This is a genomic window from Ruegeria sp. CDSA241 (assembly GCF_059611265.1).
The window spans coordinates 1-56,742 of record NZ_JBXWPF010000014.1 but is presented as its reverse complement, the minus strand read 5'-3'; the positions used below and the strand labels follow the sequence as shown (position 1 = coordinate 56,742).

Annotated in this window: 56 protein-coding genes (1 of these 56 only partly in view); 28 read left to right on the top strand and 28 right to left on the bottom strand. The window is 57.0% G+C overall.

Going from position 1 to position 56,742, the window contains the following annotated elements; translation table 11 throughout:
- Nucleotides 1-265, bottom strand: partial view of a crotonase/enoyl-CoA hydratase family protein gene (locus tag AC2FJV_RS13650; RefSeq protein WP_496713937.1) — the start only. Its footprint begins 518 nt before the window's first position; 265 of the gene's 783 nt are visible here — the first part of the coding sequence; it begins with the start codon at nt 263-265; its stop codon lies beyond the left edge, outside the window.
- Nucleotides 266-331: 66 nt separating this feature from the next.
- Nucleotides 332-1,402, bottom strand: coding sequence for an SMP-30/gluconolactonase/LRE family protein (locus AC2FJV_RS13645; RefSeq protein WP_496713936.1), 1,071 nt, complete (start codon nt 1,400-1,402; stop codon nt 332-334).
- Nucleotides 1,403-1,495: 93 nt separating this feature from the next.
- On the opposite strand from AC2FJV_RS13645, the gene AC2FJV_RS13640 reads away from it, so the two are divergent.
- Entirely contained in the window at nt 1,496-2,611 is a 1,116-nt protein-coding gene (locus AC2FJV_RS13640) for a pyridoxal phosphate-dependent aminotransferase (RefSeq protein ID WP_496713935.1), read from the top strand.
- A gap of 126 nt (nt 2,612-2,737) precedes the next feature.
- Here AC2FJV_RS13640 and AC2FJV_RS13635 read toward each other — a convergent pair whose 3' ends face one another.
- The 6 genes from AC2FJV_RS13635 to AC2FJV_RS13610 all read right to left on the bottom strand — a co-directional run bounded on the left by AC2FJV_RS13635 (nt 2,738) and on the right by AC2FJV_RS13610 (nt 11,537).
- Complete coding sequence (locus AC2FJV_RS13635) at nt 2,738-3,928, bottom strand: pyridoxal-phosphate-dependent aminotransferase family protein (RefSeq protein WP_496690159.1); 1,191 nt, start codon at nt 3,926-3,928, stop codon at nt 2,738-2,740.
- Between the two features lie 50 nt (nt 3,929-3,978).
- The gene (locus AC2FJV_RS13630; protein WP_142638043.1) at nt 3,979-4,611 is read right to left on the bottom strand and encodes a bifunctional 4-hydroxy-2-oxoglutarate aldolase/2-dehydro-3-deoxy-phosphogluconate aldolase; all 633 of its coding nucleotides are present in this window, start codon (nt 4,609-4,611) and stop codon (nt 3,979-3,981) included.
- A gap of 5 nt (nt 4,612-4,616) precedes the next feature.
- Nucleotides 4,617-6,422 carry a phosphogluconate dehydratase gene (gene edd, locus AC2FJV_RS13625; RefSeq protein ID WP_496713934.1) on the bottom strand — a complete coding sequence of 602 codons (1,806 nt, stop codon included), beginning with the start codon at nt 6,420-6,422 and terminating at the stop codon, nt 4,617-4,619.
- Nucleotides 6,423-6,424: 2 nt separating this feature from the next.
- A complete protein-coding gene (zwf, locus tag AC2FJV_RS13620; protein WP_142638040.1) occupies nt 6,425-7,870 on the bottom strand; it encodes a glucose-6-phosphate dehydrogenase in 1,446 nt (481 codons plus the stop codon).
- A 138-nt stretch (nt 7,871-8,008) separates the two neighbouring features.
- Nucleotides 8,009-10,252 carry a phosphoenolpyruvate--protein phosphotransferase gene (gene ptsP, locus AC2FJV_RS13615; protein WP_142638037.1) on the bottom strand — a complete coding sequence of 748 codons (2,244 nt, stop codon included), beginning with the start codon at nt 10,250-10,252 and terminating at the stop codon, nt 8,009-8,011.
- Between the two features lie 46 nt (nt 10,253-10,298).
- Nucleotides 10,299-11,537: an aspartate kinase gene (locus AC2FJV_RS13610; RefSeq protein ID WP_142638035.1), complete on the bottom strand. Its 1,239-nt coding sequence runs from the start codon at nt 11,535-11,537 to the stop codon at nt 10,299-10,301.
- Nucleotides 11,538-11,701: 164 nt separating this feature from the next.
- Here AC2FJV_RS13610 and AC2FJV_RS13605 point away from each other — a divergent pair, with 164 nt between their 5' ends.
- Entirely contained in the window at nt 11,702-12,058 is a 357-nt protein-coding gene (locus tag AC2FJV_RS13605) for a hypothetical protein (protein ID WP_271950471.1), read from the top strand.
- On the opposite strand, the gene AC2FJV_RS13600 is transcribed toward AC2FJV_RS13605, so the two are convergent.
- The 5 genes from AC2FJV_RS13600 to AC2FJV_RS13580 form a co-directional block, all read right to left on the bottom strand.
- Complete coding sequence (locus AC2FJV_RS13600) at nt 12,052-12,690, bottom strand: SDR family NAD(P)-dependent oxidoreductase (RefSeq protein WP_281973265.1); 639 nt, start codon at nt 12,688-12,690, stop codon at nt 12,052-12,054. The genes AC2FJV_RS13605 and AC2FJV_RS13600 overlap by 7 nt on opposite strands.
- Before the next feature lie 3 nt (nt 12,691-12,693).
- Nucleotides 12,694-13,149 carry a DUF1178 family protein gene (locus tag AC2FJV_RS13595; protein ID WP_271950473.1) on the bottom strand — a complete coding sequence of 152 codons (456 nt, stop codon included), beginning with the start codon at nt 13,147-13,149 and terminating at the stop codon, nt 12,694-12,696.
- A gap of 70 nt (nt 13,150-13,219) precedes the next feature.
- Entirely contained in the window at nt 13,220-13,678 is a 459-nt protein-coding gene (locus AC2FJV_RS13590) for an NUDIX hydrolase (protein WP_496713933.1), read from the bottom strand.
- 96 nt (nt 13,679-13,774) lie between these two features.
- Complete coding sequence (locus AC2FJV_RS13585) at nt 13,775-14,533, bottom strand: EcsC family protein (RefSeq protein WP_496713932.1); 759 nt, start codon at nt 14,531-14,533, stop codon at nt 13,775-13,777.
- Nucleotides 14,534-14,586: 53 nt separating this feature from the next.
- On the bottom strand, nt 14,587-15,081 hold the full coding sequence (locus AC2FJV_RS13580; protein ID WP_142638024.1) for a GNAT family N-acetyltransferase: 495 nt from the start codon (nt 15,079-15,081) through the stop codon (nt 14,587-14,589).
- Nucleotides 15,082-15,152: 71 nt separating this feature from the next.
- Here AC2FJV_RS13580 and AC2FJV_RS13575 point away from each other — a divergent pair, with 71 nt between their 5' ends.
- Together AC2FJV_RS13575 and AC2FJV_RS13570 are read left to right on the top strand one after the other, a co-directional pair.
- Nucleotides 15,153-15,758, top strand: a complete 606-nt coding sequence (locus tag AC2FJV_RS13575) for a flavin reductase family protein (RefSeq protein ID WP_496694266.1) — start codon at nt 15,153-15,155, stop codon at nt 15,756-15,758.
- The gene (locus AC2FJV_RS13570) at nt 15,758-16,396 is read left to right on the top strand and encodes a CatB-related O-acetyltransferase (protein WP_496713931.1); all 639 of its coding nucleotides are present in this window, start codon (nt 15,758-15,760) and stop codon (nt 16,394-16,396) included. The genes AC2FJV_RS13575 and AC2FJV_RS13570 overlap by 1 nt, the downstream gene beginning before the upstream one ends.
- A 30-nt stretch (nt 16,397-16,426) precedes the next feature.
- On the opposite strand, the gene AC2FJV_RS13565 is transcribed toward AC2FJV_RS13570, so the two are convergent.
- Nucleotides 16,427-18,061 carry a SulP family inorganic anion transporter gene (locus AC2FJV_RS13565; RefSeq protein WP_142638018.1) on the bottom strand — a complete coding sequence of 545 codons (1,635 nt, stop codon included), beginning with the start codon at nt 18,059-18,061 and terminating at the stop codon, nt 16,427-16,429.
- Between the two features lie 301 nt (nt 18,062-18,362).
- Here AC2FJV_RS13565 and AC2FJV_RS13560 point away from each other — a divergent pair, with 301 nt between their 5' ends.
- The 3 genes from AC2FJV_RS13560 to AC2FJV_RS13550 all read left to right on the top strand — a co-directional run bounded on the left by AC2FJV_RS13560 (nt 18,363) and on the right by AC2FJV_RS13550 (nt 21,033).
- Complete coding sequence (locus tag AC2FJV_RS13560) at nt 18,363-19,235, top strand: S-methyl-5'-thioadenosine phosphorylase (protein WP_496713930.1); 873 nt, start codon at nt 18,363-18,365, stop codon at nt 19,233-19,235.
- Nucleotides 19,236-19,335: 100 nt separating this feature from the next.
- Complete coding sequence (locus AC2FJV_RS13555; RefSeq protein WP_496713929.1) at nt 19,336-20,352, top strand: DUF418 domain-containing protein; 1,017 nt, start codon at nt 19,336-19,338, stop codon at nt 20,350-20,352.
- 51 nt (nt 20,353-20,403) lie between these two features.
- Entirely contained in the window at nt 20,404-21,033 is a 630-nt protein-coding gene (locus AC2FJV_RS13550) for a LysE family translocator (RefSeq protein ID WP_496690167.1), read from the top strand.
- Nucleotides 21,034-21,037: 4 nt separating this feature from the next.
- Here AC2FJV_RS13550 and AC2FJV_RS13545 read toward each other — a convergent pair whose 3' ends face one another.
- Nucleotides 21,038-21,211: a hypothetical protein gene (locus AC2FJV_RS13545; RefSeq protein ID WP_185956707.1), complete on the bottom strand. Its 174-nt coding sequence runs from the start codon at nt 21,209-21,211 to the stop codon at nt 21,038-21,040.
- A gap of 312 nt (nt 21,212-21,523) precedes the next feature.
- On the opposite strand from AC2FJV_RS13545, the gene AC2FJV_RS13540 reads away from it, so the two are divergent.
- Nucleotides 21,524-22,063 carry an adenine phosphoribosyltransferase gene (locus AC2FJV_RS13540; RefSeq protein ID WP_142638010.1) on the top strand — a complete coding sequence of 180 codons (540 nt, stop codon included), beginning with the start codon at nt 21,524-21,526 and terminating at the stop codon, nt 22,061-22,063.
- Nucleotides 22,064-22,075: 12 nt separating this feature from the next.
- Here AC2FJV_RS13540 and AC2FJV_RS13535 read toward each other — a convergent pair whose 3' ends face one another.
- The 11 genes from AC2FJV_RS13535 to coxB all read right to left on the bottom strand — a co-directional run bounded on the left by AC2FJV_RS13535 (nt 22,076) and on the right by coxB (nt 32,040).
- Nucleotides 22,076-23,491 (bottom strand): FAD-binding oxidoreductase, encoded by a 1,416-nt coding sequence (locus AC2FJV_RS13535; protein WP_496694271.1) that lies wholly within the window; start codon nt 23,489-23,491, stop codon nt 22,076-22,078.
- A gap of 38 nt (nt 23,492-23,529) precedes the next feature.
- Complete coding sequence (locus AC2FJV_RS13530) at nt 23,530-24,348, bottom strand: MBL fold metallo-hydrolase (protein WP_496694272.1); 819 nt, start codon at nt 24,346-24,348, stop codon at nt 23,530-23,532.
- Nucleotides 24,349-24,452: 104 nt separating this feature from the next.
- Entirely contained in the window at nt 24,453-25,037 is a 585-nt protein-coding gene (locus tag AC2FJV_RS13525; protein ID WP_271950493.1) for a GNAT family N-acetyltransferase, read from the bottom strand.
- A complete protein-coding gene (locus tag AC2FJV_RS13520; protein WP_142638002.1) occupies nt 25,037-26,299 on the bottom strand; it encodes a M16 family metallopeptidase in 1,263 nt (420 codons plus the stop codon). Before AC2FJV_RS13520 ends, AC2FJV_RS13525 begins: the two co-directional genes overlap by 1 nt.
- Entirely contained in the window at nt 26,296-27,684 is a 1,389-nt protein-coding gene (gene thrC / locus AC2FJV_RS13515) for a threonine synthase (RefSeq protein WP_496713928.1), read from the bottom strand. Before thrC ends, AC2FJV_RS13520 begins: the two co-directional genes overlap by 4 nt.
- Nucleotides 27,681-28,358 carry an SURF1 family protein gene (locus tag AC2FJV_RS13510; protein ID WP_496694275.1) on the bottom strand — a complete coding sequence of 226 codons (678 nt, stop codon included), beginning with the start codon at nt 28,356-28,358 and terminating at the stop codon, nt 27,681-27,683. Before AC2FJV_RS13510 ends, thrC begins: the two co-directional genes overlap by 4 nt.
- 155 nt (nt 28,359-28,513) lie before the next feature.
- A complete protein-coding gene (locus tag AC2FJV_RS13505) occupies nt 28,514-29,329 on the bottom strand; it encodes a cytochrome c oxidase subunit 3 (protein WP_142637996.1) in 816 nt (271 codons plus the stop codon).
- A 22-nt stretch (nt 29,330-29,351) separates the two neighbouring features.
- A complete protein-coding gene (locus AC2FJV_RS13500; protein WP_142637994.1) occupies nt 29,352-29,927 on the bottom strand; it encodes a cytochrome c oxidase assembly protein in 576 nt (191 codons plus the stop codon).
- Entirely contained in the window at nt 29,927-30,088 is a 162-nt protein-coding gene (locus AC2FJV_RS13495) for a cytochrome c oxidase system small membrane protein (protein WP_185956706.1), read from the bottom strand. Before AC2FJV_RS13495 ends, AC2FJV_RS13500 begins: the two co-directional genes overlap by 1 nt.
- A complete protein-coding gene (gene cyoE, locus AC2FJV_RS13490) occupies nt 30,085-31,041 on the bottom strand; it encodes a heme o synthase (RefSeq protein ID WP_281995763.1) in 957 nt (318 codons plus the stop codon). Before cyoE ends, AC2FJV_RS13495 begins: the two co-directional genes overlap by 4 nt.
- Nucleotides 31,042-31,128: 87 nt before the next feature.
- On the bottom strand, nt 31,129-32,040 hold the full coding sequence (gene coxB / locus AC2FJV_RS13485; RefSeq protein WP_142637990.1) for a cytochrome c oxidase subunit II: 912 nt from the start codon (nt 32,038-32,040) through the stop codon (nt 31,129-31,131).
- A gap of 176 nt (nt 32,041-32,216) precedes the next feature.
- Between coxB and tldD the strand changes: the two genes are divergently transcribed.
- The 5 genes from tldD (at nt 32,217) to AC2FJV_RS13460 (ending at nt 39,213) form a co-directional block, all read left to right on the top strand.
- Complete coding sequence (gene tldD, locus AC2FJV_RS13480) at nt 32,217-33,638, top strand: metalloprotease TldD (RefSeq protein WP_142637988.1); 1,422 nt, start codon at nt 32,217-32,219, stop codon at nt 33,636-33,638.
- 238 nt (nt 33,639-33,876) lie between these two features.
- Nucleotides 33,877-35,007: a DNA-processing protein DprA gene (gene dprA, locus AC2FJV_RS13475; RefSeq protein ID WP_281995760.1), complete on the top strand. Its 1,131-nt coding sequence runs from the start codon at nt 33,877-33,879 to the stop codon at nt 35,005-35,007.
- Nucleotides 35,008-35,157: 150 nt separating this feature from the next.
- Nucleotides 35,158-37,791, top strand: coding sequence for a type I DNA topoisomerase (gene topA / locus AC2FJV_RS13470; RefSeq protein ID WP_496713927.1), 2,634 nt, complete (start codon nt 35,158-35,160; stop codon nt 37,789-37,791).
- Between the two features lie 91 nt (nt 37,792-37,882).
- Nucleotides 37,883-38,587 carry a CoA transferase subunit A gene (locus tag AC2FJV_RS13465; RefSeq protein ID WP_281973275.1) on the top strand — a complete coding sequence of 235 codons (705 nt, stop codon included), beginning with the start codon at nt 37,883-37,885 and terminating at the stop codon, nt 38,585-38,587.
- A complete protein-coding gene (locus AC2FJV_RS13460; protein WP_142637980.1) occupies nt 38,587-39,213 on the top strand; it encodes a 3-oxoacid CoA-transferase subunit B in 627 nt (208 codons plus the stop codon). The genes AC2FJV_RS13465 and AC2FJV_RS13460 overlap by 1 nt, the downstream gene beginning before the upstream one ends.
- A 43-nt stretch (nt 39,214-39,256) precedes the next feature.
- Here the strand turns inward: AC2FJV_RS13460 and AC2FJV_RS13455 are convergent, their stop codons facing one another.
- The gene (locus tag AC2FJV_RS13455; protein WP_271950510.1) at nt 39,257-40,123 is read right to left on the bottom strand and encodes a lytic transglycosylase domain-containing protein; all 867 of its coding nucleotides are present in this window, start codon (nt 40,121-40,123) and stop codon (nt 39,257-39,259) included.
- A gap of 352 nt (nt 40,124-40,475) precedes the next feature.
- On the opposite strand from AC2FJV_RS13455, the gene AC2FJV_RS13450 reads away from it, so the two are divergent.
- The 15 genes from AC2FJV_RS13450 (at nt 40,476) to pdeM (ending at nt 55,703) form a co-directional block, all read left to right on the top strand.
- Nucleotides 40,476-40,682 carry a hypothetical protein gene (locus AC2FJV_RS13450; protein ID WP_142637976.1) on the top strand — a complete coding sequence of 69 codons (207 nt, stop codon included), beginning with the start codon at nt 40,476-40,478 and terminating at the stop codon, nt 40,680-40,682.
- Between the two features lie 81 nt (nt 40,683-40,763).
- Nucleotides 40,764-40,973: a hypothetical protein gene (locus tag AC2FJV_RS13445; RefSeq protein ID WP_496713926.1), complete on the top strand. Its 210-nt coding sequence runs from the start codon at nt 40,764-40,766 to the stop codon at nt 40,971-40,973.
- Nucleotides 40,974-41,116: 143 nt separating this feature from the next.
- On the top strand, nt 41,117-41,998 hold the full coding sequence (cpaB, locus tag AC2FJV_RS13440) for a Flp pilus assembly protein CpaB (RefSeq protein WP_271950513.1): 882 nt from the start codon (nt 41,117-41,119) through the stop codon (nt 41,996-41,998).
- Nucleotides 41,999-42,192: 194 nt separating this feature from the next.
- Entirely contained in the window at nt 42,193-43,599 is a 1,407-nt protein-coding gene (locus tag AC2FJV_RS13435; protein WP_142637970.1) for a type II and III secretion system protein family protein, read from the top strand.
- A gap of 17 nt (nt 43,600-43,616) precedes the next feature.
- Nucleotides 43,617-44,246, top strand: coding sequence for an OmpA family protein (locus tag AC2FJV_RS13430; RefSeq protein WP_142637968.1), 630 nt, complete (start codon nt 43,617-43,619; stop codon nt 44,244-44,246).
- Between the two features lie 194 nt (nt 44,247-44,440).
- On the top strand, nt 44,441-45,676 hold the full coding sequence (locus AC2FJV_RS13425; protein ID WP_281973278.1) for a CpaE/TadZ family protein: 1,236 nt from the start codon (nt 44,441-44,443) through the stop codon (nt 45,674-45,676).
- A gap of 24 nt (nt 45,677-45,700) precedes the next feature.
- Nucleotides 45,701-47,143: a TadA family conjugal transfer-associated ATPase gene (locus AC2FJV_RS13420; protein ID WP_142637964.1), complete on the top strand. Its 1,443-nt coding sequence runs from the start codon at nt 45,701-45,703 to the stop codon at nt 47,141-47,143.
- A gap of 11 nt (nt 47,144-47,154) precedes the next feature.
- Nucleotides 47,155-48,123, top strand: coding sequence for a type II secretion system F family protein (locus AC2FJV_RS13415; RefSeq protein WP_142637962.1), 969 nt, complete (start codon nt 47,155-47,157; stop codon nt 48,121-48,123).
- Between the two features lie 10 nt (nt 48,124-48,133).
- Entirely contained in the window at nt 48,134-49,111 is a 978-nt protein-coding gene (locus AC2FJV_RS13410) for a type II secretion system F family protein (RefSeq protein ID WP_142637960.1), read from the top strand.
- A gap of 6 nt (nt 49,112-49,117) precedes the next feature.
- Nucleotides 49,118-49,699, top strand: coding sequence for a tetratricopeptide repeat protein (locus AC2FJV_RS13405; protein ID WP_185956705.1), 582 nt, complete (start codon nt 49,118-49,120; stop codon nt 49,697-49,699).
- Between the two features lie 29 nt (nt 49,700-49,728).
- Nucleotides 49,729-50,580 (top strand): tetratricopeptide repeat protein, encoded by an 852-nt coding sequence (locus tag AC2FJV_RS13400; protein WP_142637958.1) that lies wholly within the window; start codon nt 49,729-49,731, stop codon nt 50,578-50,580.
- Nucleotides 50,581-50,583: 3 nt separating this feature from the next.
- Nucleotides 50,584-51,120, top strand: coding sequence for a prepilin peptidase (locus tag AC2FJV_RS13395; RefSeq protein WP_496694279.1), 537 nt, complete (start codon nt 50,584-50,586; stop codon nt 51,118-51,120).
- 118 nt (nt 51,121-51,238) lie between these two features.
- Entirely contained in the window at nt 51,239-52,546 is a 1,308-nt protein-coding gene (locus AC2FJV_RS13390) for a DUF8689 domain-containing protein (RefSeq protein WP_142637954.1), read from the top strand.
- Between the two features lie 40 nt (nt 52,547-52,586).
- Nucleotides 52,587-54,998, top strand: coding sequence for a ligase-associated DNA damage response DEXH box helicase (locus AC2FJV_RS13385; protein WP_496694280.1), 2,412 nt, complete (start codon nt 52,587-52,589; stop codon nt 54,996-54,998).
- A 42-nt stretch (nt 54,999-55,040) separates the two neighbouring features.
- Complete coding sequence (gene pdeM / locus AC2FJV_RS13380; RefSeq protein WP_142638200.1) at nt 55,041-55,703, top strand: ligase-associated DNA damage response endonuclease PdeM; 663 nt, start codon at nt 55,041-55,043, stop codon at nt 55,701-55,703.
- A gap of 6 nt (nt 55,704-55,709) precedes the next feature.
- Here the strand turns inward: pdeM and AC2FJV_RS13375 are convergent, their stop codons facing one another.
- The gene (locus AC2FJV_RS13375) at nt 55,710-56,453 is read right to left on the bottom strand and encodes a LytTR family DNA-binding domain-containing protein (RefSeq protein ID WP_271950522.1); all 744 of its coding nucleotides are present in this window, start codon (nt 56,451-56,453) and stop codon (nt 55,710-55,712) included.
- Between the last annotated feature and the right edge of the window lie 289 nt (nt 56,454-56,742).

Here is a 56,742-nt window from a genome sequence, read left to right as displayed (position 1 = left end):
CGTTGGCGTCGTCATAGCTGCGGTTCATCAGCCATTCGGTTGGGTCCTTGTGGGCCATGCTGGCGAAACTGGCCATGTCGAGACCGGCGCAGAAGCTTTTACCCTCACCCGACAGCACCACGGCGCGGGCGTCGGAAACCGCCACCTCTTGCCCGGCAGACAGGATCGCCTTGATCATGGCTTCGTCCAGCGCGTTCATCTTGTCGCCACGGGTTAGCGTGACATGGGCGATATGGTCTTTGTATTCGATGGAAACGCGAGACATTGGTCCCTCCGGAAATCAGTGTTGCGTCAACCATGCCAGCAAGACGAGGACAGTGCCACCACGACGTCAGGGCAAATCAGCGACGGGCATCCGGCCATACCACGGCGAATCCAGCGTCATGACATAGAACAGGTCACCAACGACCTGACCCGCCGTGGTGATGCCCAGCCGCCCGCCGGGGTCCTGCAAGGTTTGCAGGATTGTGCCATCCCCGTCGAATTGGACGATCATGCCGCGATGAATCGGCGCCGGTCGCACCAAAGGACCCAGCCGCCAGATCACCTTGCGCAAAAAGGGATAGGGCATCAAAGCTTCACTCGGCACCCGCGGGCTGGCGAAGGCCATCCAATAAGTGCCGTCGCCCAGCGCCGTGAGGTTATCGGGGTATCCCGGCAGGTTTTCCATCAACACCTCGCGCCGCCCAGCACTCGGCCCAGTTAGCCAGAGCTTGTGCACCCGCGCACGGCCAGTTTCGGCGATCAGCAGAAAATCCGTCTGCGGGGAAAGCGCTACACCATTGGTATAGACAAAGCCCTCGGCCACCTTTTTTGTTGTGCCATCAGGGGAATAGCGGGCCACGTATCCCGTATCCGACTGCTCCCAGATGGTCAGGACCGAGGTGGCTTTGGTGCCGCCCATGGTTTCGGGATCAAACCGATCAGACGAGTTCGAGAAATAGACCGTACCGTCCGGAGCCACGTCCAACTGATTGGCATAGACCACCGGAGACCCGCCAATCTCGGACACAAGGGATACCAGCGTGCCAGGCCCGGTCCAGCGCATCAGCCCCCGGTAGCTATCTGCGATATATAGCGCGCCGTCCGGCCCAGCTTGCAGACCCAAAGGGCGCCCACCCAGGTCGTCGATCTTGACCGGGCTGTCGCCGTCGATCCGATAAAGCGCGCCGGACATGGATGTCGTGTAGATCGTGCCATCCGGCATGATCGCGATGTCTTCCGGGCCTTCCTCGCCATCCGGCAAAGAGACTAGTTCGAGGCTGTCCAAAGCGTTGTTCTCGGCAAACACGCCGGTAAAGCCCGGAGCTTCGGGCGGCTCCCAGGCCACTGGGTCCACGTCAACAGGCCAAAATATCAAATAGGCAAGCCCCACTAAAGCCAAACCAATCGCGATGCGCATGGACACTCCTTTGTTTTTGTTGGTGCCAGACTGTGGGCACTGTGCAGGCAAAGCAAGGTTGCCTGTCGGATGACCTTGCGTTTATCTGGTTGCATGACCAATCCACGCTATACCCCGCTTGCCCAATCTCTTCCTGCTTCTGTGCCTTTTGTCGGCCCTGAAACACAGGAACGACAGCGCGGTGCACCATTTGTGGCCCGGCTGGGTGCGAATGAGAATGTCTTTGGCCCTTCGCCACGCGCTATCGAGGCCATGCGGGGGGCAACTGGCGATATCTGGATGTATGGCGATCCGGAAAACCACAACCTGCGCCACGCCCTGGCTGAGTACCACTCCGTCTCACCCGAAAATATCGTGGTTGGCGAAGGCATTGATGGGTTGCTGGGCTATCTGGTGCGCTTGCTGGTTGGGCAAGGAGATACGGTTGTGACCTCGGACGGGGCCTACCCGACCTTCAACTATCACGTCGCCGGGTTTGGCGGGGTGATACACACGGTTCCCTATCGCGACGACCACGAAGACCCTCAAGCACTCTTTACCAAGGCCGCTGAGGTCGAGGCTAAGCTGGTCTATCTGGCCAATCCTGACAACCCTATGGGCAGCTGGCATTCGGGCACTGATATCGTGGCTGTATTGGATGCGCTGCCCGATGGCTGTCTGCTGGTTCTGGACGAGGCATATGTGGAATGCGCCCCCGACGGGACTGCAGCGCCAGTTGCCGCAGATGACCCGCGTGTGATCCGGATGCGCACGTTTTCCAAAGTATACGGAATGGCCGGCGCGCGTGTCGGCTATGCCATTGGGGCGTCAGACCTGATCTCGGCGTTCAACAAGGTGCGCAACCATTTCGGTATGAACAAGGCTGCACAAGTAGGCGCGTTGGCTGCGCTGCAGGATGAGGTTTGGCTGTTACAAATCCGTGCCCGCATCTCAGATGCGCGCGAGAGGATCAACGCGATAGCGTTGGAGAACGGGCTGCACCCTTTACCCTCAGCCACCAATTTCGTGGCCATTGATTGCGGTCAGGATGGGGTGTTTGCCAAGGCTGTTCTGGAGTCGCTGGTGGCGCAGGGGGTTTTCGTTCGGATGCCCTTTGCCGCGCCTCAGAACAGGTGCATTCGAGTGAGCTGCGGCGATGCCTCCAATCTAGGGGCTTTTGCCGCCTCTTTGCCAAAAGCGCTTGCTGACGCCCGGGCGCTGAACGTCTGAAGCTCTCGCTTATGGCCATCGGGACGGGGGGGCTGTCTGCCCCCATCGCGCCGTTTGCGCGATTCCCCCCGAAAGTATTTTGAGTCAGATGAAGATACAGATTAGCACTGAGATCGGGGGCTGGTCTCAGGTCACAAGCGCGGTGGCGGCGGCTTCTAACGCACCCGTGCCGCGCGGAATATCAAGGGCGGCCATGGCAGTTTCCACGCCGCCAAGCATCGCCATGACCATCTGTGCATTGATGTGTCCCATATGGCCCAGGCGAAAACAGCCGTCCCAATCTTCCATCCCGAGGCCTATTCCCAAAGTCAGGCCCAGCGATTGTTCGGTATAGGACCGCAATGGGGTTCCGAGCCCTCCACTCAGGCACAGCGCGGTGACCGCATGACTTCGGTCTGCGCGGTCAGCTACATTCAACGACAGCGCACCGCCCTGTGCCCAGATTTCGCAGGCGGTCCAGATTGCCTGAGCGAGGCGTTGATGGCGCGCCCAGACATTTTCGATCCCTTCCGCGTGGATCAGGTCGAGCGCGGCCCGCAGCCCATAGAGATGATGGGTCGGCGCGGTACCATCGAAGTATTGGTAGAATAGCTCGGGATTGGCTCGTGGCTGCCAGTCCCAATACCGGGAAACACGCGGCATTGCGGCCCGTTTTGCCTGCGCCTTGTCGTTGAAGAATACAAACCCCACGCCCGGTGGGGTCATCAGCCCTTTTTGACAGGCGGTAACAGTCACGTCGACACCCCAGGCATCCATCTCGAATTGCTCACATCCCAGCGAGGCGATGCAGTCCGCCATCACCAGCGCCGGGTGACCCAGATCATCCAGCAACGCGCGCAGCGCCGGGAGGTTGTTGCGAATTGAGCTCGAGGTATCCACGTGAACTGCAAGTATAGCCTTGATATCATACGATGAATCAGCGCGTAGCACCTCGGCAATGCGATCGAAACCCCAGACCGAGCTGGTTCCGAAATCAATCACATCCACTTTGGCGCCGATCCCTTCGGCCATTTCGGCCCATCCATGGGTAAACCGCCCCGATGCGGGGGCAAGCACTGTCTCACCGGGCGCGATGGTGTTCGACAGTGCCGCCTCCCACGTGCCATGGCCGTTGGCAATGTAGATGGCCACGTTATGGACCGTGCGGGCAACGCGACGCAGATCGCGGATCAGATCGGGCATCATCTCGATCAATTCGCCATCGTAGATATTAGGTGACGGTCGGTGCATCGCCTGCAGCACAGCGTCAGGCATGACCGAGGGGCCTGGAATGGCCAGATACTCGCGCCCACGCGCGAGGGAGATTGGATGTGTCATGGGATCAACCTGTTTGAATTGGCCCTACCCTAACGTGGCCAATTTCGGCGTCAATCCATCAGCTTGGCGGCATCCCGGGCAAGCGTTTCGATCCCGGACCAGTTGCCTTCTGCGACCATCTGTTTGGGTGCTACCCAGCTGCCGCCCGCACAGATCACGTTGGACAAAGACAGGTAATCTCGGGCATTTGAAGGCGATACACCGCCCGTTGGGCAGAAGGTGATTTGCGGCAAGGGCGCGCCGATAGCCTTGAGCGCAGGCGCCCCGCCCGAGGCCTCGGCCGGGAAGAATTTCAGCATGTCATAGCCTTTTTCCAGCAGGGCCATCGCCTCGGTGGCGGTTGCGGCGCCGGGCAGCAGGGGCAGGTCTTGGGCTTCACATGCGGCGATCAGGGCGTCGGTGGCACCGGGCGAGACGCCAAACTGCGCGCCAGCCTCTTTCGCGGCGCGCACGTCATCCGGCGTGATCAATGTACCCGCCCCGACGACGCCACCGGGAACCTGCGCCATCGCCCGGATCGCATCGAGCGCAGCCGGGGTGCGCAAGGTCACTTCGAGCGCAGGAAGACCGCCCGCGACCAGAGCTTCGGCCAGAGGTCGTGCGCTGGCGGCGTCGTCAATTACAAGAACCGGGACAATCGGGGCAAGGGCACAGATTTCACGGGTGCGTTGTGTCTTGGACATAGGTCTTACACTCCGAAGATGCTGGCGCCGGTATCCGCGGTGCCTACAGCGTTGCGAAACGCGCCGAACAGATCGCGCCCGACACCATGTTGGTTGGCAGAAAGGTCAGCCGTGGCCGGAGTGCGGTCAAGCACACCTGGGGTGAGGATTTCGAGCGCGCCGTTTACGGCATCCACGCGCAGAATGTCGCCGTCCTGCAAATAGGCGATCGCGCCGCCATCCAGAGCCTCGGGGCAGATATGAATGGCAGCGGGAACCTTGCCGGAGGCGCCGGACATACGGCCATCGGTCACCAGCGCCACCTTTTGCCCCCGGCCCTGAAGGATCGACAGCATCGGCGTCAATGAATGCAATTCGGGCATGCCATTCGCTTTGGGTCCCTGAAAGCGCACAACGACGATGACGTCATCCGTGAACTCTCCGGCTTTGAACGCCGCCTTGACCGCATCCTGAGTTTGGAACACCCGTACCGGGGCCTCGACCACCTGATGCTCGGGGGCAACCGCCGAAACCTTCATCACTCCGGTACCCAGATTGCCGCTGAGCCGCGAGAGACCTCCTGTAGGTTGGAACGGGTCATTAGCGGGGCGCAATATCTTGTCATTCAGGCTGTGGCCTGCGCCGTCCTCCCAGGTCAGATCGCCGTCTTTCAGCTTGGGTTCTTTGGTATAATTGTGCAGCCCCTGCCCCGCGACGGTCAGCGTGTCGGGGTGCAGCAACCCGTCTTCGAGCAGCGTGCCAATGCAATAGCCCAGCCCGCCCGCGGCGTGGAAATGGTTCACATCAGCCAGTCCGTTGGGGTAGACCCGCGCAACCAAAGGCACCACGGCGGAGATTTCGGAAAAATCCTGCCAATCCAGCACGATGCCGCCCGCGCGCGCCATCGCGATCAGGTGGATCAGCAGGTTTGTCGACCCGCCCGTGGCCATCAGACCGACGATGCCGTTCACAAAGGCACGTTCGTCAAGTATCTGGCAGACCGGCGCATAGTTGTTGCCCAGCGCACTGAGCGACAGAGCACGGCGCGCACCTTCTTCAGTCAGCGCATCGCGCAGCGGTGTGTTTGGATTAACAAAGCTGGATCCCGGAAGGTGCAGGCCCATGAACTCCATCAGCATCTGGTTGGTATTGGCGGTGCCATAAAAGGTGCAGGTGCCGGGGCCATGATAGGCGGCCATCTCGGCGGCCATGAGTTCGGCGCGGTTGATCTCTCCGGCGGCGAATTTCTGGCGGATCTTGGCCTTTTCGTCATTTGGCAAACCGCTGATCATCGGGCCTGCGGGCAGGAATACAGCAGGCAGATGGCCGAACGCCTGCGCGCCGATCACAAGGCCGGGCACGATCTTGTCGCAGACCCCCAGAAACACGGCAGCGTCATAAGTGTTGTGGCTCAGCGCCACCCCTGTGGCCAGCGCGATCACATCACGCGAGAACAGCGACAATTCCATTCCCGCCTCGCCCTGCGTGACGCCGTCACACATTGCCGGTACGCCACCTGCCACCTGTGCGGTTCCACCTGCGGCGCGGATCGCATCGCGGATCAGGCCGGGATAGCGCTCGAACGGCTGATGGGCCGACAGCATGTCGTTATAGGCAGTAACAATGCCCAAATTGCCCGCCGTACCAGTGGCCATCGATTGTTGGTCATCGCCTGCGCCGGCATAGGCGTGGGCCTGACCGCTGCAGGACAGATGCGCCCGCGCCGGGCCTTTGGCCCGGGCCTGTTCCATCCGCTCAAGATGCGGGCCACGCAAATCGGCGCTGCGCGCTATAATCCGTTGCGTGACGTCGGTGATAACTGAATTAACCATGTCTAACCTCCGATCTGACGCCAGCGGCGCCCGTCGCGATGCATCAGCATCAGAGCTTCTTCAGGCCCGGAACTGCCTTGATCATATTTCGATGGCCGGTCACCCCGGTTTTCCCAACCCTGAATAATAGGGTCAACCCAAGCCCAGGCGGCTTCGGCCTCGTCGCCACGCATGAACAGGGTCTGGTCACCGCGGATCACATCCATCACCAGCCGTTCATAAGCGTCCTGAGCCCGCGCATCTGCGCCCAGCGCCTCGGCAAAACTCATATCCAGCGACACATCCGACAGGCGGAACCCGCCCGGACCGGGATCTTTGATGGTGGTGCGCAGGGTGATCCCTTCGTCCGGTTGCAGACGGATCACCAGCACATTTCCATGCAATGGTCCTACATTGGGGAAGATAGTGTGTGGAGGATCCTTGAAGTAGACGGCGATTTCCGACTCGCGCGCACGCAAACGTTTTCCGGTGCGCAGATAAAAAGGCACCCCAGCCCAACGCCAGTTACCCAAATGAACCTTTAGCGCAATATAGCTTTCTGTCCGGCTTGCAGGGTTGCCGACATGGTCCAGATACCCGTCACCGCCCTCGCCCGTGCGGTATTGACCGCGGGCGATATCCGCAGGCATCACCGGCTCAAGCGCCTCGATCACTTTGACCTTTTCATCGCGAACCGCGTTGGGAGAGAACTTGGACGGCGGCTCCATCGCTGTCAGGCACAGCAGCTGTACCAAGTGGTTCTGGATCATATCCCGCATTGCACCCGACTGATCGTAATAGGCCCCGCGCCCCTCGACGCCGACGGTTTCAGCCACTGTGATCTGGACGTGGTCGACATGTGTTGCGTTCCACAACGGCTCGAACAGGGAATTGGCAAAGCGCAGGGCCATCAGGTTCTGCACGGTCTCTTTGCCCAAATAGTGATCGATCCTATAGATCTGATGTTCTTCGAAACAGGCGCGCAGCCCTTCGTTCAGCGCCTTGGCCGAGGCCAGATCATGACCAAACGGCTTTTCCACAACGATACGACTGTCAGGCGTTGCAAGATCGTGATCGTTCAGCCGTTTCGCAATGCCCGAGAACAAGCTTGGGCCGACAGAAAGGTAAAACGCTCGCACAACGTCTGGGCGCAATGACTTGGCCAGATTGTCCCAGCCTGCATCACCCAAGGCATCAACCTGTACATATTCCACGCGTGACAGAAAGCGGTCCAGAACGTCTTTTTTGAATTCCGGCGCGAACTCTTTCATCGAGGCGCGTATCTGATCCCGAAACGCGTCGCTATCAATGGCGGATCGGGCAGACCCGATAATCCGGGCTTCGTCTGGCATCTGGCCGACTTCGAAACGATGACACAAACCCGGCAGGATTTTTCGCTGCGCCAGATCACCGGTCGCGCCAAACAGCACCAGATCGAACGGGTTAACGGGAATTACGCGTGAAACCATCGTCGGGCTCCTTCAATCCTCTGCTGAACCACAATAGCACTTAAAGCTAACAGCGCCGGTGAATAGAAAATGTTATCGCTAACATTCACCATTTCCTTAGGCAAAGCGAGAAAAGAAAGCAAGGGTGGATTTGACGCACTACCCCTGGCTGCGTAACCATTCCATCACAGCCGGCCGCACGGATTGCTCTCCGCGATGACGAGCGTCCGATATGATCTTGCGCACTGCTTGCAGATCTGCCCGCAACAATACGCTTTTGACCGGCCCAATCGACGCCGGGCGCATCGACAACGTCCGGATTCCCATCGCGGCCAGACACAGTGCCTCGACCGGGCGTCCTGCGTCTTCACCGCAGAAGCTGAGTGGCGTATCCGAGATGTTGCAGCGTTCTACGATCCGTTCGATAAAAGTCAGGAAACTGACATTCAGCGAGTCATAGCGGCGGCGGACCAACTCGTTTTCACGGTCGGCAGCAAAGAAGAACTGTTTCAGATCATTGCCACCAATCGAAATGAAATCGACTTCGTCAAAAAACTTCTGCGGTGCAAAAGCGAGTGAGGGTGTTTCCAACATCGCTCCGACTTCAATACTTTCAGGCAGGGCATGGCCCAGACGTTTCTCGCGGTCGATGGTCTTATTCACTTCCCATCGCGCTTCATAATACTCTTCCGCTTGTGCCACGAATGGGAACATGACCGTCAACGGACGACCATTGGCGGCCCGGATCAGAGCCTGCAGCTGCATCCTCATCACGCCGCGTTTATCCAGGCCAACCCGAATTGCGCGCCAGCCTAAGGCCGGGTTCGGCTCCTCGATGTGTTTCATGTAGGGCAGAACTTTGTCGGACCCGATATCCAGCGTGCGAAATACCACACGCTTTTTATCGGCCGCATCCAGAACCCGCTGATATTGCGTCACAAGCTCGGAACGCTTGGGCATCTTATTGCGGATCAGGAACTGCAGCTCGGTACGAAACAGGCCCACTCCTTCGGCACCGGAATTGTTCAGCGAAGGCAGGTCCGCCATCAGACCCGCGTTCATCACCAGATTGATCCGCTCTCCATCCCGCGTCACCGTTGGCGTTTCGCGGATTGAGGCATAGCGTTCCTGCGCCTTGGCCTGCATCGCGACCTTATCGCGGAACGCGCTGACCACGGTATCTTCTGGTCTGAGCTGCACAGTGCCCTGATCGCCATCAACCAGGATATGGTCTCCGTTCAGGGCCTCGGTCGTAATGCGCCCAACATGGACCACCAGTGGTATGGCCAAAGCACGGGCAACAATGGTGGCATGGCTTCCGACCGAGCCCTCTTCGAGCACGATGCCTTTCAAGGACCGGCCATATTCCAGCAGGTCACCTGGACCGATATTCCGGGCAACCAGGATTGGGTCCGGTGGCAGGTCGGCACTGTTTGTCTGTCCTTGCCCGGTCAAAATGCGCAGCAGACGGTTGCTGAGATCGTCCAAATCCGCCAATCGCTCGCGCAGATAGGGGTCGGAGACTTGGCTCATGCGCGCGCGCGCCTGGGATTGTTCCTTTTCCACCGCAGCTTCGGCGCTAAGCCCAAGTGCAATGTCCTCTTCCATCCGGCGCATCCAACCTTTGGAGTTGGCGAACATGCGATAGGCTTCCAGAACCTGCAGCTGTTCCTTGTCGCCGTTCTTGGATATCTCGAGCATCTTGTCGACACCGACGCGCAATTCTTCAACCGCCTCGGTCAGACGTTCTTGTTCGCGATGCGGGTCATCGGCAATCGGGTTGGTAACAACAACGCGCGGTTCGTGCAGCCAGACATGGCCTTCGGCGGAGCCCTCTTGTGCAGGGCCGCCTGTAAACTGAACCGGTTGCTGGTGGCGTGGCGACAGGGCCGCGCCCTCGCCAACGAATGCTCCCAGTTCAGCCATTTCGGCCAGAACCATTGCAACCACTTCCAGCGCATAAACTTCATCCGCAGAATATTCGCGCGCGTTTCGGGACTGAACAACCAGAACGCCAAGCTTTTCACCCAGCCGCTGAATCGGCACACCCAGAAAAGACGAGAAACGCTCCTCGCCCGTTTCCGGCATATAGCGAAAGCCCTTGGCTGACGGCGCATCGGGCGTATTCACGATTTTGCCGGATTTCGCGACGCGCCCCACCAGTCCTTCGCCCATGCGCATACGGGTCTTATGAACAGCCTCGGGCGACAGGCCTTCGGTCGCACAAAGTTCCAGGGTTTCTTCGTCGCGGAACAGATAGATCGAGCAGACTTCGGCCCGGATACTGTCTGCGATCAGGTGAGTGATCCGGTCAAGACGTTCCTGACCGGCAGCTTCGCTCGCCATCTCTTCACGCAGCCGCCCCAGCAGCTTACGGGATTCTGTTTCAGTGCCGTCTGCCATAGCCCAACCAGTCTAAGGTTTCAGGCGTGACCCTTGGCTGAATTGCTCAGGCCGCCTTGTCCAATTCAAAGGCATCATGCAGTGCCTGAACCGCAAGTTCCATGTATTTCCTGTCTACCAAGACGGAAATTTTTATCTCAGAGGTTGTAATGACCTTGATGTTGATACCCTCATCCGAGAGTATCTTGAACATTTTGGCCGCAACACCCGATTGCGAACGCATTCCAATCCCGACCACAGAAACCTTGCAGACATCATTATCTGCGACCAGGTCGGCATAGTTCAGCTCTCCCCGGTCTTTCACAGCCAACAGCGCCTTTTCGGCGCGCGTCACCTGATCCGTGGGGCAGGAAAAGGTCATATCCGTGCGCCCTTCGTCCGAGATGTTCTGAACGATCATATCCACATTCACGCCCGCGTCGCTAAGCGCCGTAAAGATGATCGAGGCGATACCGGGGCGGTCCGCCACGGAAACGACGGTCATCTTGGCCTCGTCACGAGAATAGGCCACACCGGCCACAACATTGGATTCCATGATATCCTCCTCGTCGCAGACCAGCGTACCAGCCTCGTCGGATTGTTCTTCAAAACTTGAGAGAACGCGCAATTTCACTTTATATCGCATCGCCAGCTCAACCGAGCGGGTTTGCAGCACCTTAGCCCCAAGCGAGGCCAGTTCCAGCATTTCTTCGAATGAGATCCGATCCAGCTTACGCGCTTTTTGGCAGATGCGCGGGTCGGTCGTGTAAACGCCGTCTACATCGGTATAGATGTCGCAGCGCTCGGCCCCGAATGCGGCAGCAAAGGCCACCGCAGTGGTATCCGACCCGCCACGGCCCAGTGTCGTGATACGGCCTTCAGGGCTGAGACCCTGGAAACCCGCGACAACGGCCACTTTCATGCCCTCGCCGAATTTCTGGTTCAGGTTGTCGGTCGGGATATCCTCGATCCGGGCCTGGCTGTGGGCGCTGGTGGTCAGCAACGGCACCTGCCAGCCCTGCCAACTGCGGGCTGGTACGTCCATCTCTTGCAATGTCAGCGCCATAAGGCCGGCGGTGACGTTTTCCCCCGAAGACACCACGGCGTCATATTCGCGCGCATCAAACAGTGGCGAGGTTTCGTTGACCCAGCCCACCAGCTCGTTGGTCTTGCCCGACATGGCCGAGACGATGACGATCACGTCATAACCCTTGGCCACCTCAACGCCGATGCGCTTTGCAGCACGGCGGATACGGTCCAGATTTGCGACGGATGTGCCGCCGAATTTCATCACGAGTACGGGCATGGGGGCTGATGTCTCCGCGCCTTGGAATTCAGATCCCGTGCGTCTTATGCGAGGGGGGCCGCAAGAGCAAGAGTGCAATACCGCATCAGTCGGGGCCTAGCATCGCTTTACAACCGCGTATGACGGTGTAAGCCTGACGCATCAAATTCACTACGAGGTATTCAATGCACCGTCTTGCCCTTGTCCTTGCCCTATTTTCCACACCTGCGGCGGCGCAAGTCGCCTCGCTGACCGGCACCGACGGTCAAAACGCCTTGGGGAAAGTGCCCTGTGCGACCAGCCCAGGCGAGGCGATGCGCACTTGCAACGCCGAAATGCGGCGCCGTGACGACGGCAGCTCTACGCTTGCGGTTGCGATGGGAAATGGCGAAGTCCGCAACATCTATTTCTCCGATGGTATCCCGGATTCAACAAATTCGGCAGCTAAGATCACCTATGAAAACCGAGGCGATATTATGGTGATTTTCGTTGATCCCGGTGAGGTATATGAGATCCCTAAAGTCGCTCTTGCCCGTCAGTAAGGGTGCGACTGGCCTTCATAGGTTTCAAAGCACCCAGTACTTTCAAGTGACAGAGTATCGAAACGGTTGATTAGGCCCTGAACAGCCTTATCAACCGTGATATCAGCCCCGGTCCCACCCATATCCGTCTGAACCCAGCCGGGATGGTAAATGCCTACTGAAATGCCGTCGCCGCGCAGGTCCACAGCAAGATTGCGCCCCAGGTTCAGAACCGCCGCCTTGGACGAGCGGTAGATATAGCTGCCACCAGGCGCCCGCGTGTGCGAGGCCATCTGCGAGGATAAAATCGCAATCTTTCCCTGTGCCGCGCGCAGATTGGGCAACAAGGCCTGAACTGTCAGAAAGACCCCCGTCACATTGGCAGCGAAACTCTGCGCCCACATTTCGGCGGGGTAGCCATCGATGGTTTGGGATTTATCCAGATATACACCGGCATTGCAGACCAGCAGATCAACAGGGCGCATTGCCAGTTTTTCCGCCATCGCTTTATGTTGTTTTGGGTCTGTTACATCCAGCGCCACCTCCGCGCTGCCATCCCGAGCCGTGCCCGTTACATCGCATCCTTGCGCCCGATACCTGTCCGCCAGAACCTTTCCGATCCCCCGCCCAGCACCGGTGATAACAACATGCATGGGCTAGTTCGTCTTGCGCGAAGGTACGAAAGGCAGCGGCGCAACAGGAACGCCGTCATCGATCAATGCCCTGGCTTCTTCTGGCTTGGCCTCGCCATAGATCGCACGTTCCGGCGCGTCGCCCAAATGTATCTTACGGGCCTCTTTGGCAAAATCTTTGCCAACATAATCCGAGTTGTCCTCGACTTTGCGCCGCAGCTCAGAAAGGGCTTTCTCGACATCAACGCTTGGCGTTGCCATGTTGACGACCTCATCCCGAGATGCCGGAACCGTGGTACGAGATTCGACCGTACGTCCGGGGCGGACACGCGGGGTCATGATTGCTTTTTCAACTTGCGGATCACCGCACACAGCGCATGTCACCATGCCCGCGGCGGCAAGTTTGTCGTAAGCGGCGGCTGATTGAAACCAACTGTCAAAGCTGTGACCGCTATTACATTTCAACGCATATTGAATCATGTTCTGTCCAGATGTCGGATGCCAAATAGATACCAACCACTATTGCAATGGCAAGCCCCTGAGGGGGACATCAGTGATACAAATGCTCTACATTGCGTAACAATGATGCAAGATCGGGCGAATTAACCCGAGAGGCGGCATGTCCCAGCGAAAACCACCTGCGCTTGCGCTCTTGCCATTCAGGGTATCGCGCGGCCAGGGATTTGACCACCAGCGGATAGACATCGACCAGATAAACCGCTGATCCTTTCTTGTACCTCCGCTTGTAATGCAGGAACTGCCCAAAGGCATTTGGAGTGCAAGTACCGATCACACCCGCCTCTTCCCAGGCTTCTTGACTGGCTGTCCCGGAGGGTGAGAGGCCTTCGATCAAATTCCCCTTGGGTATTATCCAACGACCGGAACCACGCGTTGTAATGAGCAACACTTGAGGCGTGCCGCGTTGGACACGATAGCACAGAGCTGCCGATTGCCGTACGACTCGTACAGTGCCCGCTTGATGCAGGTTGAGTTGCCTTTGCTCGATCACGTCCTGCTGCCTCTCCAGGGAACGTTTTATCCGCCTGCCCGGTGCGCTTTTGCGCTTATTTATCGGACCTGCGCCTGAAGAATGCCATGTGAAGCGTTATTTTTCAATCCCTTGCATCCGCGCCTCAAGTTTGCGGATCAGAACCTCATGCGGAATATCGGCATCTACTGACAGCCGCCTCAGGCCAAAATGGACGCGGGCGATCTGTTGGTAATAGCGTGTATAGACATAATTCGTACCGCCGCCGGCTATGGCGCCCAACACAGGCACAGATTGCGCAGCCAGTTTTTGCCCCAAAACCACCGCCAGTTTCGGGGCAACGGCAGATATCAGCTTTTGCAAAGCTGGGCCTGTCAGGGTCAGGCGCGCCGAAAAGAAACCCAGATCCGCACCGTCATCGAAAGACATCGGACCAGCGGCTGACAATACCCGGACACAGTCGAATTTGACACCATCCTCAGAAGGGTCAAACCCTTCGCGCGCCGCAGCGCCCTGAATTGAACGCAGCAGCATGGTCGTGGTTGCCGGTAACTCCATCATTGCGGTCGGAACGCCACCGATACCGCCTGCAGCTCCCATGGCTGTCGTCAGGGCCGTATTGACCCATGGCAACTGATCGGGCACCGCCCTACGCGACCCTTCAGCCGCGTTCATCGCAATCCAAAGCGCCTTTTCTGTCGCCCCAGTTAGGGCTTCGCGCACAGATGGCGGCAGCTGTTCAAGCAACGACTCTGCCGAGCCACCGACACTGTTCAACAGCTTAACGCCCGGCCCTCCGGCGGATTGGTAAAATCCGGCCAAACGGTCCAGTTCCGCTTCGGCATTGAGTTTTCCGACAAGAACCATGTCCTGCATAAGTACCCTCCTGCCCCTAGAACATCGGCACTTACCGCAACGGTTTCAATAGCTCAGCGGCTCCAGCGGGTTACCGGACCAGTTATTCCGTCCCATCCGCCGGGTATCAGGTCCACGCCCAGAACCCGATCCGGGTTGGTTGGCGGGGGCATCTCGACCCCGGTCAGACGGGTGAATCCAAACCGAGCATAATAGGGTGCATCCCCGACCAACATGACCCTGTCCCAACCCTTGGTTCGCCCGGCCCGCAATCCTTCATGGATCAAAAATCCACCCAGTCCTTCACCTTGATGGGTCGGGTGGACGGCCACAGGGCCCAAAAGCAGCGCGTCCTGATCGCCAACATGCACGGGCCAGAATCTTATTGCACCTGCCAGGATATCCTGCCCGTCCCGCACCACTTGTGACAAGCCTGACATTGGCGGAACATCATCGCGCAGGCGGTACGAAGACAGCGCCTCGCGCCCGGGCGCAAAGCACAGATCGTACAAAGCCTCGACCTCCCACCAATCGTCCGGCTCCTCCGGCCTGATCACGAATTGCTGCACTCTGCCCTCTTTTCCTAGCTGGAATTCGCCCTAGCACTTCGTTACGCCTTGGGCAAACGCTTGGAGACCTTATGTTCTATCGCCCAGAAGACGGCCACGGCCTGCCACACAATCCGTTCAACGCCATTATCACCCCGCGCCCGATCGGCTGGATATCAACCCGTGGCGCGGATGGGACCAACAACCTCGCGCCCTATTCGTTCTTTAATGGTGTGGCCTACACACCCCCGCAGGTCATGTTTGCCTCGACCGGAACCAAGGCCGATCAGGACGGTGGAAAAGACAGCATCGCCAATATCGAGGCAACAGGCGTATTCTGCGTGAACGTTGTCGCCCACGCCCACCGCGACGCAATGAACGCCAGTTCAGCCGCGCTGCCCAAACATGTCGACGAGTTCAAACACGCCGGCCTTACCGCAATCGAATGCGAGACCATCCCCTGCGCCCGTGTCGAAGGTGCCCCAGCCGCATTGGAATGCAAGCTCACGCAGATCGTGACCCTGCCCGGACAGGCGAACCGGGTTGTGTTTGGCGAAGTGACAGGAGTGCATCTGAACGACGACCATATGCGGGATGGCAAATTCGATGTGACGTCTTTCAAACCACTGGCACGGCTTGGCTACCGGGATTATTCGGTTGCGTCCGAGCTGTTCAGTCTTTCAAGACCGGATGACTAATGCCTTTACCTGACGCATCGCGCCGATACCCAATCACATTGCCTGACGGCTCGGACCACCCGGGTACGGTCTTCCTGTCTCAGGCTATCGACCACCCCAGAATAGAAGCCGGTGAATACAGCTATGCGTCGGATTTCGACGCACCAGAGGATTGGGCGCAACGCCTTGCCCCTTATTTGTTCCCGTTTTCCCGCGAAAAACTTGTCTTGGGTAGATTCTGTCAAATCGCCCACGGCGTCCGGTTCATCACTTCATCGGCCAATCACGCCATGAGCGGGGCGACATGCTATCCTTTTCCCGTTTTCGATCCCGAAAAGCTGTTGGAATATCAACCTGACAGGCGCGATACCGTGATCGGAAATGACGTTTGGATCGCATACGGTGCCTTGATCATGCCTGGCGCTAAAATCGGAGATGGCGCCATTATCGGTGCAGGATCCGTCGTGCGCGGAACAGTACCGCCTTATGCAATCGTGACAGGCAATCCTGCAGAAGTACGACGGTATCGGTTTGAGGCCGGTACAATCGGCCGGCTGCTTGCTTTGAAGTGGTGGGATTGGCCAACTGATCTGATTACCGAAGCCGAAAGTGCTCTGCTGTCCGGAAACGTCGATATGCTGGAGCGTTTAGCCCCCTAAAAAGGCGGCCCATTTGGCCGCCTTTCACAATCAGTGCCCACCCAGAATGCCGGTGCGAACAGAATAATCGACCGCCAGCGCGTAATCGGGGTCATCGTCGCTGTCGACCATCAAATGGCCTGCCTTGTTCAGCAGTTTGTGACAGTCACGGCTGAGGTGGCGGAGCATGACGCGCTTTCCTGCGGCTTCATATTTCGAAGCGATGTTCTCGATGGCCTGCAATGCCGACTGATCCACCACACGGCTTTCGGCAAAATCGACAATCACGGTTTCCGGGTCGTTTGAAACGTCGAATATCTCAACAAATCCCTCGGACGAACCAAAGAACAGCGGCCCTTGAATCTCGTAGACCTTTGCGCCTTTTTCCGTCAGTGAATCGCGGGTGATTGCATGGATACGCTTGGCGTTATTCCAAGCATAAGCCAGGGCCGAGACGATCACACCAACAACAACCGCTACCGCCAGGTCCTCCATCACAGTCACGACTGTCACCAGCACGATGACAAACGCGTCCATCAAAGGCACTTTGCGCATGATCTTGAACGAATTCCAGGCGAAGGTCCCGATCACCACCATGAACATGACCCCGACCAAAGCGGCCAATGGAATCTGCTCAATCAGAGGGGAGGCGAACAGGATGAATACCAACAGGAACAGCGCCGCTGCGATACCGGCAATGCGCGTACGCCCACCTGATTTCACGTTGATCATGGACTGACCTATCATGGCACAGCCGCCCATGCCTCCGAAAAAGCCAGTGGCCACATTGGCAAACCCTTGGGCGATACATTCTTGCGAGGCACCGCCACGTTTGCCGGTGATTTCGCCAACAAGGTTCAGGGTCAGAAGCGACTCGATCAGGCCAATCGCTGCCAATATTACGGCGTATGGCAGGATGATCTCAAACGTCTCCCAGTTCAGCGGCACCATCGGGATGTGGAACGGCGGCAAGCCACCTTCGATCGAGGCAAGATCGCCCACCCGTGGGACGTCCAGTCCAAAACCAATCACCAATGCTGCGACGACCATGATCCCTGCCAAAGGCGCCGGGACAATGCGTGTAATGCGCGGCACGATAAGGATCACCGCCATAGTCAGGCCGACCAGACCCAACATGGTAAAAAGCTGAATACCGGAAAGCCATTCGCCACCGCTCATGCCATGGCCCGTGTTTTCCATGCTGCCGGGAACTTTGAACTGGCCCATCTGGGCCAGAAAAATCACGATGGCCAATCCGTTCACAAACCCCAGCATCACTGGATGTGGTACCAGCCTGATAAAACGCCCCCAGTGCATCGCCCCTGCGATCAGCTGCAGTATTCCCATCAAAACAACTGTAGCGAAGAGGTATTCGACCCCATGTTCTGCCACCAAGGCAACCATCACCACGGCCAGGGCCCCGGTTGCGCCCGAAATCATACCCGGACGCCCACCGATCAGTGCAGTAATCAGCCCCACCATGAACGCAGCATACAAACCAACCAGAGGATGCACGCCCGCGACAAACGCAAAGGCCACCGCCTCAGGGACCAAAGCAAGTGCAACCGTCAGGCCGGACAGCAGCTCGATCCGAAGGCGCGAGACGGTCAGGCCCTCATCCGGAACCCAACGAAGATCAGGTTTGGCGATACGATTGGCAAAGCTTGCCAGCATAGCTCGGGGCATAGGGCGTCCTGTTGGTTTATGGGTTCGCGCGAAAAAGGGACTTCTATCTGTGAACCGGTTTTTGAGCCACCGCATCAGGCGGGAGGCTGATATGCGCAGCACGCATAGCACATATCTCGCGAATAGGTGAATTGATGTCGGTTCGTTGCCGTCACACCTTGGCTTGATGCTCTGCCTGGCTCGGATAGCAACGACCCGAACCCCTGCGAAAAAGTGATAGAACCACTGGGCGTTCACCCTTGTCAAACCAGGCAGCCCAGCGCACAAATCATTGAACAAGCACCGTAATCGGAGAAAACCAGTGACCCAGACCAAGATTGCCGTCATCGGCGGATCAGGCATTTACGACATCGACGGATTGGAGAATGCGCAATGGGTCTCGGTTGAAACGCCTTGGGGTAAACCTTCGGACCAAATACTGACCGGCGCGCTGAACGGGATCGAGATGGCGTTCCTGCCTCGCCACGGGCGTGGCCACATTCATTCGCCGACGGACGTGCCCTATCGCGCCAATATTGACGCGCTGAAACGTCTGGGGATCACGGATGTGATCTCGATCTCGGCCTGCGGATCATTCCGCGAGCATATGGCGCCCGGAGATTTTGTTGTCGTCGACCAGTTCATCGATCGCACCTTTGCGCGGGACAAAAGCTTTTTTGGCTCTGGCTGCGTGGCCCATGTCAGCGTTGCACACCCGACCTGTCCACGTTTGTCAGATGCTTGCGAGACGGCTGGCAAGGCCGCCGGCATCACCATTCATCGCGGCGGCACCTATCTGGCGATGGAGGGGCCGCAGTTCTCGACACTGGCGGAATCCAAAATGTACCGCGAGCATTGGGGCTGCGATGTGATCGGAATGACCAACATGCCCGAGGCTAAACTCGCCCGAGAGGCCGAGCTTTGTTATGCCTCGATCGCCATGGTCACCGACTATGACAGTTGGCACCCGGACCATGGCGAGGTCGACGTGACCGCCATTATCGCCACCCTGACCGGGAACGCCGAAAAAGGCCGAGCGCTGGTCAAGGGCTTGCCAGAGTTGCTGGGGGCAGAGCGCCTGCCCTGCCCGCACGGGTGTGACCGGGCGCTGGAATACGCGATCCTTACCGCGCCAGAAAAACGTGATCCGGCGCTGCTGGCGAAACTGGACGCAGTCGCGGGGCGGGTGCTCTAGCGATTGGTATCAGCACCTATTCCGGTCGGCCGCATCAGTACTTAACCGAAAGGCAGCCTTTTAAGTTCGGTACGGGCGGCAGGGAACGAAGAGGATAGGAATGAAACGGCTCGAGGCCCTGGACGCCGCACGCTTTCTGGCATTTTGCGGCATGGTGCTGGTGAACTTTCGCATCGCGGCGCAGGTCAAACCGACAGATGACTGGGCATCGGCGCTTGTCGATGCACTGGAAGGTCGTGCTGCTGCATTGTTTGTCATTCTGGCCGGGATCGGTATTGGCCTGTCCAGCCCTTCTGCTGGAATTCTGTTACGACGGGCTGCATTTCTGTTCGTACTTGGCCTGATCAACATGACCATGTTTGAGGCCGATATCCTGCATTTCTATGCATTGTATTTTGTTGTCGGCGCGGCGTTTCTGTCCTCGTCCATCTTCGGTTTGTGGCTTGGCGCATGCAGTGTCGTTGTCCTGGCGGTTCTCGCCAATCTTATCTTTGACTATGATCAGGGATGGCACTGGGTTTCCCTGACCCATACCGACCTGTGGACGATACCGGGCTTTGTACGAAACTTGCTGTTCAATGGTTGGCACCCCGTTCTACCTTGGGCAGCGTTCTTGCTGATCGGTATGGCGATTGGGCGATCGCAACTACAGACGGTCTGTGTTCAGCACCGGTTGATCATGTGGGGATTTGGCGCAGCCGTTCTGGCCCTATTTCCGCAAAAGCTGACAACCGATCCTGACTTGGCCGCCTATCTGGGCACTCAATCCATCCCTCCGGGGCCGTTTTACATTTTGGCCGGGGCTGGAACCGCCTGCGTGGTGATCGGCCTGTTGCTAAAGCTCTGGCCGCGGATTCAGGAGCTGGGCGTCGCACCGGCACTGACTGCGCCCGGACGGCAAAGCCTGACGCTTTATATTGCGCATATCGTAATCGGGATGGGCATTCTGGAAGAGGCCGGCCTGCTGGACGGATCGCTCAGCGCGCCACAGATCGTTGGCTACGCCTTGGGTTTCTGCGTGCTGTCCTCAGGATTTGCGCTGCTATGGTTCCTGCGCTTCAGACGCGGACCACTTGAGGCGTTGATGCACCGCGTGACCCGGCCCTCAGGGGCTTGACCTTTGCCCATCACCAAAGCTTGATACTGGCGTATCTTAATCGGAGATCACATGCCCTTTGACATCTGGCTGGCCTTTGTAGCCGCATCCACCGCTTTGCTGCTGATCCCCGGCCCCACCGTGCTGCTGGTGCTCAGCTATGCGCTGTCCAAAGGCCGCAGCGTTGCCGTAGCTTCCGCCACCGGGGTGGCGGTTGGCGATTTGGTGGCCATGACGGCCTCATTGCTGGGATTGGGGGCGTTGGTGCTGGCCTCAGCCGCGTTGTTTTCTGTCCTAAAGTGGGTCGGCGCGGCCTATCTGGTCTGGCTGGGCATCAAGTTACTGCGCAGCGCCCCATCGGCGGGGCTGCAAGCGGTTGAACCCGGCGCAGATATCACTGCGCGAGGCGTCTTTGGTCACGCGGCCGCTGTAACCGCCCTGAACCCCAAATCGATTGCGTTCTTTATCGCCTTCGTGCCGCAATTCCTGCGCCCTACCGAACCTTTGGGCCCTCAATTCGCGATCCTGATAGGCACCTTCGTCGGGCTGGCCTGGTTGAACGCATTGGCCTATGCCCTTTTGGCAGATCGGCTGCGCCATATGATCGGCCGCGCAAGCACCATTCGCGCATTGACGCGTTTCGGGGGGCTGACCCTGATCGGTATGGGGATCGCCACGTCAATCCTGCGTCGCCCGGCCTGAGGGCCTAATCTACAGCGTGATCCTTCATAAATCCGCGAATAAACCGCCTGATTTCCCGCGCCGCCGACGTGTCGAGTTCCCTGCACAGCTCTACAAAAGCATCGCGCTCGCCACGATCCAGCCGCAGAACCAGCTGGCTGTCCTTTTTGACTGAAATCTTACGATCTGTCCCTGACATGCACTTTGTCTCCAAAAGACTTCAGAAGAAATAAAACGTATATACTTAGTATATATAAAACATATGATGGGCAGCTAACAACCTTGCGGAATCTTTGCAAGTAGCCTGTGTTCAATTCAGGTAATTCTTTTTCGGAACCAACGCATTGGCTAAAAAAGACGACGTCTTGGGAAACCTATCTGGTTTTTTCGGTGAGATAGGCAATCGCACGTTCTAGGAAGATTGCAAGCCAGCACGTTCATTCTGTTCTTGCATGACCGTCCCCGATGGGCCAAACAACCCAGCGTGTTTTGACGCCAGAAGGGGTTGGTCATGTCAAGAAACAAGTCGGTCAAGGATTACATCCGAACCATCGTCGATTTTCCGCACGAAGGGATCATGTTTCGGGATGTCACCACCTTGTTTGCAGACCCGCGCGGGTTTCGTATGGCGATTGATCAGATGTTGCACCCCTATGCCGGCGAACAGATCGACAAGGTTGTGGGGCTTGAGGCGCGCGGTTTCATATTGGGCGGCGCCATCGCTCATCAGCTGAGCGTCGGTTTCGTCCCCATCCGCAAAAAGGGCAAGCTGCCCGGCACAACAATCAGCCAGGATTACACGCTGGAATACGGCGAGGCTATCGTCGAGATTCACGATGACGCCATCCAACCGGGTGAGAAAATTCTGGTCGTGGATGACCTGCTGGCCACCGGAGGCACCGCCGCCGCCGGGATCAAACTGATCGAACGGCTGGGCGGCGAGATCGTGTCATGTTCCTTCATCATTGACCTGCCAGAACTGGGCGGGCGCAAGGTTCTGGAAGAGATGGGCATGGATGTTCATGTCCTGTGCGAATTCGAAGGACTCTGACGGATCCCGCACTTACAGCCGCAGGACCGCGCCGGGGTTCATGATCCCTTTGGGGTCCAACGCCGATTTGATCGCCCGCATCGCGCTCAATTTGACCGGATCGCCATATCGCTCCAGATCTTCGGTCTTCAATCGCCCGATACCGTGCTCTGCGCTGACAGAGCCCTGGAACTCATGCACAAGGTCATGAACGGCTCTTTTTACCTTCGCACTTTCGGCGTCATACTCTGACCGGGAATGCCCGTTTGGCGGAAACACATTGTAATGTAGGTTGCCGTCGCCCAGATGCCCGAAACAGTTCACCCGATACGGACCAAGCGCGGCCACAACATCTGCACCACGCCGGATAAATTCTGGGATGGCCGAGATCGGCACCGAGATATCGTGGCTTGAGACCGACCCGATCAGCCGGTTTGCATCCGGAATACGCTCGCGCACGGCCCACATGTCCTGCCGCTGCGCCTCGCTTTGTGCAATCACCGCATCGGTGACCAGCCCACGTGCCTCAGCGGCCTCGTACAGCACCTCAAACGCGGTTTCAGGTGATTGGCCCATCGACAAGCCAATCTCGATCAGTACAGACCATTCGGGCGGCTCGGCAAAGGCCTGCCGCGTGTCTGGCAGAACCTCACTCAGGAACAAAAGACCCTGTTGGTGAAGCAATTCAAATGCACTGACGCTGTCCCCCATGAGGTCCCGCGCCAGCGCCAGAAAATCAACCGCCGCTTCGGCAGAGGTGACCTGAACCATGGCCGTTCCAACCGCCTCAGGGCGGGGAAACAGCTTGAGTGCCGCCGCAGTGATGATCCCTAGCGTCCCTTCGGCTCCGATCAAAAGATTGCGCAGATCATACCCGGTATTGTCCTTTCGCAACCGGCTGAGCCCATGCCAAATTTCGCCGCTTGGTAGAACCGCCTCAAGGCCCAGACACAGGTCACGGGCGTTTCCATAGCGCAACACGTTAACTCCCCCTGCATTTGTCGACAGGTTCCCTCCGATCCTACATGACCCCTGTGAGGCAAGGGAAAGTGGAAATAACCGGTTCGCGCCTTCGGCAGCCGCCTGCACATCTGCAAGGATCACACCACCTTCTGCAATCATCACATTCTCTGTCGGATAGACAGCCCGGATCGCTGTCATCCGCTCTAGCGAGATCAGCAAAGGCGCAGGCCCGTCTGACGTCACCTGACCGCCAACCACACCGGTGCCGCCCCCATATGGCACCACCGGGACCGATGCCTCGGCAGCCAATCGGATCAGAACCGCCACCTCCTCGGCCGTTCTGGGCACCGCAAGCACCCCCGCCTGCCCGGAAATCCGACGGCGCGGCTCCTCGAGATATCGCGCGGTGACCGGTCGCAGCACTTCATCCGGCAAGGCGGCGCGAATTGATTGGGCGAATTGATCGTCTGCGGGATTCAGGGTCATGCCCATTCCTTGCCCAAGGCAACAGGTCCCGACAAGCCCTATTCCAACTCGATCAGGTATTGCGGCTCTAACACAACCACCGTTGGCCGGTCCGGAAGTGAGCGCAGGGATACGGTGATTTCCGACACGCCATCGCGCTCAACCGGGAAATCGCCCCTGACATCCGCCAGAAACCGATCCAGCGAATAGTCTGAAAACCAATGCATCGGAATGATGACCGAACTCTTCAACCGTTTCAGAACTGTAATCATTTCGGGCAGCGGCATGGTCGTCCCACCATCCACCGCTGCCATGACAACATCCAACCGTCCAAGGGCCGCAAATTGCGCGTCCGACGGAATGTGGTGCAGATGACCCAGATGCCCAATGCACAACCCGGCAACCTCAAACACAAAGATCGAATTGCCACGTTCTTCGACCCCGCCATAGACGGACCGGATATCGGTCGAGACATTGCGCACCAACATCTCTTCCAGATCCAGATGATGTTCGATCCCCTCCCCGAACACGCCCCACCCTTCCAGCACATGCGGAATGGCAGGATCGGGATGCGCGGTCCAATGCGTGCCATGGGCGTGGTTCATCGTCACCACATCGGGAATCAAACTGGCCCCGCCGATGAAGCCGGTGAAATCTGTCACGGCGTTCAACCCGCCCGGTGTCTGGATCAGAAAAGACGCATGCGCGACATAGCTGATCCGGACGGAATACTCCGGCACCGGATCTTGCCACCCCGCTTTATGCAGGTATTCGATCCCTGGTGCCGCATCCGCAATGGCGATGCAATGGCTTGGCCGCCGCTCCTGTGCCACAGCCCCGCCCGAGATCACCATCAATGCAAAAACCACCCAGCGCATGACGTGATTGTAGCGCAAGAGCCCGCCAAGTCATGCCCCTAGTTCATCTGGCCAAAAATACCTCGGGGTTTGGGGCAGAGCCCCAATGGCCTCACCGAGGCCACCTACCCGGCTTCGGTCTTCCCGCGCCGGTCTGACCGCAGGCAGGCATATAACACATGCGTTCGCCAGCGCCCGTCAATCTGCAGATAGGACTGCGCCACGCCTTCGTATTTAAAGCCCGAGCTTTCCAGCAATCCGCGCGAGGGTTTGTTTTCGGGCAGGCAGGCCGCCTCGATCCGGCTCAGGTCTAAACGCGTGAAGGCATGATGGACCACCGCGCCAATAGCCTCGCGCATATACCCGTTGCGAGCAAAGGCTTGGCCCGTCCAATAGCCCAGGGTCCCCGCCTGTGCTGGGCCACGGCGCACATTGTCCAGCGTGATCGCACCGACCAGCAGGTCATCAGATCGCCGGAACAGAAATAACGGAATCGCCGTCCCACTCGCAACCGAGCGCTGCGCCCAGTAGACACGGTTAGTAAAGGATTTCCGGCTCAAGTGGTCCGAGGCCCAGATCGGCTCCCACTGGGTCAGAAAGTCTCTGGACGAGCGTCGCAGCGCCGCCCAGTCGTTAAAATCGGAGTGCACGGGCGGGCGCAAGCTGAGCCGCTCGGTTTCAAGTTTCAGCTTGCGTCTGCCCAGAAGCATCACGCCGCGCGCCTCTCCTGCAAGTCCGCGAGTGTGGGTGCACCTGATACCGGACCATACAGCGCCAGCGCCGCTGGCGCTTGTGCTGCTATCTGTTCAGCAAAGCTGCGGACATCTTCGGTGCTGACCGCGTCAATCTTGGCGACTGTATCCTCAAGCGACGGCACCCGTCCCCAGATCTGCACCAGACGCGCCAGACGCTCGGCTCGGTTCGAGGGGCTTTCCAGCCCCATCAGCATTCCGGCCTTCATTTGCGCACGAGCACGGGCGACCTCTTCGGGGCTCATATCCTCGGCGGCACGTTTCATTTCGTCAATGGTGATCGTCGCCAACTCACCGATCTGATCCGCAGATGTGCCCGCGTAGATCGTGGTTGTCCCGGTGTCGGCATAGGCGCCGGCCTGGGCAAAGATCGTATAGCAAAGCCCGCGTGTTTCCCGCACTTCCTGAAACAAGCGCGAAGACATACCCCCGCCCAGCGCGGTCGAATAAATCTGCGCGGTATAGATCGCGTCGTCGCGATAGCCGGGGCTTTCCAGCGCCAAAGCGAAATGAGCTTGCTCCAGTTCTTTCTCCTGCCGCGCCTCACCACCGGTAAATCGGGCCACTTCAGGGATCAAACCCTTTCGTGGTTGCAGGTGACCAAACATCTCTTCGGCCGTTTTCATCAGTGCATCGTGATCCACCGCACCAGCAGCGGATAGGATCATCTGTTCAGGGCCATAATGCTCGGCCACGAAACCCGACAGATCCTCGCGCGAGAATGCGCTGACGCGTTCAGTGGGGCCAAGTATGGTCCGGCCCAAGGGCTGATCGTGATAGCTTTGCTCTTGCAGCCAGTCAAAGATTACATCGTCGGGCGTGTCATAGGCCTGACCGATTTCCTGTAGGATCACACCGCGTTCGACCTCAATCTCGCGCGGATCGAAGATCGGGTTCAGGACGATGTCACCGATGACATCCATCGCCAGCGCCACATCGTCTTTTAGAACGCGCGCGTAATAGGCCGTCACCTCGCGCGAAGTATAGGCGTTGATATACCCGCCCACATCCTCGATCGCTTCGGCAATTTGCAGCGCGGATCGCCGTTTGGTTCCCTTGAACGCCATATGCTCAAGGAAATGGGCTATGCCATTCTGTTCGATCCGCTCATTGCGCGCACCGGCGGTTACCCAGATGCCTATGGCCGCAGATTGCAGCCCCGGCATATGTTCACTGACGATACGGAAGCCGTTCTTCAGTTGGTCTTGTCTGACAGTCACTCGGCGATATGCCCTTTGATATGATCCTCAAGGGCGCCCAGATCATTGGCGATGCGGGTCACCCGTTCCGGACGTTCATACAGATCAGACATGCGAGAGGGAAGAGGCGGATGTACGCCACTCGCCTTCTCGACCGCAGCCGGGAACTTGGCCGGGTGTGCGGTCGCCAAAGTGATCATCGGGACGTTCGCGTCGCGGTGCTCCTCGGCAACTTTGATACCCACGGCAGTATGGGGGCAGACCAGTTCGGTGCTGTGGGCCAGCGTGGCTGTGATCGTCGCCAGTGTTTCCTCTTCGGACACGCGGCCCGAGTCGAAGCTTTCGCGCAACGCTTCCATCGCGCCTTGGCCGACATTGAAGCCGCCCGTCTTCAGCTCGTCCATCAGCTGAGCCACAGAATTGCCATCCTCGTCATAGGCATAATACAGCGCCCGTTCAAAGTTCGAGCTGACCTGAATATCCATCGAAGGGCTGATCGAAGGGATCGTGTCTCCCTTGAAATACCCTTCACCTGCCAGACACCGATGCAGAATGTCATTCTGGTTGGTCGCCACTACCAACCGGTCAATCGGCAAGCCCATGCGTTTGGCCAGGTAGCCCGCAAAGATGTCCCCGAAATTACCCGTAGGCACGGTAAAGCTGACCTTGCGATGTGGCGCGCCAAGGCTGACCGCAGCTGAGAAGTAATAGACGATCTGTGCCAGCACGCGGGCAAAGTTGATCGAGTTCACCCCCGCCAGTTTCACACCGTCACGGAAGTCGAAATCGTTGAACATATCCTTCAACGCGGCCTGACAGTCGTCAAAGTCCCCGTCGACGGCCAGAGCATGCACATTGCTGTCCGCAGGTGTGGTCATCTGACGACGCTGCACCTCGGAAACGCGGCCATGCGGATACAGGATAAACACGTCTACCGCATCCAGCCCCCGGAACGCCTCAATCGCGGCCGAACCGGTATCACCGCTGGTCGCGCCCACGATAGTCACCCGATCCCCGCGACGCTTCAGCGCCACCTGGAACAACTGACCGATTAGCTGCATGGCGAAGTCTTTGAAGGCCAGTGTCGGGCCGTGAAACAACTCCAGCAGGAAGTGGTTCTCGTTCAACTGCTTCAACGGTGCGCGGGCGTCATGGCCGAACCCTTTATAGGCGCGGGCAATGATCTGTTTGAACTCATCTTCCCCAAATGATCCGCTGACATAGGGCCACATCACGCGAAAGGCGATGTCCTCATAAGACAGTCCTGCCAACGCGGCGATTTCATCGTGGCTCAAGACCGGGATTTCAGCGGGCAGATACAGGCCTCCGTCGCGGGCCAGCCCGGTCAGCATCGCCTCTTCAAAACTCAGTTCGGGCGCCTGCCCGCGGGTTGAGACATATTTCATTGCGCTTCACTTTCTGATGGGGCGCGACCGCGCCACAGGAAATAACCAGTCATCGCAGCCCAGACCAAAGCCAGGCCAAACCATGTGATTGCGTATCCCAGGTGATCATTCGGGATGCCTGCTGTATTCACCGGCAAAGGTGTCAAATTCGGATCGGTCCGGGATCGTGCGATTACCAGAACCGGGTCGGTTCCCAGAGCTGCAGCAAGATTGGGAACATCGCGGGCAAACCAGATATTGGCATCCACATCTGGCTCGGGCGTATAGCCGTCGATCTCATCCGGCCAGTGCAGATTGCCCGTCAGTTCGATCTGCCCGGTTTGTCTTTCAACCTGTTTGGCAGTGGCTGGGATAAAACCGCGATCGACCAGAATAGTCCGGTCGCCAGTATCGAAAGCTTGGATAACCCGATAGCCAGCGCCTACTTGTTTCACCGAAACCAGAACATGGATTTCACCCGGCTGCATCTCACCCTGGACGAAAACCGGTAGGTACTTGTCCCGTGTCTCGGAAGGCTGCTGCGGCAGGGAAACAGGCTCGGCAGAGATCCGGTCGTTAATCTCGGCCAACACGTCTTGTTTCCACCCAAGCCGCTGTACCTGCCAGACGCCCAGCGATACAAGTACGCCCAGACCGGCGAGCCCGAAGATCAGCAGGAAAGTTATGCGGCGCATGGCGGGGTCAAACCTTGTTGCAGAAACCGGCGTCTTGTTAAGGGCGGTGTGAACTGAATTGCAACCACCCATTTGTATCGGGTGCAATCTTGCACCCTGATAGAGAAAAAGCCGCCCTTGGGGGCGGCTTTTGCAATTTTGTTACCGGTCCGACGTCAGATCAAAGGGGCTTGTCCCCAGATATAGACTGCGAAGAACAGGAACAGCCAGACAACGTCAACAAAGTGCCAGTACCAGGCCGCGGCCTCGAAACCGACGTGCTTTTCCGGTGTGAAATCACCCTTCAGTGCCCGGATTAAACAGACCGACAAGAAGATGGTGCCGATAATCACGTGGAAGCCGTGAAAGCCGGTTGCCATGAAGAAGTTCGAATAGAACTGATCACCACCGAATTTCCAGCCCTCATGGGCCAGCAATTCGTAGTACTCAAAGCCCTGCAGAGCGGTAAATGCGATGCCCAAAACGATACCAATAGCGAGGCCGTTGATCAGCGCCTTCCGGTCATTGTCATGCACCAGCGCGTGGTGTGCCCAGGTGATGGCACAGCCCGAAAGCAGCAAGACCAGCGTGTTGATCAGCGGCAAGTGGAACGGGTCAACCGCGTGGATATCCGGCTGGATGTACTCGGTGCCCGCATAGTCGTACATCGGGTACATACGGTGTTTGAAGAACGACCAGAACCAGGCGAAGAAGAACATCACCTCGGACATCACGAACAGGATGAACCCATAGCGCAGGCCAATGCGCACGACCGGCGTGTGATCGCCTACACGGCTTTCGGCCACCACTTCGGACCACCAGGCGAACATGGTGTAAAGTACCGCAACAAGACCGGCCCAGAACATGTAGGAGGTGACGCCGTGCATCCAGAGGACGGCCCCGAACAACATTACAAAGCCGCCCGCGGCGCCGATCAGTGGCCAGATCGAAGGGGTCAGAATGTGGTAATCATGATTTTTTGCGTGTGCCATCAGCGTCCCTCACCTACAGGCGTTAGTTCTTGTTTGTATCAGCCTGAACATCAAGGGCGGCATAGCCCTCGGGCAGGTCAATTTCGTAGAATGTATACGACAGAGTGATCGTATGCACATATTTGGCTTCCAGATCCTCGACCATTTCGGGATCGACGAAAAAGCTCACCGGCATCTGAACCCGTTCTCCGGGTTGCAACACCTGTTCTTCAAAACAGAAACAGGCGATCTTCTGGAAATACCCACCGGCCGAATAAGGCGCAACGTTGTAAGACGCCTGACCGGCAATCGGGCGGTCCGTGGGGTTATATGCCTCATAGAAGGCCAGGCCCGTTTCACCGATGCGGATTTCCATCTGGCGCTCGACCGGCTTAAATTCCCAGGCCATGTCTTTCGCCTTTGAGGCGTCAAAGCGAACGGTAACAGTGCGCTCAAGGATGTCCTCTGGCGCGGCTTCAGCCACTCCGGTTGTGCCGCCATACCCGGTGACCCGGCAAAACCAGTCGTAAAACGGTACCGAAGCCCAGGCGAGGCTGCCCATCAGAACAACAACGCCGACGGTTTGCACGACGGTTTTTTGCGGCCCCGTGAGCGCCATCAGTTCTGCACCTCTTGCATGGCCCTATTAAAATCGGTCCCTGAGACTTTGACGATCGTCAGCCCAAAGATCAGCACGATGAATGCAGCAAGCGTCAGGCCAACGCCCAGATTTCGGCTGAACCGACGTTGATGCAACTCATGGCTTTTGCGCAGGCTCATGCCCAGCCTCCCAGCCCGTAAGGCTTCAGCAGTGCTTCGGCAAGGATCGCGCCGAAATGCAGGAAAAGATACAGCAGCGAGAGCTTGAAAAAGCCACGCTCAACTTTGAAGTTATCAGCCTCGGAGTCATCCTCGGTCCGACGCGAGATTGCCCATGCTCCGCTCAGGAACAACGCGTTCAGTACAATAGCGACGGTCAGATAGATCGGGCCGCCGATTGCCGAAAAGCCGGTTCCAATCGCAAGCACTGCCAGCAGAACGGTGTAGACCAGAATATGCCAGCGCGTCGCCCGCCGACCATGGGTTACCGTCAACATCGGCACACCCGCATCGTCGTAATCCGACCGCATAAACAGGGCCAGCGCCCAGAAATGCGGCGGCGTCCACATGAAGGTGAGGGCAAACATCAGCCAAGGTTCGACGGACATGGATCCGGTTGCAGCGACCCAGCCGATGACCGGCGGGAAAGCCCCAGCTGCGCCGCCAATCACGATGTTCTGTGGCGTCGAACGCTTGAGCCACATCGTGTAGACAACGACATAGAAGAAGATGGTGAAGCCCAGAAAGGCTCCGGCGAACCAGTTGGTTGCAAGACCCAACATGATCACCGACAGGCCGGACAGTGCCAGGCCCAAGGCCATCGCTTCGCCCTCTTGTACCTTGCCCGACGGTATGGGGCGACCTTTGGTGCGCTTCATAACGCGGTCGATATCTGCATCCCACCACATGTTCAGCGCGCCGGATGCGCCACCTCCGATGGCAATGAACAATATCGCGCAGAACCCAACGAACGGATGTACCGGTACCGGCGCTGCCAGCAGACCAACAAGCGCCGTGAATACAACCAGCGACATCACGCGCGGCTTCAGCAGGGCGAAGTAATCGCCAAAGCTGGCCTCATTCGCATACGCTTGGGCGGTCGTTTGGCTTGCATTGATGCTTGCGTCGCTCATCTCGGGTCCTTTTGGGGCGAAGGCTGTGCGATCTCTCGCACAGCCTGCATCTAGTAGCAGGCGGGACGCATCCCACCCTTACTGAAATCAGTTCGAAGCGACCTGATAGTTCTGCGGCAGGCCCGCATACTCGTCGATCGCACCTTTCAGCCAAGCGTCATACGCCTCTTGGCTGACAACTTTGACAGTGATCGGCATATAGGCATGGTCCTTGCCGCACAGTTCCGAACACTGGCCGAAATAGATGCCTTCCTTTTCGGCCTCAAACCACAGCTCAGCCAGGCGTCCGGGTACACCGTCCTGCTTCACACCGAAGGACGGAATGGTCCAGGAATGGATCACGTCGGACGCAGTAACTTGCATCACGATGACCTTGCCAACCGGGACAACAACCGCTGTGTCGGTGGCCAGCAGCCACTCATCGTCGCTATACCCTGCGTCTGCCAGCTTGGCCCGCATCGCGTCATCCAGGACAAATGCCGTCACGTCCGCATCGGCGGGGCGAGTACCTTCGTCCAACGTGGCTGGGTGGCCGAGCAGATAGCTGTCGAATGCAAAATCGTGATCGACATACTCATATGTCCAATACCACTGGTTGCCGACAACCTTGATAACGACATCACCTTCGGGAATTTCCTGCTGCTTGAACAGAACCGGCAGAGAGAAAGCACCGATGAATACTAGAATCAGAATCGGACCCAACGTCCAGACGATCTCGACCGGAGTATAGTGCGAGAATCGCGCCGGGGTCGGGTTGACGCGTTGATTATAACGCATGATGCAGTAAACCAGCAGGCCCGCAACGAATATGCAGATCGCGGTAATAATCACCAGAATCATATTATCCAGGCGATGAATCCCCTCGGCAAGGCTTGTGGCTGCAGGCTGGAATCCTATGCCGCCGTCAACCGGCTGACCGATAATCTCAAGCTCCTGAGCCATGGCGGGAAGGCTGGAGAGGGCTGTCATAAGCCCCGAAAGCTTCAAAGCGTTCTTCATTTTCTGTCCTGATCGTTTGATCTTTGCGTCCCTGGCGAAAAGGTGTGAATCGGCCACACCTCACCCGTTGTCTTTGGCCGCGTTAAAAACCATATTCCTGCGGGTAGATAAAGCAAAATGCTTGCGTCAAACAGACGCTATTTTTGATCTGGATCAAACTCGAAAGGTCCCAAGAGATGCCCAACGACCCGTTTCGCCCGTTTGAAAGCGCTCTTCCACATGACGAAGCGCTTGCGGTACTGCAATCCGCCACCGCCGGGGCCGAGGACGGAGAACTGTACGTTGAACGCCGGAAATCCGAGTCTCTGGTCTTTGATGACGGGCGCTTGCGGACCGCTTCTTATGACGCGTCCGAAGGTTTCGGCCTGCGCGCCGTACAGGGCGAAGTGGCAGGCTATGCGCATTCAACGGACGTCTCGATTCCTGCCCTGAAACGGGCCGCCGAGACCGCGCGGCTGGCGGTCGGTGATGGTGGCGGAACGCTAGCTGATGCCCCCCGGGCCACCAACAAGCGCCTTTATACAGACGAAGACCCTATCGAATCTGCCAGTTTCCCCGTCAAAATCGAAACATTGCGCGAGATTGACGCCTTTGCCCGTGATCTTGATCCGCGTGTAGTACAGGTCAGCGCCACTATTGCTGCTGCGGTGCAGGAAGTTGAGATTCTGCGCCCTGACGGCATTCTGGTCCGCGATGTCCGCCCCATGACCCGGTTGAATATCTCGGTCATCGTGGAACAGAACGGCCGTCGTGAGAGCGGCTCGACCGGTGGAGGTGGCCGGATCGGCCTGGACGGGCTGATCGACCCAACCGACTGGCAGGATAAAGCCCGCGAGGCCCTTCGCATCGCCATGGTCAACCTCGAGGCTGTTCCCGCCCCTGCGGGCGTGATGGAGGTAGCACTGGGCCCTGGCTGGCCTGGCATCTTGCTGCACGAAGCAATTGGCCACGGCCTTGAAGGGGATTTCAACCGCAAGGGCAGTTCCGCCTTTGCCGGGCTGATGGGTCAACAGATCGCCTCCAAAGGCGTCACGGTCGTTGATGACGGCACAATCGCCGACCGGCGCGGATCAATCAGCGTCGATGATGAGGGCACACCCAGTTCGCGCACGGTGCTGATCGAAGACGGCATCCTGACCGGATATATGCAGGATCGCCAGAACGCCCGTCTGATGGGTGTTGCGCCAACCGGGAATGGGCGGCGTCAAAGCTATGCCCATAAACCAATGCCACGGATGACAAATACAATCATGCTGGGTGGCGATGCCGATCCCGCCGCTTTGGTAGCCGATATAAAGGATGGCATCTGGGCCGTAGGCTTTGGCGGCGGTCAGGTGGATATCACCAACGGCAAATTTGTGTTTTCCTGTACCGAGGCATACCGGGTTGAAAACGGCAAAATCGGCGCGCCGGTCAAAGGGGCAACATTGATTGGCGATGGCCCCTCTGCCCTCAAACGCGTTCGCGGGTTGGGCAACGACATGGCCTTGGATCCGGGAATGGGCACTTGCGGCAAGGATGGTCAATGGGTGCCTGTGGGCGTTGGCCAACCTACGGTCCTGATGGATGGGCTGACGATTGGCGGATCGGCGGCCTAATTAGAATCGGTCACTGCTTCCAAAGCGCAGGGTTAACGCCCGCTTTGGATATGCATTGATACTTTGCGGAGAGGTGTTTTCCGACTTCCGACTCGGCTGTATTTTTTGCCGTTGATTTTCAACAACCTACGCAACTGAGACACCCGAGCCTCGAAATATATCCGGAAAATTTGACGGGATTCACACGCTGTTAACCCTGGCAGCCGTAAACCAGTTCTGCAATCAGACGGAGCAACGGATGACCGAAGAGCAGCTTTCTTCCAATCACCCCACACTCCCACCCACCACGGAAGAGGATCGGTTTTCCTGGCTTCGTCTGTTGCGTTCTCGCAAAGTGGGCCCGGCGACGTTTCGGCGGCTGCTTCGCGAACATGGCTCGGCGCAGAATGCGCTGGCCGCGCTGCCGGAAATGGCACGCGCTGCCGGAATAGAAGGGTATGAAATCTGCCCGCCCGGCGTGATTGAGGCGGAACTCAAGGCTGCAAAAGCTGCCAATGCGCGGCTTTTGTGCCTAGGGTCCGCCGATTTCCCATCCGCTTTACATGATCTGAATGATGCTCCGCCAATGTTGTGGGCAATCGGTGACACCTCTCTTTTACAGCGCCCCTCGGTCGCTATGGTCGGTGCCCGCAACTGCTCATCTCTGGGCGCGCGAATGGCGCGCGGATTGGCGACCGATCTGGGAAAACAGGGTTATGTGATCGTTTCTGGCCTGGCCCGCGGGATTGATACCGCGGCGCACCTAGCCACGGTTGAAACAGGCACCATCGCCGTTATGGCGGGGGGGGTCGACGTGGTTTACCCTGCTGAAAATACCGATCTTGCCGCTGAAATCGCAGGTTCCGGGCTGCGCGTCTCGGAGCAACCCATGGGCGTCACGCCACAGGCGCGCCATTTCCCGCGTCGCAACCGGATCATCTCGGGCCTGGCAAAGGCCGTTATTGTGGTCGAAGCCGCCGCCAAATCCGGCAGCCTGATTACAGCGCGCGACGCCTTGGACCAGGGGCGCGATGTTCTGGTCGTACCCGGGCACCCCTTTGACGCGCGTGCGGCCGGCTGCAACCTGCTGATCCGCGACGGTGCTACTTTGATAAGGTCTGCAGAAGATGTGATCGAAGCGCTACCGCAGCAAGCGAACCTATTCGAACCCCAGCAAATGCTCCAAAAGAATTTACCCCGCACACCATGCTCAACCAATGACCTGGAACGCCTAATTCTGACCCGGCTCGGCCCCTCTCCTATCGCCGAAGACCAGTTGATCCGCGATGTTGAGGCAACGGCGGGTGAAATTGCCCCGGTTTTGGTCGATCTAGAACTGGACGGACGTATTCAACGCCAACCCGGGGGTCTTCTGTCATTGACCGCCTGAGTGTTGGATATCCAATCTTACACATGTATCCCATTGAAATCGCGTATAAATCCTTGCTTTCAAAGGAACGCATTGACAATTCGCTCTTGCCCTACACATCTTGCACACTCATAGAAGGCGCCAATTCCGTCGAGCGAGGTTTCCCCTTAAATGCCTGTAGTTGTTGTAGAATCCCCTGCCAAGGCCAAAACAATCAATAAATATCTTGGCCCGGACTACACGGTTCTGGCGTCTTACGGCCATGTTCGAGATCTGCCGCCCAAAGATGGCTCGGTCGATACCGAGGATGAGTTTGCGATGAAATGGGAGGTCGGGAACGACAGCCGCAAACATGTCAAAGCCATCGCCGACGCGCTGAAAGAAGACAACGCCCTGATCCTCGCCACCGACCCCGATCGTGAGGGTGAAGCGATCAGTTGGCATTTGCAGGAAGCACTGACCAAACGCCGGTCGATCAAAAAGGATACGCCTGTCAGCCGGGTGACCTTCAACGCCATCACTAAGGACGCAGTGACCGAGGCGATGCGAAACCCCCGTCAGGTGGACATGCCACTTGTCGAGGCCTATCTGGCCCGCCGTGCGCTGGATTATCTTGTGGGGTTCAACCTGTCGCCCGTCTTGTGGCGCAAACTGCCTGGTGCAAAATCCGCAGGCCGCGTGCAGTCTGTCTGCCTGCGCCTGATCGTCGAGAGAGAGATGGAAATCGAGGCGTTCAAACCAGTGGAATACTGGTCGGTGCGCGCCCTGTTCGAAACACCCCGTGGTCAGACCTATGAGGCACGCCTGGTCACACTGGCCGGTAAAAAGCTGGACAAGCACGATCTGTCCAACTCAACCCAGGCCGAACTGGCGGTGCAGGCGATCACCAGCCGCGCGCTCATTGTCACTTCGGTCGAGGCGAAACCCGCCGCTCGAAATCCCAGCGCACCCTTCATGACCTCGACCCTGCAGCAAGAGGCCAGCCGCAAGTTCGGCATGGGTGCGCGTCACGCGATGCAAGTGGCACAGCGCTTGTATGAGGCCGGCTACATTACCTATATGCGAACCGATGGCATCGACATGGCCCCCGAGGCCGTGGCGGCTACGCGCGAGACCATCGCCGACCGCTATGGCGCGGAATATGTGCCGGACAGCCCTCGCATCTATAAGAACAAGGCAAAGAACGCGCAGGAAGCCCACGAATGCATCCGGCCTACGGATATGACCCGCGATGCCAAAGCGCTGAAGGTAACAGACGACGATCAGCGCAAGCTCTATGACCTGATCTGGAAACGCACCATTGCCTGCCAGATGGCCGCTGCCCGGCTGGAACGCACAACTGTCGAAATCGGAAGCGAAGATGGGCAGGTTGGCCTGCGCGCGACCGGTCAGGTGGTGATGTTTGACGGGTTCATGCGTGTCTATGAAGAAGGCCGCGATGATGTCGCCGATGAGGATGACAAACGCCTGCCCCAGATCATGCAGGGCGACCCTGCACGGTTCTCTAAAACCACGTTGCGGGATCAGTTCACCAAAGCGACAAGCGATGGCACGGACCGGGCCGCGAAAGAGGCCATTCTGTCAGACAATGAATCAGTTCTGGCGCTGCAACATCACACTCAACCGCCGCCGCGCTATACCGAGGCGACGCTGGTCAAGCGGATGGAAGAGTTGGGGATCGGGCGACCGTCGACCTATGCCTCGATTGTCACAACGATTCAGGACCGGGAATATGTACGCAAGGACAAGAACCGGCTGATCCCCGAAGAAAAGGGGCGGATCGTCACGATTTTTCTGCTGAACTTCTTCCGTCAGTATGTCGGTTATGAATTCACCGCCAATCTGGAAGAACAGCTGGACGATGTGAGTGCAGGTGATCGGGACTATAAGGATCTGCTGAGCAAATTCTGGCGCGACTTCTCGGCCGCGATTGGCGAGACATCGGAACTGCGCATTTCCGAAGTGCTGGACAAACTGGACGAAGCACTGGCACCGCAGCTCTATCCGCCACGCGAGGATGGATCTGACCCGCGTGTCTGTCCGAAATGCGGCGCGGGCCAGTTGCACCTGAAAACTTCACGCACTGGCGGGTTCGTCGGCTGTGGCAACTATCCCGAATGCACCTATACCCGTCCTATCGCCGGTGAAGGTGCCGAGGGAGAAGAGCGCCTGCTGGGTGAAGATTCAGGTGATGATATCTGGCTGAAGACCGGTCGGTTCGGACCTTATGTTCAACGTGGAGAGCCAACGCCTGAGAACAAGAAACCTCCGCGCGCCTCGCTGCCACGTGGCTGGAGCAAGGATGATATGGATCTGGACAAGGCGCTGACATTGCTATCCCTGCCCCGCCAGATTGGTGAGCACCCCGAGGGCGGTATGATCAGCTCGAATTTCGGGCGGTTCGGACCATATCTGATGCACCAGCTGGCGGATGAGGCCAAACCGGTTTATGCAAACCTCAAAGACCCCAATGACGTGTTCGAGATCGGCATGAACCGCGCGGTCGAATTGCTTGCTGAAAAGCGCTCCAATCCGGGACGCGGACGCCGGGCTGCGGCCAAAGCGCTGAAAGAACTGGGGGAACATCCCGATGGTGGCGCAATGCAGGTCCTGGATGGGCGCTATGGTCCATATGTGAAGTGGGAAAAGGTCAACGCGACCATTCCCAAGGACATCAAACCCGAGGACGTAACGCAGGAAATGGCCATCGAACTGGTCAATGAGCGCGCGGCCCTCAAAGGGACCAAGAAAAAGGCGGCGCCCAAGAAAAAAGCCGCCAAGAAGACAACCAAGAAGGCCGGTTAGGTAGAAATACCACCCTTCGCCCGGTTTCATTGACTTCCCCGTGACGTGACGGCACAACCTGCCCAACACCATCTCATTGGGGGAGTTTTCCATGAAGAAAATCTATGCCAATGCCAACGAAGCGCTCGATGGCGTGCTTTCGGATGGCATGTTGATCGCCGCTGGCGGGTTTGGCCTGTGCGGGATTCCCGAGCTGCTGCTTGAGGCAATCAAGACCTCGGGTGCCAAAGACCTGACCTTTGCCTCGAACAATGCGGGCGTGGACGATTTCGGTATCGGTATCCTGCTGCAAACGAAGCAGGTCAAAAAGATGATCAGTTCATATGTGGGCGAAAACGCCGAATTCATGCGTCAGTACCTCAGCGGTGAGCTTGAACTGGAATTCAACCCTCAAGGCACCCTGGCCGAACGGATGCGCGCAGGTGGTGCCGGGATCCCGGGTTTCTACACAAAAACGGGCGTAGGCACTGTTATTGCCGATGGGAAAGAACACAAAGACTTCAACGACGAGACCTATATTCTCGAAGAAGGTATTTTTGCAGATCTGGCGATTATCAAGGCGTGGAAAGCCGACGACACCGGCAATCTGGTGTTCCGCAAGACCGCCCGAAACTTCAACGTGCCCGCCGCCACTTGCGGTAAGATCTGTGTGGTCGAAGTTGAAGAGATCGTGCCCCGTGGCTCTCTGGACCCTGACATGATCCACCTACCTGGAATTTACGTGCATCGCATCATTCAGGGCAATCACGAAAAGCGCATCGAACAGCGCACCACCCGCAAGAAGGAGGACGCATAATGCCCTGGGACCGGAATCAGATGGCCGCCCGCGCGGCGCAAGAGCTGGAAGACGGCATGTATGTAAACCTCGGCATCGGTATCCCGACGCTGGTGGCAAATTATGTTGGCGACAAGGATATCACCCTGCAATCCGAAAACGGAATGCTTGGTATGGGTCCCTTTCCTTTCGAGGGCGACGAAGACCCGGACCTGATCAACGCAGGCAAGCAGACGATCACCGAACTGTCTCGGACTGCTTATTTCGACAGCGCTACGTCTTTCGCCATGATCCGGGGCGGCAAAATCGCCGCGGCAATCCTGGGTGCCATGGAAGTGGATGAAAAAGGCGATCTGGCCAACTGGATGATTCCCGGCAAGCTGGTCAAAGGCATGGGCGGCGCGATGGATTTGGTTGCAGGTGTCGGACGTGTGATCGTGGTTATGGATCACACCAACAAACACGGTGAATCGAAAGTGCTGAAAGAGTGCACCCTGCCGCTGACCGGCAAGGGTGTTGTGGATCGCATCATCACCAATTTTGGGGTTCTGGATGTGGTCGATGGCGGCCTGAAGATCGTAGAGCTCGCAGATGGTGTCAGCGAAGATGAGATGCGCGCCGCGACACAGGCGACGATTGTCGACTGATCAATTCACCTAATGGCAAGGCCCACTTCAGTGTGGGCCTTGGTCAATTAAGAGCCTGAAACACGCACCCGTCAGAAATCAACTCGGGCGGTGTCGAACACAGCGCTCGCGCCACCTGAAAAGCCGCGAGAACCTTGGGCACATAGTCCCGTGTTTCCGCATAAGGCGGTACACCACCATGTTTGCGAACCGCACCCTCGCCCGCATTATATCCGGCCAGGACCAGGATCGGGTCGTTTCCAAACTCTTCCATCAGCCAGTTCAGGTATTTCACTCCGCCCGAGATGTTCTGCCCCGGGTGAAGGCTGTCCTCGACCCCAAATCGTTTCGCGGTCGCGGGCATAAGCTGCATCAGCCCCTGCGCCCCGGCCGAACTTTCCGCCTTCTCCCGGCCTGCCGATTCAACCGAGATGACGGCCAGCACCAACGCAGGCGACACATTTGTCCCTACGGTCGAGCGTAAAATGTCGATCCCCTGCCGCTGAGCAATATTCTGAAGCGTCTGCAATCGGGGCGAGGCTACGTTTATGGCGGCTAGCGCATTTATCGAATCCTGCAAACGACCCGAACTGGCTTCATCTATCCCGGGTGAGATCCTGTCCCAGAACGCTTTATAAGACCCGACGGGTTTGTTTTGCGGCGAAATTCCCGGAAGCCCCGGAGGCGTAACACGTGTCCTCGCGATAATCTCAGGAACTACGATCTCAGCCCCTGTGCTGGGCGCCGAAGGTGCTGAGGCATGTTCTGTAGGCGATATCTGAACGGTAATGCGCGGGCGCTGACCGGGCTTGGCTGCTTTGATCCGTTTATATACACCACGCGGTTCGACTTCGTTGGCGGGGACAGACACAGGTGCGGACACCACTGCCAGCGCCAAGCCGGCGCAAGTTATTGCGTTCCGGAGATTCATTTGCCTGCCTCATGTTCTCTTTTGCGTCGATTTGAACCCCGAATCTGTCTGTAAGGCCAGAAAAACAATGTGAATTGGGGCAATTTCGCCTCATTTGGCGCCATTTTGCATCGGGTTTTATCGGTACTCGTACGAAGGGATTATTTTTATTTATTTAATTTCAATTAGTTAATCGGAAAGCTACCAAAAAGTTAAGCTGAGGCACAAAAATTTGGGGTTTGGCCCAATTCCTGCCACGCCCAACAGGCAAACATAATGCCATACCGAGACGATCGGGAGCGGACTGAGAGACGAAGCTCTGGAAGACGCCGAGGTTCATTAGACTTATTAGATCCTTTAGGAGGGACGTAACATGATCAAGTTCATCAAGAACTTCACCACTGACGAAGACGGCGCCGTAACAGTAGACTGGGTCGTTCTGACCGCAGCTGTTGTTGGCCTGGCCGCTGTTGCTTGGACACAGGTTAGCGACGGTGTCGACGATCTGGCTGGCGACATTGACACCGCCCTGACGGGTGTTGTTGTTACTGCACCTAACGCGGGCCCAACAACCCCGTAATTATTTAGATAGAATTTTGAAGGGGGCTGCGCTCGTCAGATCGCGGCCCCCTTTTTTATAGAAAAAAGACGAGGTCCTGCGATGAAGGATATTTCAAAATTCTTATCCGGGGAACATGGCGCAATCACCGTTGATTGGGTGGTGCTTACTGCTGCGCTGGTCGGCCTTGGACTTGTCACCGTATTCAATTTGACGGGCGGGGTACAACACGTCGATACCGAGACGGGTAACGCACTTCGCGGTATAGAGGTCTATTCTGCGAATCAGGAACAGGCATCGGAATCAGATTGATCAATCTGGCACTAAGGACACGGGCGTCAAAAAAATACTTCATTGTCCCCCTTTTCGACACAATTCTCCTGTAACCAATAGTCAGTTGAAGTCGTATTCCCTATGACGACTGACATCGCATACAAATAAATGAGGGAACGCGCATGCGTGCAGTATTTGGACTTGTCCTGATTGTTGGGGTGGCTCTGGCAGGAGGAGCTGTTTATATGGCGCGGGACTATATTTCTCAGTATCAGGCGGAATTGGCTAGAGAACGTTTGGCGGCTCAGGAAGCATTGGCAAATGTTAAGTCCGTCCCGACGGTGGACGTTCTGGTTTCGAACCGTGCTCTTAAATATGGTGAGCGTCTGGTCGCCGAAGATGTGCGGATCGTGAAATGGCCTGAGGATGCAATTCCCGAAGGAAGCTTCCTTGAAATGGCCGTCCTGTTTCCAGAGGACGCCAGTGGCGACCGCTTCGTTCTGAGGACCATGGAAAAAGACGAAGCCCTGATGGAGGTCAAAGTAACCAAACCAGGCGAGGCAGCGGGTCTGACATCACGAATCGCGAAAGGTAAGCGCGCATTTGCAATCAGCGTGGACGTTGCTTCGGGCGTATCCGGCTTCCTTCGCCCTGGTGACAGTATCGATGTTTATTGGACCGGTTCGTATGGTGGCGGAATCGATGGGTCGCGCGGCGAAATCACCCGCCTGATTCAAACCAGCATTGAGTTGATCGCTGTTGACCAGAGCGCCGGGTCCGATCTGACCGGAGCCACGATCGCGCGCACCGTTACGGTCGCTGCTACTCCGGAACAAATCGCGGCACTGGCTCAGGCTCAGAACACCGGCCGCCTGTCTTTGGCGCTGGTTGGCGTGCAAGACGACACAATCGCAAGCGCGGTCGAGGTTGACCAAAGAAAACTTCTGGGCATTAAAGATGTCGTCCCCGTGGCACCCAAAATCGCGGAAGAGGTCTGTACGGTCAAGACGCGCCGCGGTGCCGAGATCGTCGATACGGGAATAGTAACACCCTGCACAAATTAACAGAAAATCAGTGCGTTACATGACCGGGGCCGCGCGAATTGCGCGGCCCTAATTTGTTCGCATGTTGCGCATTGTCCACATAAGGAAAATTCCAGAAACCATTGATTATTGCAATAAATTCTCAATTCGCGCAGTGTTATCAGACATAAGGCAGTAGCCGCAAAAAACGAGGCGTGATCGGAGAGGCAGGTCACATGAAAAGAAGTTCCTGGATAAGCGCAGCCCTATTGGGCTTGGCGCTCGTAGTTGGCCCAGTCGGCAATGCTGCCTGGGCTGAAACACTTCGCGTGGTAAAGAAGGGTACAGCGGAAACGCTTGATGTGCCAATGAACCGCGCAATAGTTGTGGAAAGTGAGCAACCGTTTGCCGAACTCAGCATCGCCAATGCAGGCATCGCTGATATTTCGTCGCTTTCGGATCGTACTATCTATGTTTTGGGTAAGGCTCCTGGCCTGACGACCCTGACATTGTTCGACGGCGCAGGTAATCTACTTGCTAATGTTCGGGTCCGTGTGGCACCGGATGTTACCGAGTTTAAAGAACGTCTGCGCCAGATTTTGCCAACCGAGCCTATCGAAGTTCGCACCGCCAATGACGGTATCGTTCTTTCTGGCACAATTTCTAGCGCTGCCAAGTTGGCGCGGGCATTGGAGCTGGCAGAGCGCTATGCACCGGAGCGCGTATCGAACCTGATGTCGGTTGGCGGCGTTCAGCAGGTCATGCTGAAAGTGCGCTTTGCCGAGATGAATCGGTCGGTGGCTAAAAGCCTGACTGCATCGCTTGGTTTCGGCGGCAGTGATGTGACTGGCGGTATCAACACGCTGAACAATGCTGGTGCTTTGGCAAATGCCCTGAACAACAACATTCCGGCGGTACAGACGAATACCGGCGCAATTCTGTTCGGCTTTGGCGCAGGCTCCACACAGGTTCGTCTGCTGCTGGAGGCGCTCGAGTCCAAAGGACTGGCGCGCAGCCTTGCAGAGCCTAACCTATCCGCACTTTCGGGTCAGGAAGCGACGTTCCTTGCAGGTGGTGAAGTTCCTATTCCGGTACCGCAGGACGACGGCGTAATTGCGATTGAATACAAAGCCTTCGGTGTTGAAATCGACTTTATCCCCCGCGTTGTGGATGGTGATCTGATCAACCTTGAAATGGCTGCTGCCGTGTCAGCTATCGATGGTTCGTCGAACTTCACCATTCAAGGTGATAATGTTCCATCTTTCATCACACGCCAGACCAGCACAACGGTTGAGCTGCGCGATGGTGAAAGCTTTGCGATCGCTGGCTTGATCCAGGATGATTTCACCGACCTGAACAGCCAGATTCCTTGGTTGGGTGACGTCCCGGTTCTTGGCGCCCTCTTCCGCAGCGCGGAATATCAGCGTCAGCAAAGTGAACTGGTGATCATCATCACAGCCCACCTTGTGTCGCCGACTCGTGGCGAGGCACTGGCTCTGCCTACGGATCGGGTCAAACCGCCCAGCGAATTTGATCTGTTCGTCAATGGCAAAGTCGGTCGGACTGAACGTCTGGGTGCCGGTGCAGCTTCGGAAGTCGCGAATCAGGACTTCGGTAGCTCGTACGGCTACGTCCTGGATTGATTAGGAGGATAGGACCAATGCAGAAGTGGATCATCACACTGGGTCTTTCGGTCGCTGTCGCCGCATGTACGCGTGAGGCCGGATACGAAGCCGATCAGGGCGCGTTCGGGAATGCGACACTGAACAACATTCAAGTAATGAATGGCGAACTGACATATGCCCAGATCCTGGGCCAACGGTTCGCAGCCGAAGTGCCGACCCAGATCAACTTTGATTTCAACAGCGCTCAACTGGACGAAACAGCTCGGCGAGTACTCTTGCGTCAGGCGAACTGGATCAAACAGTTCCCCGAGGCACGGTTCCGGGTCTATGGCCATACGGATGCTGTTGGATCAACGGCATATAACCAAAGCCTGGGCCAGCGGCGCGCGAATGCGGCTGTTGCGTTCCTTACGCAGCAGGGTATCTCTCGCTCGCGGTTGGAGGCGGTTGTTTCATTCGGTAAGTCTCGACCTCTCGTGGCTACGCCGGATCGAGACCGTCGCAACAGGCGCACCGTGACCGAAGTATCAGGCTTCGTTGATCGTGCACCCCAGCTACTCGATGGCAAATACGCCGCTATCGTCAATCGTGAGTACGTGGAAAGCGCGGTTTATGAATCCCAGCTGCGCCGCGAAACCGCTATTGGCGATACAAGCGAACAATAAACTGTGATTGGGCGGCATCGTCGCCCAATTCCCTACAATTGGTTCTTTTGCGCCTAATTCTTGCCTAAGTTCCAAGCCACATTTTCAACAATTGGGTGACCTGCGTCCGAAAATGGCCGCAATAGGGTGACAGCAAGCCAATCCTGTCCTCTGGGCCAGGATGGTTCGCCTACCCTTCGACGAGGATTGTGTTAATGACAAGCGCCACGCCGCAAAACGAAGAGACCGCAATTCTGGCCTGCACGATCAGTCGTGATGTCCAGAATTTCGATCTGCTTATAGAAGATATGGAAGGCGCTTTGGGTGAGCGTTGGGGCGATCTCGGCTTTGCCGAAGCCCTGACATTTTTCAACCAACCCGAGGCGAATTCACTGCAATTTGTCGCGTTGGCCATTGATGGCGAGGATGAAGACAACCTGTCACTGATGGGTGAAATCATCACACAGGCAAAAGACAAAAATATCAAAATAGTTCTGATCGCCGAGGACGTGACCCCGGCTTCGCTGCATCAGTTGCTGCGCAAGGGCGCGGACGAATTCGTCCCCTACCCTCTTCCAGAAGGTGAATTGCAAGAAGCAATCGACCGGATGAACAAACCCGAACCCGTCGCCGTTGCCCCCGGATCAGATGCCGCACGTGCAGCTGGCGACTCTAAAGAGGGTGCTTTGTTTGTGATTCAGGGACTTGCCGGTGGGGTCGGGTCGACGACTATGGCCGTCAACCTAGCTTGGGAACTGGCAACGGTCTCTGACAAAGAGGCCCCTTCGGTTTGTTTGATTGACCTGGACCTGCAATACGGAACGGTTTCGACCTATCTGGATCTTCCCCGTCGAGAAACTGTATTCGAGATGCTGTCTGATACGGCGGCAATGGATGATGACGTCTTCAACCAGGCGCTTCAGTCCTATGAGGACAAGCTGCAGGTGCTAACTGCGCCTTCGGATATGGTGCCTTTGGATCTGATTACGCAAGAAGATATCGAACGGGTGATCGAAAAGGCGCGAAAGCACTTCGATTATGTGATCGTCGACATGCCAACGACATTGGTTCACTGGTCGGAAACTGTACTGCAGGCCGCCCATGTTTACTTTGCCCTGATAGAACTGGACATGCGATCGGCTCAGAACGCATTGCGCCTCAAGCGCGCTTTACAGGCCGAGGAACTACCCTTCAATAAGTTGCGTTTCGCTCTCAATCGCGCCCCGAAATTTACCGATCTGAATGGTAAGGGCCGGGTCAAGCGCATGGGTGAAAGCCTGGGTATCTCTATTGATCTTCAACTGCCGGATGGCGGCAAACCCGTGATGCAAAGCGGTGATCACGGTCTGCCATTGGCCAACGCTGCGGCCAAGAACCCACTGCGCAAGGAAATCGCAAAGCTTGCGAAGTCGCTGCACAGCCTGGGCAGCAGTAGCGCCGAAGCCGCATAACACAATCCCACAGGGAGAGCCGCCGTGTTTTCAAGATATAAAAAACCCGAAGCACAACCGGTCCAGGCACCGGCTAAATCGCCCGAGGCCACACCTGCACCTGCAGCGGAGCAAGCATCAACCGCTACTGCTGTTGCCCGGCGACCCACCCCCAAAAAGGCGGTCGAGGTTGTAGGGGCGGACAAGGAACGCAAGCGCAAAGAGCGTCTGGGCGAAATCAAGATCGAACTCCACCGCGAGCTTCTTGAAAACCTGAACCTTGCGGCCCTTGAGAAAGCTGGAGAATCCGAGCTGCGCTCGGAAATCAGTGCGATTGCCAGTGAGGTTCTGGAATCCCGCAACATCGTTCTAAACCGCGACGACCGGCAACAGCTGAACAAGGAACTGTATGACGAAGTAACCGGTCTTGGCCCTCTCGAGACCTTGCTTCAGGACGACTCTGTCAGCGATATTCTGGTCAACGGCCCGCAGCAAATTTTTGTTGAACGGTTCGGTAAGCTAGAAATTAGCGACGTTACCTTTAAAGACGAAAAGCACCTGATGCGGATCATCGACAAGATCGTATCCGCCGTGGGCCGCCGTGTTGACGAATCCAACCCCTATGTGGACGCCCGTCTGGCGGATGGCTCGCGTTTCAACGCCATGGTGCCACCGATTGCCGTTGACGGCTCGCTGGTATCCATTCGTAAGTTCAAAAAAGATAAGCTGGCCATTGATGACCTGGTGAATTTTGGTGCCTTCACCGAAGAAATGGCCGCCTATCTGCAGGCTGCTGTATCTACACGCCTGAATGTGATCGTTTCGGGCGGTACCGGTTCCGGTAAAACAACCACGCTAAACGCATTGTCCAGCTTTATCGACGACGCCGAGCGTATTCTGACCATCGAGGATACAGCGGAACTCCAGCTGCAACAGTCTCATGTTGGCCGGATGGAAAGCCGCCCGCCTAACGTCGAAGGCAAGGGTGAAGTCAGCCCCCGCGACTGTCTGAAAAACGCCCTTCGTATGCGTCCCGACCGTATCATCGTGGGTGAGACACGGGGCTCGGAAGTTATCGACATGCTACAGGCCATGAACACTGGCCATGATGGCTCGATGACAACGATCCACGCGAACTCGGCCCGAGACGGGATTTCGCGCCTTGAAAACATGATCGCGATGGCCGGGATCGAAATGCCGATCAAGGCCGTCCGTAGCCAGATCTCCAGTGCTGTGAACCTGATCGTTCAGGCAAGCCGCCTGCAGGACGGCTCGCGGCGTATGACTTCGATCACCGAAATCACTGGTATGGAAGGCGATGTGATTTCCATGCAGGAAATCTTTCGTTTTCAACGCGTTGGATTAACGCCCGACAACAAGATCATTGGCCATTTTACCGCGACAGGCGTTCGCAGCCACTACTCCGAACGCTTCCGTCTGTGGGGCTATGATCTGCCCCCTTCGATTTACGAACCAACGACTATGTAGGAGATCTTGAAATGCAACTGCCTATGGAGGCACTGATCTACGTCGCGATCTTCGTAGGCGTACTTGCGTTGGTGGAAGGAATCTATCTGGTTGCCTTCGGAAAATCCATCAGTCTGAACAGCCGCGTGAACCGCCGTCTGGACATGCTGGATAAAGGCGTCGGGCGCGAACAAGTTCTGGAACAGCTGCGCAAGGAAATGCAGCAGCATATGAAGTCCCAGAGTATTCCGCTCTATTCCCTGTTGGCGGACAAGGCTCAGAAGGCCGCCATCGCCTTCACACCCCGTCAGTTGATCCTGATTATGGTGTTGGTGACAGGCTTTGCCTTCATGGGGCTCAGCATTGCAACGGGAACGGAAACCATAATGCGGGCCGCAATTTCGGTCGCAATCGGTGTTGGTGGTGTCTATGCGTGGGTAAACAACAAGGCCAAAAAGCGTATGGCAATGCTGGAAGAACAGTTGCCAGATGCTGTGGAATTGATGGTTCGGTCGCTTCGCGTCGGGAACCCTTTTGTGTCCACCATTCAAATCGTCGCAAATGAAGTCCAGGATCCACTCGCCACTGAATTCGGAGTTATCGCTGATGAATGTGCCTATGGCCGTGACGTCGGTGAATCTCTCAAAGATCTGGCACAACGACTGGATATGCAGGATCTACGGTTTTTGGCAGTGGCCGTCGGCATCCAACAGCAATCCGGTGGTAACCTGGCCGAAATTCTGGCCGGTCTGGCCAAGGTGATCCGGGCCCGTTTTCGACTTTTCCGGCGCGTCAACGCTATCACAGCCGAGGCAAAATGGTCAGGAAAATTCCTATCTGGATTTCCACTGTTCTGCCTGGGATTCATTTTGGTGAACGACCCCGGGTACTATGACGAAGTTATGGATCACCCATGGTTCATTCCTGCCTGTTTCTTTGTCGGCATCATGCTGACACTGAACCTGATCGTCATGCGCATTCTAACCGACATCAAGGTCTGAGGACACCACCATGGAAATCCTGACCCAAATAAATGACTTTCTAACCGAGCTCCTTGGCCCCTTCGGTCCACTGATCGTGGTTGGTGTACTTGGACTGTTCATGATCTTGATCACAGTCCCCTTGATCCTGAGCCAGCCAGAAGATCCCCTGAAGAAACTGCAGCGTTCTAATGCAGCCCCTCGACAGGATAAGAAGGTCAAAAAGGACAAGCTCAGAACCAGCGGGCGAAACGAGCAGCTTGAGAAGTTTGCCAACTTCCTTGAGCCACAGAATAAGGAAGAACTGTCTGCCATGCAGCTGAAACTGCGGCAGGCGGGGTATCAATCAAAGGACGCAGTTCGGTTCTTCCACTTCGCTCAATTTTCCTTGGGCATCATCGGAATTGTGATTGGTGTTTTGCTGGTCACTGTCCTTTCCGACGGTCAGGAATTTACCGCGCAGCAGATGATAATACGAGTTCTTGTCCCGTCGGCCGCCGGGTATTTTCTGCCACGCTATTGGATCACCCGAAGGGTCGCAGAACGGCAAGAAGCGATCACCGCAGGCTTTCCCGATACTCTTGACCTGATGCTGGTCTGTGTCGAGGCTGGCCAGTCGCTGGACCAGGCCATCGTTCGCGTCGCACGCGAAATGAAAGCTTCCTACCCTGAGATTTCGCTTGAATTCGAAGTCGTCGCCCACGAATTGAAGGCCGGTAAGGACAAGGATACGGTTCTTCGCGATTTTGGTACGCGCTGTGGCGTTCAGGATGTTAACTCATTTGTGACGGTGATGATCCAATCGGCAACATTCGGTACATCCATCGCCGAAGCTTTGCGGGTTTACGCTGGCGAGATGCGAGATAAGCGCGTGATGCGCGCCGAAGAGGCCGCTAACAAGTTGCCAACCAAAATGACACTCGCCACTATGATGCTGACGGTGCCACCGTTGCTGGTCATTCTGGTTGGACCCTCGGCCAAAGGCATCGCTGAATTCGGCGGAGGCTAATAGCCTATGAAATTGAAACCCAGGTGCATCCAAACGGGGATACGCCGCGTGTTACAGGCCACCGTGGTTCTTGCCACGGTGGCTTCTTGCACGGAAACGGGGTCCTCCGGGGATCTGGATGCACCTGGCATTGATCGTAAAGCCCCGGCCGAAGATCAGATTGCAGTAGGCAACCGGCTGATGGCTTCGGGTGAATACGAGCTTGCGTTGGATGCCTTTATCCGCGCAGCGCTCAATCAGGGAATGACAACGCAGATCCTGACCTCGATGGGGACGGCAAATCTGGGCCTTCGGAGGCTTGGACAGGCGGAAACGCTGCTGCGCCGAGCGGTTGAAGATGACCCCGAATGGTCTGTCGCCTGGAACAACCTGGGTGTGTTGCTGATGGAAATCGGTGAATACCCCGAGGCCGCTCAGGTCTTTCGCCGGGCCTATGCTCTCGATAATGGCGAAAGTGACGCAATTCGGGACAATCTGCGGTTAGCTCTCGCAAAAATGGAAAATACTGATAATAATACCCCTCAAGAACAAGAATACACACTGGAGCAGCAAGGCGACGGGCAATTCATGCTGCGCAAGCTCCCGTAACATAGGCAAGAGCAGTAAGGGACGCAAAAATGCGCCAACAATTCTTGATTCCGTCTATCGCAATCTGCGGGCTGATCCTCTCAGCCTGTGAAAAAGAGTCCGAGGAAGAAAAGGTCGAGCGTACATTTCAGGAGGTGAACGTCATTGACGAAACCAACCTGAACGACGTTCTTCTGTCGGCCGCCGATCCGAACGAAGCCGTTACCTATTTCCAGGGAGCCGCCGCCAAGAACCCGGGTCGTATAGACCTGCAACGTGGGCTGGCGATTTCACTGGCGCGCGCTAAACGGACGACCGAGGCAACCGCCGCCTGGAAAAAAGTCACCACGATGAGCGGTGCGACCAATGTAGACAAGGTCGAATACGCAGATTCTCTGGTACGTTCCGGGAACTGGTCACAGGCCAAATCGACATTGGATTCGATCCCGCCGACTTTTGAATCTTTCAAACGCTACCGCCTGGAAGCCGTCGTCGCGGATTCACAAAAAAACTGGAAACGCGCGGATCATTTCTATGAAACCGCCGTGGGTCTGACGACCCGCCCCGGTGGTGTGATGAACAACTGGGGATATTCCAAGCTGACGCGCGGCCAGTACGACGAAGCCGAACGGTTATTCACCGAGGCCATTCGACAGGATAACTCTCTATTCACGGCAAAGAACAATCTGGTCCTCGCCCGGGCTGCACAGGGCAATTACAGCATGCCTGTCGTTCCCATGTCTCAGGTCGAACGCGCGATGTTGTTGAACACAATGGCCATCTCGGCGGTGAAACGCGGTGATGTGGCGACGGCCAAGAACCTGTTCCGCGAAGCGATCGCCACCCATCCGCAACATTACGACGAAGCCGTTCGATCCCTGCGCGCGCTTGAGGAAGCCTGATACATGCATATTCCAGCGGGTGCTGCGGCCTGGTTTTTGCCGTTCGTACTGCCGATCTGCTATTACGTGGCCTTCACCGACCTGCGTGACATGCTCATCAAGAATCACGCCGTAGTTGCACTGGCCTTGGTATTTGCGGTCATCGGTTTGTTTGTCCTGCCGCCCTGGTCGGATGGTTGGATTTCTGGCCCGTTTTCTGTGTCCCTCCCACCCTATTTGTGGCAGCTGTTACATATAGTTGTAATGCTGGTCATCGGCATTCTGCTCAACGCAGCCGGCATTATGGGAGCCGGAGACGCAAAATTCATAGCCGCGGCCTCAGCCTTTGTTTGGATGGGCGATTTCACATTGGTAGTGTTGATCCTGATGTCGACCACCTTGGCGGCCTTTGTCACGCATCGGTTGGCCAAACATACCGCCCTCAGAGCTATTGCCCCAGATTGGGAAAGCTGGCGTCGGGACAAACAGTTTCCCATGGGTTTCGCGCTTGGTGCAACCCTGGCCATCTACCTGATACTTGGAACTGTTTACGGCTCGTAAACTATCATCAGTCCGCCTTGTCCCCGCCTTGGAACTGACACAAAGCCCGGCCAAATTTTCGTCAAAGGGCCCTTTTCAGGGCTATTGGCGTGAATACTGAATTAGACGGGCAACGCTCATGAATATGCAGACAACCTCGGTAATGGCCCCCCCTACCCCAAAGGGGTTGGGCGATATGCAGCTTCCTATTGTTATGATGCGGGATATCCTGCTGAAAACTATCTTTCGTAAAACCGTAGATACGGTTTCCGAAGTTGCCCAAGCGATCTGCTTGCCGGGATCTGTCACACAGGAATTGATCGACCTTGCCCGCGAACAAAAGCTGCTGGAAGCAACCGGTACTTTGAACGCCAACAGCGGCAATGAGATGGGGTATCAACTGACCGATGCGGGCAAAGCGCGTGCATTGGATGCGCTGAGCCAGTCCGAATATTTCGGCGCCATGCCCGTGCCGCTGGATGTGTACCGCGAGCAGGTAAAACGCCAGTCGATCCGGAATATCCAGGTTTCCCGCGACCAGTTGACCGGGGCAATGGGACATCTGGTTCTGCCTGACAGCCTGCTGGACCACCTTGGACCCGCGGTCAGTGCAGGCCGATCAATCCTGATGTATGGACCTCCGGGTAATGGTAAATCCTCTATCTCGAACGGTATTCGGGATGCGTTGGGCGATAATGTCTATGTCCCATATGCCATCGAATACGCTGGTCAGGTGATCACGGTGTATGACCCGATTGTACACACAGCCATCGAACAAGAAGCGGATGACCCCAATAGCTTGCGCCGCCGCAAGCGGTTTGATTCGCGCTATGTCCAATGTGAAAGACCAACTGTTGTGACTGGCGGTGAACTGTCACTCAGCATGCTCGATCTGGTTTATAACCCTACGGCGCGGACCTATCAGGCCCCGCTGCAGCTGAAATCGACAGGCGGCATCTTTATCGTTGACGACCTTGGCCGTCAGCAGGAACCACCTCAGGCCCTGATCAACCGCTGGATTGTTCCACTGGAAGAGAACAAGGATATCCTTGGCCTGCAATCGGGTGAAAAATTCGAAGTGCCCTTTGACACGCTGGTCATCTTTTCGACCAACTTTCACCCCAACGAGATCTTTGACCAAGCCGCTTTGCGCCGGATCTTCTTCAAGATCAAGATTGACGGTCCGAACCAAGAGAACTTCCTGAAAATCTTCGCCATGGTGGCCCGCAAACGCGGGATGCCTCTGGACGAGGCCGCATTGGTCCATCTGCTAAAGGTCAAATACCCGACCATCGACAACATCTATGCGAACTATCAGCCGATATTCCTGATTGATCAGATGATCTCGATCTGCGAATTCGAGGGCATCCCCTATCAGATGAGCCCCGATCTAATTGAACGCGCTTGGGCCAACATGTTCGTCAAAGATGAGAAAATCGTCAAATAACCTAATGCCATTTCGCTGACGGGCCGGGTAATCTGCCTTTATGACGCAGATTCCCGCCCGGATTACTGACTGGTTTGAAGACAAAGGTTGGTCCATCCACCCGCATCAGCAGGACATGTACGACCGGGCCCTTGAACCGGCGACGTTGCTGATAGCCCCCACCGGCGGGGGCAAGACAATGGCCGGATTTCTACCCACGCTGGCCGATCTGGCAGAGCGGGACCATGATGGCCTGCATACAATCTACGTCTCCCCTCTCAAGGCGCTGGCGGCAGATATCCGGCGAAACCTGCGTGGCCCAGCCGAGGAAATGGGCCTGGCCGTCCGGATTGAGGACCGCACCGGAGATACCTCAGCCACACAGAAAAAGCGTCAGCGGGTTGACCCACCGCAGATCCTTTTGACCACACCTGAAAGCCTGGCCCTGCTGACCTCTTACGAAGACGCCGGGCGGATGTTTCAGGGCGTGCAACGAGTGGTTGTCGATGAAATCCACGCCCTAGCTGAAAGCAAGCGTGGCGACCAGCTGATGCTGGCGCTGGCCCGTCTGCAGGGGCTCTGCCCGGACCTGCGCAGGGTGGGCCTGTCTGCCACGGTCGAAGACCCCGATGCGATTGCCCGTTTTCTGGCACGTCACCCTGATCCCTGCCGGATCGTTGAGGCCGATCCTGGGCCTGACCCCGATATCCAAATGTTGGAAACGCCGGAAATGCCTCCGTGGTCGGGCGGTGGCGCGGCCTATTCCATCCCTGCCGTTCTGGACCAGATCCGGAAGCATAAGACGACGCTTATCTTTCACAACACCCGCGCACAGGCCGAGATTTTCTTTCACAACCTCTGGCTTGCCAACGAAGACGGGCTGCCGATTGGCATTCATCACGGCAGTCTGGACAGGCAGCAACGCGAACGTGTCGAGGCCGCAATGGTTCGCGGTGAGCTGCGCGCGATCGTCTGCACAGGCAGTCTGGATCTTGGTATTGATTGGGGCGATGTCGACCTGGTCATTCAGATCGGGGCGCCCAAAAACGTCAAAAGGCTGGTTCAGCGCATCGGGCGCGCAAATCACAGATACAACGCCCCCTCCAAAGCATTGTTAGTGCCCGCAAACCGCTTCGAAGTTGTGGAATGCATAGCGGCACTTGAGGCTGTAAAAGCTCATGATCTGGACGGTGATCCCCGCGGCGCAGGTCCACGCGATGTGTTGTGTCAACATATCCTGATTGCCGCAGCATCCGGGCCATTCTTGGCCGATGACCTGTTCCGGCAAATGACCGCAGCGGGGCCCTATGCCGGGTTGACCCGAGCAGAGTTCGACGCCTGTTTGGACTTTTGTGCAACCGGGGGCTATGCCCTGCGCGCCTATGATCGGTGGCAAAGGCTTCAGCTACGGCCAGATGGGCAATGGCAGCTGCGTGACCCCCGTGCTGCGCAGCGTATCCGCATGAACCTTGGCACGATTCAGGACACCGATACGTTGAAAGTCCGCCTGAAACGCAATCGAAGGGGCAAACCTCTGGGAGAGGTCGAAGAAGCCTTTGCTGCCTCGCTGACCCACGGAGATACCTTTCTGATCGGCGGCCAGATCGTGCGCTATGAGGGATTGCGCGAGATGACGGTCGAAGTCAGCCGCCGAGCGGATAAGAAGCCCAAGATCGCAACGTTTTCAGGCACCAAATTTGCGACCTCGACGCAGCTGAGCAACCGTATCCTGCGGCTGTTTGCACAGCCCGATTGGCCCCAGTTACCCGCGCATACCGCGGATTGGCTGGCGTTGCAGCGCGATATCTCGCGCCTACCTCAACGTGAAAGGTTACTGATCGAAAGTTTCCCCAACGATGGGCGCGAAAACCTGTGTGTCTATGGTTTTGCAGGTCGCAACGCCCAGCAGACGCTGGGGCTGTTGCTGACCAAACGGATGGAAGAAACGGACCTTGCACCGCTGGGCTTTGTTGCCACCGACTATGCAACCCTGATCTGGGGGTTGGACGCGGTGATAGACCCGCGTCCGCTATTTCAGCCCGACGCGCTGCGCAACGGCTTGGAAACCTGGCTGGCGGGCAATGCCGTGATGAAGCGCACCTTTCGTGCCTCGGCCACGATTGCAGGGCTGATCGAACGGAACATGGCCGGTCAGCGCAAAAGTGGTCGGCAGGCCACGTTTTCCTCAGATATCCTCTACGATACTTTGCTGAAATACGATCCCGATCACCTGTTAATGCAAATCACCCGAGAAGAGGCCATGCGCGGTCTCGTCGATTTCGGGCGGATCGAGGCACTGATCGAGCGGATCGGGGGACGTATAGATCTGATGCGATTGGATCGGGTTTCACCTCTGGCTGCACCACTGTTTCTTGAGGTTGGCAAGGTACCCGTCAAAGGTGCTGCTGAAGAACGCTTGCTGGCGGAAGAAAGCGCGCGCCTATTGCAAGAGGCTGGGCTGAAATCCTGCTAAAACCTCTTGCACGCGATAGCGGAACGTCGCAAAGAACGTAACATGAACGAAGTTTCGATCTGTTTAGCCGGGCAAAATCTGCTCGCGCTTGGGTCTGGTGCCCTTTGGTGGCCCGACAAAAGCGTGCTTTGCGTGTCCGATCTGCATCTGGGTAAATCCGAGCGTTTGGCGCGCCGGGGCGGCACGACATTACCCCCCTATGACAGCCAGGACACCCTGGCCCGATTGGCCGCAGATATCGAGCACACGCAGCCTGACATCGTTATTTGCCTTGGGGATAGTTTTGATGATCTTGATGCCCTAAACGCCTTGAGTGTGCCCGACAGGCTGCAGATTACGGCGATGCAGGCCGGTCGCCGCTGGGTCTGGATCGAAGGAAACCATGACCCCGGCCCGGTAGATCTGGGCGGAAGCCATTTGGCCGAATATGCGGTTGACCCTCTGGTCTTTCGTCATATTGCGCAACCCAAGGGCAAGGCTGAGGTTTCGGGACATTACCACCCCAAGGCGCGCGTGCGGGTTCGCGGTCGTTCCATCACCCGCCCCGCCTTCCTGATGGATCAGGCGCGTCTGATCCTGCCTGCCTATGGGACTTATACTGGTGGGCTCTTTAGCTCGGATCACGTTCTGGACGCCTTGATGAGCGATCAGGCAATGGCGATCCTGACAGGGAAAATCCCGCAAATGATCCCAATGCCCAGATAGGGCGGCTCAGATCAGACCATCTTCCTCTAGGAACGGACGGTATTTCCTGCTGACCGGAACAAGCTCTTCGTTCTTCAGGCGCAACATGATCTTGCCACCCTTACGTTCGACCCCAGCAATGGCGTCATCGACAACCCAATGCGATCTGTGCGTGCAATGGCCCGGTATAGGTTCCATTTCCTCTATGGCGTCGGTAAAACGCGACCGGATCGTAAACGTGCCCTCAGAAGTCACCACATCCACATAGTGGTCTTGGACCGTCAAGCGATAGACCCGGCCCTGAAAGGATCCCGGCAACCGCTTGTACATGCGCGGCAGCGGAATTTCAGCATATTCGGATTGAGGTTTCGATGCCTCACGCCGCACCAGGATCAAGCCCACCGACAGCAAGGCGCCATAAGATGTTACGGATAACATATCCGGGCACGGCAGTCCGTTGGCCGAAAACAGCAACCAGACCATCAACCAAAGGCTTGGAACGAAAAGGACGAAAACCAAAGATATCAGCACAAGGTCGCGCCCAGAAAACTCGGTCTCAGCGAACAACCTACGCAACAATCTTCTTGCGACGCAGGTCACTCCTAGCGCCAGCGCCATCACCCCGATCCAGAAGGCCAAGCGCCAAGGAAAGGTTACTTCGATGGCCTGAAATGGTTGGAATACGAAGGACAATAGCAGAAGGAAAACCAGCCCGGCAATCAACCGGTACCCTACTATTTCGGCGAAAACTGGGCGCAGTTTCGTGAACATAAACACTCGACAACAACTCTCCGGGTCCAGCCAATACTACCGGGGACTTGCCATATTACAACGTAACCGGCTGGAATAGAAAGTTTATCACCAATACAGGCACATTCAATGCCCGTAATCTCACACTTAGTTTACATATTAACAAATTTTAGGCCGGGGAGTTCCCCGGCCCTGAAAATCTACATGCACGACTGTCCGCTATGGGTCACACAGTCAGGCCTTCTGGTTCGGGGAGTTTGTTTGCGCGGCATGCGGCGGTCAGGGTGTTGGCCAGCAGGCATGCGATTGT

Bases quoted from the DNA above. Each gene is read 5' to 3' on its own strand.
- AC2FJV_RS13645 (WP_496713936.1), bottom strand. From the start codon at position 1,402: ATGCGCATCGCGATTGGTTTGGCTTTAGTGGGGCTTGCCTATTTGATA.
- AC2FJV_RS13640 (WP_496713935.1), top strand. From the start codon at position 1,496: ATGACCAATCCACGCTATACCCCGCTTGCCCAATCTCTTCCTGCTTCT.
- AC2FJV_RS13635 (WP_496690159.1), bottom strand. From the start codon at position 3,928: ATGACACATCCAATCTCCCTCGCGCGTGGGCGCGAGTATCTGGCCATT.
- AC2FJV_RS13630 (WP_142638043.1), bottom strand. From the start codon at position 4,611: ATGTCCAAGACACAACGCACCCGTGAAATCTGTGCCCTTGCCCCGATT.
- edd (WP_496713934.1), bottom strand. From the start codon at position 6,422: ATGGTTAATTCAGTTATCACCGACGTCACGCAACGGATTATAGCGCGC.
- zwf (WP_142638040.1), bottom strand. From the start codon at position 7,870: ATGGTTTCACGCGTAATTCCCGTTAACCCGTTCGATCTGGTGCTGTTT.
- ptsP (WP_142638037.1), bottom strand. From the start codon at position 10,252: ATGGCAGACGGCACTGAAACAGAATCCCGTAAGCTGCTGGGGCGGCTG.
- AC2FJV_RS13610 (WP_142638035.1), bottom strand. From the start codon at position 11,537: ATGCCCGTACTCGTGATGAAATTCGGCGGCACATCCGTCGCAAATCTG.
- AC2FJV_RS13605 (WP_271950471.1), top strand. From the start codon at position 11,702: ATGCACCGTCTTGCCCTTGTCCTTGCCCTATTTTCCACACCTGCGGCG.
- AC2FJV_RS13600 (WP_281973265.1), bottom strand. From the start codon at position 12,690: ATGCATGTTGTTATCACCGGTGCTGGGCGGGGGATCGGAAAGGTTCTG.
- AC2FJV_RS13595 (WP_271950473.1), bottom strand. From the start codon at position 13,149: ATGATTCAATATGCGTTGAAATGTAATAGCGGTCACAGCTTTGACAGT.
- AC2FJV_RS13585 (WP_496713932.1), bottom strand. From the start codon at position 14,533: ATGCAGGACATGGTTCTTGTCGGAAAACTCAATGCCGAAGCGGAACTG.
- AC2FJV_RS13575 (WP_496694266.1), top strand. From the start codon at position 15,153: ATGTTCTATCGCCCAGAAGACGGCCACGGCCTGCCACACAATCCGTTC.
- AC2FJV_RS13570 (WP_496713931.1), top strand. From the start codon at position 15,758: ATGCCTTTACCTGACGCATCGCGCCGATACCCAATCACATTGCCTGAC.
- AC2FJV_RS13565 (WP_142638018.1), bottom strand. From the start codon at position 18,061: ATGCCCCGAGCTATGCTGGCAAGCTTTGCCAATCGTATCGCCAAACCT.
- AC2FJV_RS13555 (WP_496713929.1), top strand. From the start codon at position 19,336: ATGAAACGGCTCGAGGCCCTGGACGCCGCACGCTTTCTGGCATTTTGC.
- AC2FJV_RS13550 (WP_496690167.1), top strand. From the start codon at position 20,404: ATGCCCTTTGACATCTGGCTGGCCTTTGTAGCCGCATCCACCGCTTTG.
- AC2FJV_RS13545 (WP_185956707.1), bottom strand. From the start codon at position 21,211: ATGTCAGGGACAGATCGTAAGATTTCAGTCAAAAAGGACAGCCAGCTG.
- AC2FJV_RS13540 (WP_142638010.1), top strand. From the start codon at position 21,524: ATGTCAAGAAACAAGTCGGTCAAGGATTACATCCGAACCATCGTCGAT.
- AC2FJV_RS13535 (WP_496694271.1), bottom strand. From the start codon at position 23,491: ATGACCCTGAATCCCGCAGACGATCAATTCGCCCAATCAATTCGCGCC.
- AC2FJV_RS13530 (WP_496694272.1), bottom strand. From the start codon at position 24,348: ATGCGCTGGGTGGTTTTTGCATTGATGGTGATCTCGGGCGGGGCTGTG.
- AC2FJV_RS13525 (WP_271950493.1), bottom strand. From the start codon at position 25,037: ATGCTTCTGGGCAGACGCAAGCTGAAACTTGAAACCGAGCGGCTCAGC.
- thrC (WP_496713928.1), bottom strand. From the start codon at position 27,684: ATGAAATATGTCTCAACCCGCGGGCAGGCGCCCGAACTGAGTTTTGAA.
- AC2FJV_RS13510 (WP_496694275.1), bottom strand. From the start codon at position 28,358: ATGCGCCGCATAACTTTCCTGCTGATCTTCGGGCTCGCCGGTCTGGGC.
- AC2FJV_RS13505 (WP_142637996.1), bottom strand. From the start codon at position 29,329: ATGGCACACGCAAAAAATCATGATTACCACATTCTGACCCCTTCGATC.
- AC2FJV_RS13500 (WP_142637994.1), bottom strand. From the start codon at position 29,927: ATGGCGCTCACGGGGCCGCAAAAAACCGTCGTGCAAACCGTCGGCGTT.
- AC2FJV_RS13495 (WP_185956706.1), bottom strand. From the start codon at position 30,088: ATGAGCCTGCGCAAAAGCCATGAGTTGCATCAACGTCGGTTCAGCCGA.
- cyoE (WP_281995763.1), bottom strand. From the start codon at position 31,041: ATGAGCGACGCAAGCATCAATGCAAGCCAAACGACCGCCCAAGCGTAT.
- coxB (WP_142637990.1), bottom strand. From the start codon at position 32,040: ATGAAGAACGCTTTGAAGCTTTCGGGGCTTATGACAGCCCTCTCCAGC.
- tldD (WP_142637988.1), top strand. From the start codon at position 32,217: ATGCCCAACGACCCGTTTCGCCCGTTTGAAAGCGCTCTTCCACATGAC.
- dprA (WP_281995760.1), top strand. From the start codon at position 33,877: ATGACCGAAGAGCAGCTTTCTTCCAATCACCCCACACTCCCACCCACC.
- topA (WP_496713927.1), top strand. From the start codon at position 35,158: ATGCCTGTAGTTGTTGTAGAATCCCCTGCCAAGGCCAAAACAATCAAT.
- AC2FJV_RS13465 (WP_281973275.1), top strand. From the start codon at position 37,883: ATGAAGAAAATCTATGCCAATGCCAACGAAGCGCTCGATGGCGTGCTT.
- AC2FJV_RS13460 (WP_142637980.1), top strand. From the start codon at position 38,587: ATGCCCTGGGACCGGAATCAGATGGCCGCCCGCGCGGCGCAAGAGCTG.
- AC2FJV_RS13455 (WP_271950510.1), bottom strand. From the start codon at position 40,123: ATGAATCTCCGGAACGCAATAACTTGCGCCGGCTTGGCGCTGGCAGTG.
- AC2FJV_RS13450 (WP_142637976.1), top strand. From the start codon at position 40,476: ATGATCAAGTTCATCAAGAACTTCACCACTGACGAAGACGGCGCCGTA.
- AC2FJV_RS13445 (WP_496713926.1), top strand. From the start codon at position 40,764: ATGAAGGATATTTCAAAATTCTTATCCGGGGAACATGGCGCAATCACC.
- cpaB (WP_271950513.1), top strand. From the start codon at position 41,117: ATGCGTGCAGTATTTGGACTTGTCCTGATTGTTGGGGTGGCTCTGGCA.
- AC2FJV_RS13435 (WP_142637970.1), top strand. From the start codon at position 42,193: ATGAAAAGAAGTTCCTGGATAAGCGCAGCCCTATTGGGCTTGGCGCTC.
- AC2FJV_RS13430 (WP_142637968.1), top strand. From the start codon at position 43,617: ATGCAGAAGTGGATCATCACACTGGGTCTTTCGGTCGCTGTCGCCGCA.
- AC2FJV_RS13425 (WP_281973278.1), top strand. From the start codon at position 44,441: ATGACAAGCGCCACGCCGCAAAACGAAGAGACCGCAATTCTGGCCTGC.
- AC2FJV_RS13415 (WP_142637962.1), top strand. From the start codon at position 47,155: ATGCAACTGCCTATGGAGGCACTGATCTACGTCGCGATCTTCGTAGGC.
- AC2FJV_RS13410 (WP_142637960.1), top strand. From the start codon at position 48,134: ATGGAAATCCTGACCCAAATAAATGACTTTCTAACCGAGCTCCTTGGC.
- AC2FJV_RS13405 (WP_185956705.1), top strand. From the start codon at position 49,118: ATGAAATTGAAACCCAGGTGCATCCAAACGGGGATACGCCGCGTGTTA.
- AC2FJV_RS13400 (WP_142637958.1), top strand. From the start codon at position 49,729: ATGCGCCAACAATTCTTGATTCCGTCTATCGCAATCTGCGGGCTGATC.
- AC2FJV_RS13395 (WP_496694279.1), top strand. From the start codon at position 50,584: ATGCATATTCCAGCGGGTGCTGCGGCCTGGTTTTTGCCGTTCGTACTG.
- AC2FJV_RS13390 (WP_142637954.1), top strand. From the start codon at position 51,239: ATGAATATGCAGACAACCTCGGTAATGGCCCCCCCTACCCCAAAGGGG.
- AC2FJV_RS13385 (WP_496694280.1), top strand. From the start codon at position 52,587: ATGACGCAGATTCCCGCCCGGATTACTGACTGGTTTGAAGACAAAGGT.
- pdeM (WP_142638200.1), top strand. From the start codon at position 55,041: ATGAACGAAGTTTCGATCTGTTTAGCCGGGCAAAATCTGCTCGCGCTT.
- AC2FJV_RS13375 (WP_271950522.1), bottom strand. From the start codon at position 56,453: ATGTTCACGAAACTGCGCCCAGTTTTCGCCGAAATAGTAGGGTACCGG.